Annotated in this window: 46 protein-coding genes and 1 pseudogene (1 of these 47 running past the window's edge); 24 read left to right on the forward strand and 23 right to left on the reverse strand. The window is 62.5% G+C overall.

Going from position 1 to position 57,671, the window contains the following annotated elements; genetic code table 11:
• The coding region (locus FQU74_RS17815; protein WP_146287840.1) for an integrase core domain-containing protein at nucleotides 1-391 on the forward strand (391 nt) is incomplete at its 5' end.
• Here FQU74_RS17815 and FQU74_RS17820 read toward each other — a convergent pair.
• The 6 genes from FQU74_RS17820 to FQU74_RS17845 all read right to left on the reverse strand — a co-directional run bounded on the left by FQU74_RS17820 (nucleotide 361) and on the right by FQU74_RS17845 (nucleotide 8,206).
• Nucleotides 361-1,547, reverse strand: a protein-coding gene (locus tag FQU74_RS17820) for an IS3 family transposase (protein WP_146287841.1) whose coding sequence is annotated in 2 segments (ribosomal slippage) — nucleotides 361-1,286 and nucleotides 1,286-1,547 — 1,188 coding nt in all. Because the reading frame shifts where the segments join, the coding sequence is not laid out codon by codon here. The two genes, FQU74_RS17815 and FQU74_RS17820, sit on opposite strands and share 31 nt — an antisense overlap.
• A 292-nt stretch (nucleotides 1,548-1,839) precedes the next feature.
• Complete coding sequence (locus FQU74_RS17825) at nucleotides 1,840-3,501, reverse strand: hypothetical protein (protein ID WP_146287842.1); 1,662 nt, start codon at nucleotides 3,499-3,501, stop codon at nucleotides 1,840-1,842.
• Nucleotides 3,498-4,265: a hypothetical protein gene (locus FQU74_RS17830; protein ID WP_146287843.1), complete on the reverse strand. Its 768-nt coding sequence runs from the start codon at nucleotides 4,263-4,265 to the stop codon at nucleotides 3,498-3,500. Before FQU74_RS17830 ends, FQU74_RS17825 begins: the two co-directional genes overlap by 4 nt.
• 60 nt (nucleotides 4,266-4,325) lie before the next feature.
• Nucleotides 4,326-5,870 (reverse strand): GTPase, encoded by a 1,545-nt coding sequence (locus FQU74_RS17835; protein WP_146287844.1) that lies wholly within the window; start codon nucleotides 5,868-5,870, stop codon nucleotides 4,326-4,328.
• Complete coding sequence (locus FQU74_RS17840) at nucleotides 5,863-7,773, reverse strand: TerB family tellurite resistance protein (RefSeq protein WP_146287845.1); 1,911 nt, start codon at nucleotides 7,771-7,773, stop codon at nucleotides 5,863-5,865. The genes FQU74_RS17835 and FQU74_RS17840 overlap by 8 nt, the downstream gene beginning before the upstream one ends.
• Nucleotide 7,774: 1 nt before the next feature.
• Nucleotides 7,775-8,206, reverse strand: a complete 432-nt coding sequence (locus tag FQU74_RS17845) for a hypothetical protein (protein WP_146287846.1) — start codon at nucleotides 8,204-8,206, stop codon at nucleotides 7,775-7,777.
• Between the two features lie 296 nt (nucleotides 8,207-8,502).
• On the opposite strand from FQU74_RS17845, the gene FQU74_RS17850 reads away from it, so the two are divergent.
• From FQU74_RS17850 to FQU74_RS17880, 7 genes are all read left to right on the forward strand, one after another.
• On the forward strand, nucleotides 8,503-9,150 hold the full coding sequence (locus FQU74_RS17850; RefSeq protein ID WP_146287847.1) for a HEPN domain-containing protein: 648 nt from the start codon (nucleotides 8,503-8,505) through the stop codon (nucleotides 9,148-9,150).
• A 17-nt stretch (nucleotides 9,151-9,167) separates the two neighbouring features.
• On the forward strand, nucleotides 9,168-10,148 hold the full coding sequence (locus FQU74_RS17855) for a helix-turn-helix transcriptional regulator (RefSeq protein WP_146287848.1): 981 nt from the start codon (nucleotides 9,168-9,170) through the stop codon (nucleotides 10,146-10,148).
• Nucleotides 10,149-10,396: 248 nt separating this feature from the next.
• Entirely contained in the window at nucleotides 10,397-11,572 is a 1,176-nt protein-coding gene (gene repA / locus FQU74_RS17860; protein WP_146287849.1) for a plasmid partitioning protein RepA, read from the forward strand.
• A 13-nt stretch (nucleotides 11,573-11,585) separates the two neighbouring features.
• Nucleotides 11,586-12,524 carry a plasmid partitioning protein RepB gene (gene repB / locus FQU74_RS17865; RefSeq protein ID WP_146287850.1) on the forward strand — a complete coding sequence of 313 codons (939 nt, stop codon included), beginning with the start codon at nucleotides 11,586-11,588 and terminating at the stop codon, nucleotides 12,522-12,524.
• A 173-nt stretch (nucleotides 12,525-12,697) separates the two neighbouring features.
• Complete coding sequence (repC, locus tag FQU74_RS17870) at nucleotides 12,698-13,867, forward strand: plasmid replication protein RepC (RefSeq protein WP_146287851.1); 1,170 nt, start codon at nucleotides 12,698-12,700, stop codon at nucleotides 13,865-13,867.
• A gap of 121 nt (nucleotides 13,868-13,988) precedes the next feature.
• Nucleotides 13,989-14,675 carry a hypothetical protein gene (locus tag FQU74_RS17875; protein ID WP_206665053.1) on the forward strand — a complete coding sequence of 229 codons (687 nt, stop codon included), beginning with the start codon at nucleotides 13,989-13,991 and terminating at the stop codon, nucleotides 14,673-14,675.
• A complete protein-coding gene (locus FQU74_RS17880) occupies nucleotides 14,672-15,688 on the forward strand; it encodes a hypothetical protein (RefSeq protein ID WP_146287853.1) in 1,017 nt (338 codons plus the stop codon). The genes FQU74_RS17875 and FQU74_RS17880 overlap by 4 nt, the downstream gene beginning before the upstream one ends.
• A 47-nt stretch (nucleotides 15,689-15,735) precedes the next feature.
• Here FQU74_RS17880 and FQU74_RS17885 read toward each other — a convergent pair whose 3' ends face one another.
• The 7 genes from FQU74_RS17885 to FQU74_RS17915 form a co-directional block, all read right to left on the reverse strand.
• Nucleotides 15,736-17,034 (reverse strand): type II toxin-antitoxin system HipA family toxin, encoded by a 1,299-nt coding sequence (locus tag FQU74_RS17885; RefSeq protein WP_146287854.1) that lies wholly within the window; start codon nucleotides 17,032-17,034, stop codon nucleotides 15,736-15,738.
• 3 nt (nucleotides 17,035-17,037) lie between these two features.
• Nucleotides 17,038-17,262, reverse strand: a complete 225-nt coding sequence (locus tag FQU74_RS17890; RefSeq protein WP_146287855.1) for a helix-turn-helix transcriptional regulator — start codon at nucleotides 17,260-17,262, stop codon at nucleotides 17,038-17,040.
• Between the two features lie 223 nt (nucleotides 17,263-17,485).
• Nucleotides 17,486-20,668: a UvrD-helicase domain-containing protein gene (locus FQU74_RS17895; protein ID WP_241659882.1), complete on the reverse strand. Its 3,183-nt coding sequence runs from the start codon at nucleotides 20,666-20,668 to the stop codon at nucleotides 17,486-17,488.
• Between the two features lie 2 nt (nucleotides 20,669-20,670).
• Nucleotides 20,671-23,217, reverse strand: a complete 2,547-nt coding sequence (locus tag FQU74_RS17900) for a PD-(D/E)XK nuclease family protein (protein WP_146287856.1) — start codon at nucleotides 23,215-23,217, stop codon at nucleotides 20,671-20,673.
• A gap of 24 nt (nucleotides 23,218-23,241) precedes the next feature.
• Nucleotides 23,242-24,198, reverse strand: coding sequence for an HNH endonuclease (locus tag FQU74_RS17905; protein ID WP_146287857.1), 957 nt, complete (start codon nucleotides 24,196-24,198; stop codon nucleotides 23,242-23,244).
• A gap of 38 nt (nucleotides 24,199-24,236) precedes the next feature.
• Entirely contained in the window at nucleotides 24,237-25,208 is a 972-nt protein-coding gene (locus FQU74_RS17910) for a helix-turn-helix transcriptional regulator (RefSeq protein WP_146287858.1), read from the reverse strand.
• 50 nt (nucleotides 25,209-25,258) lie between these two features.
• Nucleotides 25,259-27,280, reverse strand: a complete 2,022-nt coding sequence (locus FQU74_RS17915) for an AAA family ATPase (RefSeq protein ID WP_158635630.1) — start codon at nucleotides 27,278-27,280, stop codon at nucleotides 25,259-25,261.
• A gap of 226 nt (nucleotides 27,281-27,506) precedes the next feature.
• Here FQU74_RS17915 and FQU74_RS17920 point away from each other — a divergent pair, with 226 nt between their 5' ends.
• Together FQU74_RS17920 and FQU74_RS17925 are read left to right on the forward strand one after the other, a co-directional pair.
• Nucleotides 27,507-27,821, forward strand: coding sequence for a hypothetical protein (locus FQU74_RS17920; RefSeq protein WP_146287860.1), 315 nt, complete (start codon nucleotides 27,507-27,509; stop codon nucleotides 27,819-27,821).
• The gene (locus FQU74_RS17925; protein WP_146287861.1) at nucleotides 27,821-28,537 is read left to right on the forward strand and encodes an NAD-dependent deacylase; all 717 of its coding nucleotides are present in this window, start codon (nucleotides 27,821-27,823) and stop codon (nucleotides 28,535-28,537) included. Before FQU74_RS17920 ends, FQU74_RS17925 begins: the two co-directional genes overlap by 1 nt.
• A 10-nt stretch (nucleotides 28,538-28,547) precedes the next feature.
• Here FQU74_RS17925 and FQU74_RS17930 read toward each other — a convergent pair whose 3' ends face one another.
• Nucleotides 28,548-29,159, reverse strand: coding sequence for a hypothetical protein (locus FQU74_RS17930; RefSeq protein ID WP_146287862.1), 612 nt, complete (start codon nucleotides 29,157-29,159; stop codon nucleotides 28,548-28,550).
• A gap of 83 nt (nucleotides 29,160-29,242) precedes the next feature.
• Between FQU74_RS17930 and FQU74_RS17935 the strand changes: the two genes are divergently transcribed.
• Both FQU74_RS17935 and FQU74_RS17940 read left to right on the forward strand, forming a co-directional pair.
• The gene (locus tag FQU74_RS17935; RefSeq protein ID WP_146287863.1) at nucleotides 29,243-30,802 is read left to right on the forward strand and encodes an ADP-ribosylglycohydrolase family protein; all 1,560 of its coding nucleotides are present in this window, start codon (nucleotides 29,243-29,245) and stop codon (nucleotides 30,800-30,802) included.
• A 96-nt stretch (nucleotides 30,803-30,898) separates the two neighbouring features.
• The gene (locus FQU74_RS17940; RefSeq protein ID WP_146287864.1) at nucleotides 30,899-32,062 is read left to right on the forward strand and encodes a metallophosphoesterase; all 1,164 of its coding nucleotides are present in this window, start codon (nucleotides 30,899-30,901) and stop codon (nucleotides 32,060-32,062) included.
• Nucleotides 32,063-32,075: 13 nt separating this feature from the next.
• Here FQU74_RS17940 and FQU74_RS17945 read toward each other — a convergent pair whose 3' ends face one another.
• Complete coding sequence (locus FQU74_RS17945) at nucleotides 32,076-32,693, reverse strand: DUF429 domain-containing protein (protein ID WP_146287865.1); 618 nt, start codon at nucleotides 32,691-32,693, stop codon at nucleotides 32,076-32,078.
• A gap of 106 nt (nucleotides 32,694-32,799) precedes the next feature.
• Nucleotides 32,800-33,417, reverse strand: coding sequence for a hypothetical protein (locus FQU74_RS17950; RefSeq protein WP_146287866.1), 618 nt, complete (start codon nucleotides 33,415-33,417; stop codon nucleotides 32,800-32,802).
• Between the two features lie 120 nt (nucleotides 33,418-33,537).
• On the opposite strand from FQU74_RS17950, the gene FQU74_RS17955 reads away from it, so the two are divergent.
• Nucleotides 33,538-34,212: an NYN domain-containing protein gene (locus FQU74_RS17955; protein WP_146287867.1), complete on the forward strand. Its 675-nt coding sequence runs from the start codon at nucleotides 33,538-33,540 to the stop codon at nucleotides 34,210-34,212.
• A gap of 12 nt (nucleotides 34,213-34,224) precedes the next feature.
• On the opposite strand, the gene FQU74_RS17960 is transcribed toward FQU74_RS17955, so the two are convergent.
• Nucleotides 34,225-34,872, reverse strand: a complete 648-nt coding sequence (locus tag FQU74_RS17960; RefSeq protein WP_206665055.1) for a uracil-DNA glycosylase — start codon at nucleotides 34,870-34,872, stop codon at nucleotides 34,225-34,227.
• 424 nt (nucleotides 34,873-35,296) lie between these two features.
• Between FQU74_RS17960 and FQU74_RS17965 the strand changes: the two genes are divergently transcribed.
• The 3 genes from FQU74_RS17965 (at nucleotide 35,297) to FQU74_RS17975 (ending at nucleotide 39,654) form a co-directional block, all read left to right on the forward strand.
• Entirely contained in the window at nucleotides 35,297-35,515 is a 219-nt protein-coding gene (locus FQU74_RS17965; protein WP_206665056.1) for a hypothetical protein, read from the forward strand.
• Nucleotides 35,516-35,746: 231 nt separating this feature from the next.
• Nucleotides 35,747-38,347: an AAA family ATPase gene (locus FQU74_RS17970; protein ID WP_206665057.1), complete on the forward strand. Its 2,601-nt coding sequence runs from the start codon at nucleotides 35,747-35,749 to the stop codon at nucleotides 38,345-38,347.
• The gene (locus FQU74_RS17975) at nucleotides 38,344-39,654 is read left to right on the forward strand and encodes an McrC family protein (RefSeq protein ID WP_146287869.1); all 1,311 of its coding nucleotides are present in this window, start codon (nucleotides 38,344-38,346) and stop codon (nucleotides 39,652-39,654) included. The genes FQU74_RS17970 and FQU74_RS17975 overlap by 4 nt, the downstream gene beginning before the upstream one ends.
• A 290-nt stretch (nucleotides 39,655-39,944) precedes the next feature.
• On the opposite strand, the gene FQU74_RS17980 is transcribed toward FQU74_RS17975, so the two are convergent.
• From FQU74_RS17980 to FQU74_RS17995, 4 genes are all read right to left on the reverse strand, one after another.
• The gene (locus FQU74_RS17980) at nucleotides 39,945-41,816 is read right to left on the reverse strand and encodes a relaxase/mobilization nuclease domain-containing protein (RefSeq protein ID WP_146287870.1); all 1,872 of its coding nucleotides are present in this window, start codon (nucleotides 41,814-41,816) and stop codon (nucleotides 39,945-39,947) included.
• The gene (locus tag FQU74_RS17985) at nucleotides 41,813-42,082 is read right to left on the reverse strand and encodes a hypothetical protein (protein WP_146287871.1); all 270 of its coding nucleotides are present in this window, start codon (nucleotides 42,080-42,082) and stop codon (nucleotides 41,813-41,815) included. Before FQU74_RS17985 ends, FQU74_RS17980 begins: the two co-directional genes overlap by 4 nt.
• A gap of 22 nt (nucleotides 42,083-42,104) precedes the next feature.
• Nucleotides 42,105-42,581 (reverse strand): hypothetical protein, encoded by a 477-nt coding sequence (locus FQU74_RS17990; RefSeq protein WP_146287872.1) that lies wholly within the window; start codon nucleotides 42,579-42,581, stop codon nucleotides 42,105-42,107.
• A 436-nt stretch (nucleotides 42,582-43,017) separates the two neighbouring features.
• Complete coding sequence (locus tag FQU74_RS17995; protein WP_241659883.1) at nucleotides 43,018-48,810, reverse strand: DUF3320 domain-containing protein; 5,793 nt, start codon at nucleotides 48,808-48,810, stop codon at nucleotides 43,018-43,020.
• Nucleotides 48,811-49,022: 212 nt separating this feature from the next.
• Between FQU74_RS17995 and FQU74_RS19660 the strand changes: the two are divergent.
• Nucleotides 49,023-49,215, forward strand: a pseudogene (locus FQU74_RS19660) (transposase); the annotation flags it as partial.
• A gap of 288 nt (nucleotides 49,216-49,503) precedes the next feature.
• Here FQU74_RS19660 and FQU74_RS18000 read toward each other — a convergent pair.
• Nucleotides 49,504-50,690 (reverse strand): IS3 family transposase gene (locus FQU74_RS18000; RefSeq protein ID WP_146287841.1). Its coding sequence is split into 2 segments (ribosomal slippage): nucleotides 49,504-50,429 and nucleotides 50,429-50,690, totalling 1,188 coding nucleotides; the frame shifts between segments, so codons are not numbered across the junction.
• A gap of 582 nt (nucleotides 50,691-51,272) precedes the next feature.
• Nucleotides 51,273-51,872: a TetR/AcrR family transcriptional regulator gene (locus FQU74_RS18005; protein WP_206665058.1), complete on the reverse strand. Its 600-nt coding sequence runs from the start codon at nucleotides 51,870-51,872 to the stop codon at nucleotides 51,273-51,275.
• Nucleotides 51,873-52,096: 224 nt separating this feature from the next.
• Between FQU74_RS18005 and FQU74_RS18010 the strand changes: the two genes are divergently transcribed.
• The 7 genes from FQU74_RS18010 to FQU74_RS18045 form a co-directional block, all read left to right on the forward strand.
• The gene (locus FQU74_RS18010; protein ID WP_158635631.1) at nucleotides 52,097-53,278 is read left to right on the forward strand and encodes an FAD-dependent oxidoreductase; all 1,182 of its coding nucleotides are present in this window, start codon (nucleotides 52,097-52,099) and stop codon (nucleotides 53,276-53,278) included.
• 22 nt (nucleotides 53,279-53,300) lie between these two features.
• Entirely contained in the window at nucleotides 53,301-53,516 is a 216-nt protein-coding gene (locus FQU74_RS19335) for a DUF1127 domain-containing protein (RefSeq protein ID WP_158635632.1), read from the forward strand.
• Nucleotides 53,513-53,917 (forward strand): hypothetical protein, encoded by a 405-nt coding sequence (locus tag FQU74_RS18020; protein WP_146287876.1) that lies wholly within the window; start codon nucleotides 53,513-53,515, stop codon nucleotides 53,915-53,917. Before FQU74_RS19335 ends, FQU74_RS18020 begins: the two co-directional genes overlap by 4 nt.
• 597 nt (nucleotides 53,918-54,514) lie before the next feature.
• Nucleotides 54,515-55,402 carry a LysR family transcriptional regulator gene (locus tag FQU74_RS18030; protein WP_146287877.1) on the forward strand — a complete coding sequence of 296 codons (888 nt, stop codon included), beginning with the start codon at nucleotides 54,515-54,517 and terminating at the stop codon, nucleotides 55,400-55,402.
• A gap of 92 nt (nucleotides 55,403-55,494) precedes the next feature.
• A complete protein-coding gene (locus FQU74_RS18035; RefSeq protein WP_146287878.1) occupies nucleotides 55,495-56,298 on the forward strand; it encodes a carbon-nitrogen hydrolase family protein in 804 nt (267 codons plus the stop codon).
• Between the two features lie 11 nt (nucleotides 56,299-56,309).
• A complete protein-coding gene (locus tag FQU74_RS18040; protein WP_146287879.1) occupies nucleotides 56,310-56,963 on the forward strand; it encodes an RraA family protein in 654 nt (217 codons plus the stop codon).
• 72 nt (nucleotides 56,964-57,035) lie between these two features.
• A protein-coding gene (locus FQU74_RS18045) for an ABC transporter substrate-binding protein (RefSeq protein WP_146287880.1) crosses the window boundary here: on the forward strand, nucleotides 57,036-57,671 show its 5' portion. 408 nt of this gene lie beyond the right edge of the window; only the first 636 of its 1,044 coding nucleotides appear in the window; the start codon lies at nucleotides 57,036-57,038; its stop codon lies beyond the right edge, outside the window.

Genomic DNA, 57,671 nt, shown 5'->3' on the forward strand with positions numbered 1-57,671 from the left:
TGACTTCAACCGCGAAGGCCTGGGCATCGAGGGCGACTTCTCGTTGCCAGCCGAGCGGGTCGTCCGATCCCTGAACCAGATCATCGAATGGCGTGGCAAACCATTGGCGATCAGGGTCGACAACGGCCCCGAATACGTCAGTTCCACGCTGATGACCTGGGCCGAGAAGCAGGGCATCGCCCTGACCTACATCCAGCCCGGCAAGCCCCAGCAGAACGCCTATGTCGAGCGCTACAACCGGACAGTCCGGCATGAATGGCTGAACCTCTACATCTTTGAAACCATCGAGGAGGTGCAGCAGATCGCCACCGAATGGCTGTGGACCTACAACAACGAACGCCCTGCTCTGCCCCCCGGAGCTCATCCAGCTGAAACCAGAGCCGGCTGGTGACAATTGCCCGCTTGTGCGGAGGGGGCAATGGGCGAACGGCGGAACGCTTCCGTTTCGTGGAGCCGATCGCCCATTGCGGCGAGTAGGGCGGCATAGGCCGCGGGGGTCTGGTAACCCAAGGCCGAATGAGGCCTTTCAGCGTTGTAGTCGGCCACCCAGGCGGCGATGACGCTGCGGGCGTGGTCGAGGCTGAAGAACAGCGTCTCGTTCAAGAGCTCGTCGCGCATCTTCGAATTGAAGGCCTCGCAGATCCCGTTCTGCATCGGCTTTCCCGGCGCGATGAAGTGCCAGGGCACGCCCGTATCCTCGCTCCAGGCCAGTATCGCGTTGGAGGTGAACTCGGTCCCGTGGTCGGAGACGATCAGGCCGGGCTTGCCGCGCCGGGCGATCAGCGCCGTCAGTTCCCGCGCCACGCGGCGGCCCGAGATCGAGGTGTCGACCACGGCCGCCAGACATTCTTTCGTGACATCGTCGATCACGTTGAAGATCCGGAACCGCCGCCCCTGGGCGAACTGGTCATGCACGAAGTCGACCGACCAGCGCGCGTTCGGCGCGGCCACCGTCAGGAGCGGCGCCCGCGTGCCCGTCGCCTTCTTCCGTCCCCGTCGCTTGCGCACCGACAGGCCCTCCTCTCGGTAGAGCCGCTGGGTCTTCTTGCGGTTCACGACATGGCCCTCCCGACGCAGCAGAACATGCAGCCGCCGGTAGCCGAACCGGCGCCGCTCGGATGCCCGCGCCCGCAGGCGCTCGCGCAGATCGTGATCGTCGGGGCGTCGGCCGCGGTATCGGATCGAGGTCCGGTCCGTGCCGATCACGGAACACGCCCGCCGCTCGCTCATCTCGTGGCACTCCACGAGGATCGCGACGGCTTCGCGCCTAGCGGCGGGCGTCACCACTTTCGCGACAGGAGGTCCTTCAGCGCAGCCTGGTCGAGCAGCGACTCCGCCAAGAGCCGCTTCAGCCGAGCATTCTCCTCTTCCAGCGCCTTCAGCCGCTTCGCGTCCGACACCTCCATCCCGCCGAACTTGGCTTTCCAAGTGTAGAACGTCGCGCTGCTGATCCCGTGACGCCGGCACAGCTCCGCCGTCTTCGCACCCGCCTCCTGCTCCCGCAGGATGCAGATGATCTGCTCTTCCGTGAACTTCGATCGCTTCATCGTCCGGTCCTCTCCTTGGGCCGGACTCTAGCATCAGATGGAGGAGTTATCGGGGGTCAGAGCACTGTTCCCCGCACCCGCGGGGATGAACATAGCCAGATCGGTATCACATCCTGCGCAACGATTTTAGCATTACATTACATAACTATCCTTAGAGGATTTCGAATTCACGGAGGGATTTTAATAGGCGTATCCCCCCATCGCAATGTAGTTCGTCATGAAAAAAACTCCACCGCGTTGAAATGTGGTGATCTGCCGCAACACTGCACCAAGTTGAGGCAGTATGCTGTCTCTACTGGCATTCTGGCATGCTGCTCAGAGGGCTCATGGGCTCCGCGCGCAAGGTGAGTGTGAGCGTAGACCAATGCCCAAAGTGTGATTGTTTGCTCACATTTTCGATATCCTTGGCGGTTTGATCGTGGCCAATACGGAACATAGTGCTGACGGTGTGCTGCAGTCCCTTGGAATTGCCAACCCTCTCAAGGACATCCATCTTTCCTCCACCTCCAAAGAACCTATTTCTATGTATCCTGAGGTGCTGTTCAATCGCGATAGAGAAGGTTACAGGCAGATTGGTCCGGGCAGTAAAGTTTGGGTTAAGGTAGATATTGAAGCCATTGATCTCCGTGGCATTAGTCTTCGCAACGTCGATTTTTATTCCGCCAATATACACGTTTCCAGAGACTTTCCGATCTGCGCGGTTCTCCGTTGGCAGGTTCCCTTTTATTTCTGCCGAAGATACCTTCACTTCAGTAGCCTTCTTCAGGTTCTCCTCAAGTTCTTGGACCAATGGTCCAAGAGATGGATGTCCATGGTATCCAGCGATTTCGCTACGCAGCGCTTCAATGGCTAGGGGTTTTCTCTCCCTTAGGTTTTCGCGCATGGGTTCGAATTTCTCATACAGCCGAGCCGCAACCGCACAGGTCTCGGCGTTACCCTCACCGGAAAGTTCTCGCAAAGTGAAGTCGTGTTTCTGAACGAATTTCGCCGAGCTTTTTTGGACTGCAACAGCGCGCTCAGCTAGAGCCTGCTCGAGCGACTTTCTGTGGGCATTTTTCTGGTCGTCCACCATGCCTCTTAAGTCGCTTTCAAACTCTTCACGATTCCAGTATTCGTCCAGCTTTACAATGCCATAGTCTGCAACAATCCAAGCGCCGAGCCCGCCTGCTGCTGCACAAAGTCCTGCACCTGGACCTGCCCACGAACATAAAGCTGCGCCGGCGCCAGTGCCTCCTAGAACTGTCGCTAGCTTGCCACCTGTCTTTGCCCCGGCTTTCATCGCAAGTTTGGCTCCGATCTTCTTCGCCATAACCTTAACCATGGGCTTTAATGCCAACCCAGTGCTTAGCGCCGCAGTAGTGGCTAGCGGAGCAGTGATCCGCATCCGCGCCACTGCGTCTCCGAGGACCTGGCGTGTCAGCGGCCCTGTGTGAATCCCATTCTGTTCAGCATTCTCAGGTAGAGCTTGCTGAAATTCGGAGCTGAACAGTGTGTCCATCTTGGTGTGCATGCTGGCAAGCCGCACGTCCAGGCCCGCGAACAGAGTATCCTGGAGCTTTCCGCTCATATTTCCGAGCGCGGCTTCGGAAAGCTCGGCGTATTCGCCAAGAACTGTGTAATGGAAGTTCGCATAGGTCGGGATGGCATCATAGACGGGCTCGTAGGCGGCGTTAAGCAGTGGATCGATCTGGCTTGTGACTGCTTGCAGTGCAGCTTTGTTTGCGGTGTTCAATAATTCTTGAAGTTCAGTGGCGCTTGCCTCAGCAGGTGCTGGAGGCTGGCTGCCTTCTGCGGCGACAGTTGTGGTCGCACCGCTGTCGCTTAGGTTACGAGTAGTCGCCGCGATGCCGAGAACGAGGCTAAGAACTGCCATCATAATGATGCTACCCCAGAACCAACGTGCAAGGTTAGGTCCTTTTCTTCGCTCAGCAGATGTTTCTGTGCTGTCTGTCATTCTGCCACCTTCAAAATGTGAGTGTCGATAAACTGATTAAGTATGACAGCTGATCGACAAAGAACAAAACTGAACAATGCCACATCCAAGCTAAACAGAGCGCTAAAGATCGGATAATCGCGAAGCTGAACAACCGCCCATAGTTTTATTGCCTCGTATCCATATGGAATGGAGAGAAAGCCGGCGATCCATCCGCCTCGCTCGGGAAGATTGCTCAATCCAATTTGCACAGCCTCAACAAAATCCGCCTGGAGCATTTCATGGGGCATCGGTGTGGATGTCCAGGTTGTAAGTGCGATTACAAGAATCAAGGGCAATGCGACCGACCAAGAGACCAGCGATGTTGCTAGCCCGCGTGCGAAAGGTTCATGGAAGTGGCGTGCGAGATACCGCTGGCCTCTGGAAAAGAGGCCAGCCGACAGAAAAAAGGCTACAAGCATTATCGAAGCGTCGACGACAGAGGCATCTAGTGCTTGCCATGCGAGGAGTGTAACCGCGATACATGTGAACCCGGCTGTTACTAGGAATGCCCTCACGTTGCCCTGAAGAATCCGCTCCAAGGGGGATTCCCTGCGCAGTGCAACATGCAGCCAAGCTCTCCAAGGAGACAGAGTCAGAGGCCAGAATCCGATCCATATTCCGACAGCCAGCGGCGCTAAGGCCAGAATGGCCCAGTCGCTGTAAATGTAGCTTAGACGCCATAAGTACAGTGAAAGCCCGGCGAGCGCAGTGGCGGCGAAGGCGTTAGTAATTGAACGGCGCATGATTGCCTTTCCTTGAATGAACAAGGTCGAAAGTTCTGCGATGCATCTCTCTCGACCTGCCTATCCGCCCCCAACCAAACCCCTCCGCACCAATTGTGCCAGCCGACCCACGCCACCGGTCCCACGGCGCAGCTCGGCCATTGCGGTCGACGATCGGGCACGGCCTTCCAGGCGGCGGCGGTTACGCTGGACCATCAGTGCCTCGGCGGCATGGGTGGTCAACATGCTTTCCAGGAGGGGTAGGTTCCACTCCGGCGCCTCGACCGAGACGGGCAGCACCAGCCGGCTATCCATCTCGCGCCCGATCTCCGCCACCATATCCGCAAGCTGCGTGCGGGCGGCGTCGGGCAGGTCGTGCTCGGCGAATGGCCAGCCCGGAACCAGCAAATCGACAGCGGTAAGGGCGATGATGACTGGCGGTCGCCTGCGTGTGGGATCGGTGTCGAGGGCAGCTTCAAAACGTTGCAGCAGCGCCGCGTCAGGCGCACGCGCCGGGCGGTTTGCGCGCATCACCCACAGGATCATGTCGCACTGCATCATCTCGGACAACATGCGGTCTTCGGCAGCGCGGCTGCCGTCAAGACCCTGGCTGTCGATTACCTTGAACTCCATCCCTCCGATCGTCAGATCATGGCGCATGAGACCATCGGTCGTGGGCGCCATGTCGGTCTCAGTCAGGTCCTCGGCCGCCAGCGCGTTGACAAGGCTCGACTTGCCCGCACTCACCTGCCCGACCAAGAGCAGACGCAGCGGCACGTCTGGTTCGGCAATGCTGCGAGCGTCAGTCGCTTCACTGGCAAGCTGGATCTCCAGCAGTTCGGCATCGGTAAAGCGCAGTGCGCCCGAATGTAGGTCGATGGCGGCACGGGCGACCTCTTCCAGCACGACGCGCTGCGCGGTGGTGCTGCCCACGAGCTTCAACGTGTCAGTTGTTCCAGAAATGATCAGGTTCTGCACCTCTTGCGCGATGCTGACGATGGGCGAGGTCATCATACGCTTGGCGCGCCACATCCACGATGCCGCCGATGAGCCATACTGGAACCAGGCGCGGTTTTGCCACAACCAGAACAGGGTGCGCAGCGAGATCGTGTCAGAGAAGGGCACCGTGTCGCGCAGGTCTTGCCTCAGGCGTGTCAGGATCCTGTCTGCCAGCAGCAGTGCCTCGGGGACCGAGAAGTCCAGTGCCTTGCGCTTACCGCCTGACAACCTGTCGGCGGCGAGGTCGAGCACCTCGAAGGCCATGGGGGACAGCTGGGGCCAAGCGACGGGCTCGGACAGGCGTTCCGCGATGGTGGCAGAGATTGCCTTGTAGGCGCGCGCCTCGGTCTCGGTCCATTCCGGGTTGCCCGCGACCAGCGGCCCCGCATAGGGCGCCGGTTCTTCCTTCGCGCGGCGCTTGCGGCGGATATGCGCGATCACTCGGAGAATACGCGCGAGGCCAAGCACGGTCGCGGTGGCGACGACAAAATGTAGAAGATAGCCCTGCTCTCCCAGCCAGACGAAACCGAGCACCATCGCCGCCGCGAACGGCAGTAGGTAAAGCACCAGAGAAATCAGTGCCTGACCCCGCAAAAGGCTACCTAGGATGGGCTGAAGGCTACGCATTGCTCAGTCCTTTCAGCGCATCGGCATATCGGGTGCGTAGGGCCTCGACGTCCACGGGCTTGCCTGCGCGCAGCTGGAACATCCACCAGGCGGCGGCGCGACCAAGCGCCCAGGTCGAACCGAAACCCCAGCCTGCGCCCAGAACCGGGCCTGCCGTCTGGCCAATCACCGGGATGAGCGAGACAAGCTGCCGGCTGACAAGTCGGAGCGCCTGCCCGCCAACGACGCTGACGCCGAGCGCGGTTGCCAGTGCGGCCAGCTTGCTGCGGTCCCAGTCGATGCCGTAGCGGGTGGCCAGTTCGGCCAGCATCCGCGCCTGCAGGACGGGAACCGAGGCCGCACCGACCAGAGGAACCGGCACCGCCCCACCGGCCGAGGCCATGCCGGAATAGCGCAACACCAGACCACGGTTGCGCAGGAACTCCGCCTCCTCGGCATCGGTCGCGCTCTGGCGATCGAGAAACAGCGCGACCGAAGGAAGGATGCCTGTCAGCGTCTCGGCGAGTGCGGAAAGGTCGGCGCTGTCAGGATTGCCCAGGTCGAGCTCGACCGAGGGTAAGGGCTCTCCCCAGGCGGTATCCAGGCGCGACTGGTTGGCGTGGCGGACGCGGGCGCGCGCCTCGGGATCAGCGACAAGATCGGGCGCCGTATGCACCAGCAGGGCAGGCAACTTGCGGCCGCGCCGGGCAAGCAAAAGCGCCTCTGCGACGGCTCCCTGAACCGGATCGTCCAGTCGCGCCAGCACCAGTAGGACATGCGCGGCATCATGGCAGGCTGCCAGATCCTCGGCCGGGTCATAGGCGATTTCGCCTAGCCCACGGGTATCGAGGAAGCGCATCACCGGTTCTGCCGGCGGGTAGTCGAAGGCGAGCGAGGTGCGCGTGCAAGGCACGAAGCCATTGCCGATCTCGGCTGCGCTGGCGCCGGTCATTGCCCGCACGAGCGAACTTTTCCCCGCGCCGGTCTTGCCCAGCAACCAGACCACCGGCACTGGCGGCGCGGGTTTCGCCACGTCCTCTGGCGGGTCCACCTCGGCAGGTGCCTTCCCCGCCAGTTTGCCCCATATCCAGCCCGGCGTTTCGGCAACGCTGCTGGCAAGGCTTCCGACCCCATCCGACGCGGCACCGACCAGCTTGCCGACCGACCAGGGGGCCGCGTCGCGGAACACCTTGCCAATTCGGGCGATGGCGGCCGACTCGGCCTCGGAAACTTGTCCGTCAGCCTCGGCAATCTCGGTCAGGAAGGTGACGACTTCGGCAGTCATCGCATCATAGTTGCAGTCCGGGTTCTCGCGCTTGAAGTCGGCGAGCGCGCGGGCGATCCCCTCTATGCTGGCGTCGTCGAGACCGGCTTCGATCAACGGCAATGCGCGCGCGACATAGTCCGGGTCAAGTCCCCATTCCTGCACGAAATAGTCCCTGATCGCGGCTCTCTCAGTCTCGTCAATCTGCTCGGCCTCACGCGCGACCATCAGGGCGAGGGCGCCGATCAGGTCAAAAAGCGATGCGCCCAGCAGATCAAGCGGCGTGGTGATGAAGCGCGGCACCTTTTGGACGCGGCTGCCCTCATACCGGCGCAACAGGTGGATGACCCCCCACCCTGCAGCCCCCGCCGCCGTCGCGGCACCCACGACCCAGCCAACGGGCGTCACCGCGGTGACGAGGCCAAGCCCGGTGATCCAGCTTCCGAAGAACGCGCTGGCAACCGTGGTCGAACTGGCGGCAACCCCGCCAGCGGCTGCGACACCCGTGACCTGCCAGAGCTCGCCTAACGTGCGTGTGGCCTTCAATGAGGCGTAAGCGTCCTCGCCAATCGCTAGTTTCGCCTTGAAGCGCATCGGATCGGCCACAACCCTTGTCAGTCCTTCGAGGGTTGCAGCGCCCTGCCCGTCTATCTTCCGCATGTCAGGCAAGCAGGCTGGAGAGTTTCACTTCGAGATCCCCCAGCCGATCTGACCAGAGCGGGTCACGCAGGTCGCTCAGTGCGCCCACGGTCAGGCCGTAAGTCACAAGCAGGGGTTTCAGAAACACTCCAATGGCCGCGCCGATCACGGGAAACCCTGCGATCAGTGCCGCGACCACAACCGCTACCACGGTCCCGAAGATTGTGCCCGGAAAGGCCTGCACCACGGCAAGTGCGAGCGTCAGGATCTTGCGACCCAGATTGACCACGAACTCCCCAGCCTTCACTGTCACGGCCGCCAGATCCATCAGCAGTGCCTTGGTATCGGCCGACAGCGACATCCGGTCGAGGGCATCGGCAATCTTGCGCAAAGGCATCGCATCGTTGATGTCGCGTAACAGGGCATCACGATTGTTGACGGTCATCTCGGTCATCGGGGCGGTCCTTGAAATCAGATGCTCGGTTACTGGGACATCCACCGGAAATGCGGCAGATTTTCGGTGACATTACGGTTGCTTGGCGCGGGGATGACGGTCAAGCACAACTCGAAGATGGGGGCGCACCGCGTCAAAAAGTGTCATACCTGCTCTTGGCAGCCAATATGAACAGAAGTTCGCCCCCTGCCCCGCACATACACTGTGGTGCGCGCGGCCTTACGCAACTCATCGCAGCCTATTGATATCTCCGCCAAAACCGCGCAACCATAGGGAAAGTCAGACCCAATGGTGCCATGCCTCACCACGATCGCCTGAAAGCCCGCCAGCGCGCCCTGCGAGAGGGGTTTTCATCCGATTTCGGCCTGCGGATCCACCGCGCCATCAGCTGGATCGGCCGGGCCGAGCAGGCAAGCGGTGATCTGGATGCGGCTTTCGTCTTCTACTGGATCGCCTTCAACGCCGCCTATGCGCAGGACCGAGATCCAGTGGCGGAGCGGGATGCATTCCGGGGCTTCTTCTCGCAGCTGTCGCGCCTCGACAAGGAGCACCGCATCCATTCCGAGGTTTGGACGGCATTCTCAGGCCCGATCCGGCTGTTTCTGGAAAACCGCTATGTCTTTGCGCCCTTCTGGCAGCACCAGAACGGTGTCGATGGCTATGCCGACTGGGAGGCGCGTTTCACTGCCGCCAAGTCCCGCTTCCATGCTGCGCTTGGCCAGCGCGATGCGGTGCTGATCCTGTCGATGCTCTTCGATCGGCTCTATGTGCTGCGCAATCAAGTCGTGCATGGTGGCGCTACCTGGAACTCGTCTGCAAACCGCGACCAGCTTCGCGATGGCACGAGGATTCTTGGAACACTCTTGCCCACCATCGTCGATCTGATGATGGACCACCCTGCCGAGGACTGGGGTCGCCCGTGGTATCCCGTCGTCGCTGACTGAGCCGCCAGGAAACCCACATGTCCTATGCCAAGGCCCATGACATCCTGAAGCTCGCCGACTTCGCCCGCGCCCGGCACCGTGGCGTGACTCTGGAGGAGATCCGCGACGAGTTTGGCGTGAGCCACCGCACCGCGCAGCGGATGACCGACGCGCTGGAGTCGCTGTTTCCCTACGCGGTGAACATTCTTGAGGATGACGACCGCCGCCGCCGCTGGACCATCGACTCGGTCCCGCTGGCTGCGCTCCGGCTACGCGGCGATACCGAGCTTGCGGCGCTGGAGATGGCGATCGAGCGGTTGCGCGTCGATGGGGACCTGCGCGAGGCCTCGGCGCTCTCTGCCTTGCGCAACCGGCTGCTCGCGGCCCTGCGCCCACAAGACGCCCGGCGCGCCGAGGCGGATGCCGAAGCGCTGCTTGAGGCACATGGCATGGCGGCGCGTCCCGGCCCTGTGGTTGAGGTGGATCCCGACCTTGCCGAGTTGATCGCCAGTGCGCTGCGCGGCCCGTTCGTGATGGATATTACCTACAATGACGAACGCCGCCGGGTTGAACCCTATGGCATCCTGATTGGGGCGCGGCGCTATCTGGTAGCCCGTCAACCGGATCGACCTGATGGGAGGATGCGCTACTTCCGGCTCGACCTGATCCGCGATGCGCTGCTGGTCGAGGAAAGCTTTGCCCGCGACCCGAACTTCAGCCTGCGCGATCACGCCGCCCGCGCCTTCGGAACCTGGCAGAACGACGCGGAGTATGGCGAGGTGATCTGGCATTTCACGCCAGAAGCCGCCGCACGGGCCCGCGAGTGGCGTTTTCATCCAGCGCAGGTTCAGCGCGACCTGCCCGACGGCGGGCTCGAAGTGCGCTTTCATGCCGGTGGCTGGCTCGAGATGACCTGGCACCTCTACCAGTGGGGCGCCGAGGTGACGGTGATCGCCCCGCCCCAGTTGCGCGCGATGGTCGATGGACATGGCCGCACGGACTTTCCGGTCCTGCCGTGATATTCGCGTTTTGTTCTTGTTGCAATCCGGCGCCGCTTGCGGCCCAAACCCGGTATGACAGCTTTTGACGCTGGCCGCACGCTGAGCCGGCGCGTCAGGCCCCTGCCCCGGCACTTGCGGTATGCGGTCAGTTATCCACAAGCTGTGGATCAAAACACTTGCCCGAATCTGAAAACTGGCGCATTCATTTACGCCAAGCAGTGATAAAATCGCTCAAAGCCGTAACAAACGGCGGGGCAGAGGGCAGTATGAAACAGCAAACCCGGATCGACCGGCTGGTCGGCGAACACGCATCCAAGCTGTCAGAACGGCTCCTCGCCCATCGTGCGCAGCTTTTCCCGCCAGACGCCAGCAAGCAGTTGCGCCGCTTCACCAGCGGCGAAGTGGCCGAGCTTTTGGGCGTGAAAGATGCCTATCTGCGCAAGCTCAGCCTCGAAGGCCGTGGTCCGCAGCCCGAAACCGGCGCAGGCGGTCGCAGGCTCTATACGCCCGAAGACATCGTGGCGCTGCGTCATCTGCTGGAGTCGGGTGCCAAGACGCCCGGCACCTACCTGCCCGGCCGCCGCGAGGGGGATCACCTGCAGGTCATCACCGTCATCAACTTCAAGGGCGGCTCGGGCAAGACCACCACTGCCGCGCATCTGGCGCAGAAATGCGCGCTCGACGGCTACCGGGTGCTGGCGATCGACCTCGACCCTCAGGCCAGCCTCTCGGCCCTGCACGGCTTTCAGCCCGAGTTCGACCTGCTCGATGGTGGCACGCTTTATGACGCCATCCGCTACGAAGACCCGGTGCCGCTGCGCGATGTGATCCGCAAGACCTACTTCACCAATCTCGACCTCATCCCCGGTAATCTCGACCTGATGGAGTTCGAGCACGAAACGCCGCGGATGCTGGTCGCACGGTCCGGCAACCTCTTCTTTACCAGGATCTCCGAGAAGCTGGCCGAGGTTGAAGCGGAGTATGATCTGGTGATCGTCGACTGCCCTCCCCAGCTGGGGTTCCTGACCATGAGCGCGCTTTCGGCGGCGACGGCTGTGCTGGTCACGGTCCATCCGCAGATGCTCGACGTCATGTCGATGTGCCAGTTCCTCCTTATGACCTCGAACCTTCTGGGCGTGGTCGCCGATGCCGGCGGCAACATGGAATATGACTGGTTGCGCTATGTCATCACCCGATATGAGCCCGGCGACGGCCCGCAGAACCAGATGGTCAGCTTCATGCGCTCGCTGTTCGGCGAGCATGTGCTGAACCACCCGGTCCTGAAATCCACGGCGATTTCCGATGCCGGCATCACCAAGCAGACGCTCTACGAGGTGGAGAAAAGCGCCTTCACCCGGAGCACCTATGATCGCGCGATCGAAAGCCTGAACGCGGTCAATGGTGAGATCGAGGCGCTGATCCAGTCCGCATGGGGCCGCTGAAAGGGGGGCTACGATGGCACGCAAGAACCTGCTCGAAGGGCTGATGAACCCACCCGAGGTTGCCACGACCGAAACCGAGCGTCCGCGCTATGCCCGTGGCGCGATTGGCGCCATTTCTCGCTCGGTCGCGGATCTGCAGGCCCGCGCCCTGATCGAGATCGACCCGGATCTGATCGACGCGGGCGGTCTGCAGGACCGTCTGGAATCCGACGATGCCGAGGATGCGGCGCTACGCCAGTCCATCGCCGAATATGGCCAGCAGGTGCCCGTTCTGGTGCGTCCGCACCCGGAGCATGAGGGTCGATACCAAATCGTCTACGGTCGCCGCCGGGTGCTGGCCCTGCGGGACCTAAAGCGCCCGGTCAAGGCGCTGCTGCGTCAGCTTGATGACCGCGATCTGCTGATCGCTCAGGGGCAGGAGAACACCGCCCGGCGTGATCTATCATTCATCGAAAAGGCCAGTTTTGCCCGGCAGATGGAAGAGTCCGGATATGACCGCAAGGTGATCGGCGATACCCTGTCTATGGACAAGACCTTGATATCCCGAGTTCTTTCCGTCGCCGAGCGGATCTCGCCCGATCTGATCCAGGCGATTGGTGCGGCGCCTTCGGTGGGCCGTGACCGCTGGCTTGCCCTGGCCGAAGCTTTGGTGGCGGGTGGTCATGAGCCCGGCGAGGTGATCGCAATCGTGAACATCTCAGGGGCGGCCAGTTCGGACGCCCGCTTTGACGCGGCGCTCGACTACGCCAAGGGCATCAGCACCCGCAAAAGCGCATCCGACCGCCCTGCCCCGCTGCGGATCAACAGCGTCAACGGTGTGCCGCTTGCCGAGGCCAGCCGCAAAGGTGGTCGCATGGTGATCGCGCTCGAGAAGCGCCTCGACCGTAGCTTTGAGGACTGGCTTCTGACCCAGATCCCCGAACTTCACCGCAAGTGGAGCGAGGGCACATGACGATCCTGAAACCCCAGACAAGGAGGCACGACCCGGCCTAAGAAAAAGCCCCCCAGGACATGACATCCCGAGAGGCCCATTCTTGTTCTAGCACCTCAAGAATACTGCCGCCTCTGATTCGCTGTCAACCACCGTCTTTCGGTGGGCGTCTTTCTTTTGCCCCGTGATATGCAATGCAGCACATTTCCACGACGCCTTTCGGGCGGCGCGCGGTCTCGCATGGCCTTTTGGCTTCGCAGGCGCTGGCTGCGGCCCCTGCTGCGGTCGCCTCAGCCGACAAGTGGCAGCTCTTCAACGATCTGCGCACCGCGCGGCATCATTTTGGGGTCACCGATCGCGATCTTGCGGTGCTCAATGCGCTGCTGACCTTCCTGCCCGACCGTGACCTCGTCGATGGTGCTGACCTGATCGTCTTCCCCTCGAATGCCACACTCTCCGACCGGGCGCATGGAATGGCCGAAAGCACGCTGCGTCGGCATCTTGCGGCGTTGGTCCAGGCTGGTCTGATCGCACGGCATGACAGCCCCAACGGCAAGCGCTACGCCACCCGTGGCCCGGGCAGCGAGGTGTTGCGCGCCTTCGGTTTCTCTCTGCGCCCGCTTCTGGTGCGTGCGCCCGCCATCCACAGTGCCGCCGAGGATGCCCGCACAGCCGCGCTGCACCTCAAGCTGGCAAGGGAAGCTGTCGTGCTGCGCCTGCGCGACGCGGTGAAGCTGTTCCTCTACGCCGTGGAGACGGGCCAAGCGGCTGCCGACCACCCGCTGCATCGCGCGCTCTGTGCAGCGCAGGGCCAACTGCGCCGAAAGCTCGACACAGATGCGCTGACTTCACTGCAGGAGATCGTGGATCAGCTACGCGCGGCGGTGGACAATTTGCTCGAGCCAGTCGTTGTAGCAGAGGAAATGAGCGGCAATGACGTTCATTTTGGGCGGCACTGTCAATATTCAAAACCAGATCTTCAAGAATCTGAACCTTGCCTTGGAACAGGCAAAGGGGCCGATGTTGCGCCCCCTGCCCTTCCCCTTGGACTTGTGGTGAAGGCGTGCCCTGACATCCTGCCCTACGCTCAGGGCCATATCCGAAGCTGGCACGAGTTGATCACGGCTGCATCGCAGGTGCGCCCCATGATGGGCGTCAGTCCCGATGCCTGGGCCGAGGCGCAACGCATCATGGGTGCCGAGGTTGCGGCCATCACGCTGTCGGCCATCCTGCAGAGGGTTGGTGCCATCCAGAAACCAGGCGCATACCTGCGTAACCTCACCGAACGCGCCGCTAACGGACAGTTCAGCCCTGGCCCGATGATCATGGCCCTGCTCTCGCCTGCCAACGCCAGGGCGGTGTAGAGTTGACAGCTGTCAACTCGGCGCCCCGGGTTGGTGGAAGTTGACAGCTGTCAACTTTCTGGGCGGGATTGCCAGCGAACGACCTGCCGTTTACCGTCGGGTGTATTCAGATAAATGGTGGATGATGAGTGCCCAAGCTCTTGCCGCAGAACTCGATTTCCTGGCCTGGCGCGATGCGCAGATGGGCGCAGTCACCGAGCAGTTGGAAACGGCCCTGCCCGCTTTTCTCGAGGATCTGATGCGTCAGACAGAGGGTGCTGGCAAGCTTGCCATGCTGCGTGCGGGTCTGACGAGCCGTGCCACCGTAGGGAAACGCCTCGAAGACTGGGGTGCCGAGCAAATGCGGGTTGCGCTTCTCAGGGCGGACGGAGCACTCGCGGGTGTGATGCAAGCACATGCCAGTGAATTGTCCAGCAACGCTGAACTGCGGAAGCAGGCTGGCGATATGCTGACCAGCGCGACCGGGATTGGCCTGATCGCCGGATCCCTTGCGGCCGTTCCGGCCATCATCGCAGCGGCCACAGTAACCACAGGTGGCGTGTTCGGTCTTTTCGCGACGTCCACCATCAGTATCCCCATCCTCGCTGTCGGTGCCGCAGGCGTAGGACTCGCCTCACTGGCAGGGGTAAAGATCTTCGATGGAACAGCTGACCGGGTCACCCGAGATGCTTTGTCCAATCGCCTTGAACGAGAACTGGAACGTCAGATCCTTGGGGTCGGCGCTCCACCTGATGCCCGGTCGCTTCTCAGCGATATTCAGGCTGCCGTGCTGACGGCGGGCCAGACCCGTATCGGAACCGTCAAATGATACCCCTGCTCTACTCCATTCCCGCCGGTCTCGCAGCACAGGTGGCTTCCGGCCAGGTGCAGCTGTTTGGTGCAATCCTCAAGGACAGCGTCAGTGGCCAGATCGTTGGACATGTTCAGCAGACAGGACTGCTGACCCAGATGCTTTCGGGTGCTGCAGGGATACCTGTTTTCCAGCCCTTGCATGTGGCCGCCAATCTTGCGGGCGACACAATGATCATGTCAAAACTCTCCGAGATGGGTGAGACCTTGAACCTGCTGCAGGCTCTGCAGATCGGTAGTCTGGCAGTCTCTGGTGTCGGCCTCGGTGTCTCGGTCGCGGGCTTCGCGATGATGATGAAGCGACTTAGCGCGATCGAGGAACACCTGGCACGCCTCGATCAGCGCATTGATGCTGTGACGGCGGATCGGCGGTCAGATGACTTGCGCCGGTTGTTCGGCGATATCACCACGGCACTGGATGACGTGGAAACCTTGTCGCTTCGTCGTCGGCGGACTGCTACCGCCGAGGCCTCACAGCGGCAGCTCGCGATTTGTGCCGGACAGCTGGAGGTGCATTTTCGCGGACAGGTCGATCGGTTCAGTAAAGGCCGCGTGACCGAGGCCGATCTGGATGCCCTGTGGTCAGTTGCTGCTGCGATTCGATTGTGCCATGAGGCAGGGAGCCGCGCGCTGTTCCAGATCAATGAGCTGACGGCAGCGTCCTCTCTCGCGTCCAGGCAAGCACAGAGATTTCTCGACCTCTCGCGGCCGCTTTCTCCCGATGGCCTCACCCGGCGAATCGCTGCAGAGTGCAAGACTGCCGACGAATTCGCATCGGCTCGTCGTGCCGCTGACCCGGCTGCTTCGACCTTGGTGCGGGGGCTGAGAGAGTCCGTCGCCGCCATCATCTCGCAATCTGCGCTCGCTGCGGATCTGTCGGCTCGGAACATCTCTGGGACCGACTATCTGGCGAGTGTGGAGCAGATGACGGATGTGCCGCTGGTCTATCTGCCGGTCGCGGGGCGGGCTTAAGGCTCAATCGGTTCCGAAACCGTCCCATACTCTAGCATTCTAGTAAGTCAGGGGCGGTTGATCACCAGGGCATCGCGTTCAGGAATAGTGATCTCAAGGTTGAGCGCCGCCGCCAGCCAGCGGGTCTGTTCTGCGATCGCATCGCCGATGCGTTTGCGGGTAGGACCGCCCATCTCGGTGATATGTGATGCGACCTCGGCTACGATTGTGCGCATCCGTCGTGATAGGGCAGGGGTCAGGCGCGGGAACCCGAGATCTCTGACAAAGCTGGCAATGTCTTCGCCAGTGATATCGTCGGTCATCTGGGCGCGACCGACGTCGAAGGAGAGCTGGTGCAGGACGTTGGCGTCAGTCAGCACCGGCGCCACGTCATAGACCGGCGCCAACTGCGGGCGTGGACCCAGATAGAGGAGCGCGTGGTTCTTCGCATGATTGTCGGTGTTTCCAAGCAGCAGATTGACCAGCGTCACTTCGAGAAATGCCTGGCGCGCGCTCCCGGGGTTCTCAGTCTGGGTCAGCAGGCCGCCAACCGCCGCGGCGCTGAAACACCGGGACGGGGTTCCATTGCGCTGATACTTCAGATGTGGACCGAGGCCCAGGGCCTGGGCGAAGTCTTCCTGATGAAGGCGCTGCACGCTGGCGCCATCGACGACCCTGTCGAACCGGGAGACCAGCAGGCCGTGGAGATCGCCCTCACCAAGGATCTCGGTCTCGGCTACAGGATGGGCCTGCGCACCCGCCATCAGACGCATGAGCAGGTGCTCCTGTATCATGCTGACCGACTCGTTGGCACGGGGCACCTTGAGGATGTGGGTCGTCGGCACGTTCAGCCCGGGCTTTGGCAGAGCGAAATTTCCGTCCGGTAGGCGCGCCAGTGCGATCTTGCCCTGCACGCCGGCAAGTGGCGACGGATCGCGCGTCTCGGCCGGAACACGCCGGTAGTCTCGCAGCGAGGTCATGATGCGCTGAAGTTCGGCTGGGTCGAGTATGTCGTAGTCGTTCAGCAAATTGCCCGGCCTTTTGGCAGGCCCTGCGCCCAAGGGCACACATGAGATCGCACCGGGGCAGTCGGCACCCAGATGCTCCAGAAGCCCCACCACGTCGGAGTAGTCGAGCCCATGGCGCTGCATCACCTGTTCGCGCTGCGCATTCTCGAACAGGAGATTGGCGAAGAAGCTGCGCGTGGTCGCATCGTCGAAGGGCATCTCGCGGACCGGCAGCGAGAGCGAGAGCGGATGGGGGAGGGCGTCTCGCACATAGCGGAACGAGACACTTCCATCATCCTGCCGGGTCAGGCGTCCGACCGGCTCGGGCAACGCCTCAAGAAATATATCGAGCTCCAGCATGGATCAGACTCCTGCCGTCAGCTGCAGTCCAAGGTCCCGGCATATCTGCATCACGAGGCCGATGCGCGCAGTTTCCTTGCCGTTTTCGATTGCACTGACGGTGGGGGTCGACACGCCGCTCTGCATCGCCACATCGGCCTGTGTCAGCCCAAGCGCAAGCCGACGGTCGCGTATGGCGCGGCCAAGGTCTGCGGGAGTTTGTAGCAGGAAGGGAGTGTATGGAGCCATGACTTCAATGATCGTTGATATGCGAAGAGAATATGGGTCAGGATGTGTCTTGCGTCAATGATCGTTGAAAAATCGGGCCGGCGGGACGCTTGGCATCCAGAAACTAAACGATCATTGATGTGATATGTCGTCTCTGCCGGATACTCTGGTTCGGCACATGGGAAGACCACGGCGCTTTTCTAGGTACGAACCCTTCGTCACGCTTACGAGTATTCAACGGGGATCATAGCGATGAACCGCATGCCTCGGCGATCTCCACCACCTCCAGCGTTCCGTGGTCGATCCAGAAGATCGCGGCACCGCGGAGGCGTGACTGGGGAAGCAGCTCGGGAACCAGCCGGGCGTAGGCGGCGAGCTGTGGCCAGTAGGGGCCAAGTCCTGTGCCGGTGCCGCCCGACTTGTGGTCGATCAGCATGCATCCATCCGGGCCGATGGCCAGCAGGTCGATTGTGCCGGGGATCTCGGCGCCCTCCGGGGTCTGGCCGAGAATCGGGATCTCGCAGATGAGGCGGGTGTAACCTTGCGAGGTTAGCCAGCCTTTCAGCGCCTCGGCACGGGCTCTGACCGCCGCCAGGGTATCCGGATCAAGCCCGGTTGCCTCGGGAAGGGCAGGGGCAAGCTCAGGGCGGGTCAGGTGGGTGCGCAGCGCCAGGTGCAGCGCAGTGCCACGGGTGGCATCGTTTGCGACTGTGCCCCAGGCCGGGCCAAGCGTGATGCCCCGGCTGACCGGCGCTGCCCCGCGCGCTGAGAGTTGCGAGGGCTGCAGCCGCCAGGGGCTCTGCGGCACCGGGGGCAGGGGGACGCCCGCCCCTGGGCGCGCCGGCCGGTCTGTAGTGCCGGTGCCGAATTCAGTGAACCCGGCCTGTTCGGGCACTCCAGTCACATTCGCCGGGCAGGCGACACCACCGATCCGAAGTTCACCGGCACCCAGAACCGGCGAACAATTATCCTCGAACACATGGAAAAGGCAGCTGGCTTCGGGTGCCTCTTCCTCGCGTTCCTTCAAAAAGGCGGGCCATTCCAGCACCAGCCGGTCGCGGGCGCGGGTCAGCGCGACATAGAGGAGGTTCCGGGCATTGGCCTCGAAGTCCGCTCGGCGATCCTCGACGAAACGCGCCTTGACTTCGGGCGCGGCGAAAGACGGGGTGTGGATCAGCCGGGCCGAGGCCAGAACGGCCGCCATGTCGTCAATCCGGTCGAGCGCCTCGAAGCGGGTCGAGGTGGTGCCGGGGCGTTCGGCGATGGCGTGGTCGAATTCGGTCACCACCACGACGGGCCATTCCCGGCCCTTCGAGGCATGCCAGGTCACGATCTCCACCGCTTCTGCGCTGTCGGCCGAAGGGTCGGGCCTGCGGTCGAAGTCGCGCTCTCCGGCGCGTGCGTCGAGCCAGCCGAGGAACACCTTGGCGGTGTCGCCATGGAACCCAGAGGCGGCTCGGAGGTCACGGTGCGCGCCCTCGAAGGCCTCGGCCTCGGCCTCGAGGCGCAGAAGGTCTGCGCGGGATTGGTCGGGCTCGGGCAGCCCGTCGGCCCAGGGACGAAGCCCAGCAGTCTCGATCACCAGATCAATCGCGGAGGTGATCGGCAGATGGGCGAGCCGATCCGCCAGCGCAGCCAGCCGCATCAGCGCCGGGTCGTCCGCCAGCATCCCGTCGATCTGCCGTGCCATGGCCTGTTCCAGCGGCAGCGGATCAGGGCCCAGTGTGCGCAGCAGTAGGCCTGCGTGGATGTCGGCAGGGTTGGCGGCATAGGCCAGTGCTGCGCGGGCAGCCAGCACCACCGGGCTTTGCGCCCAGCCATCCTCGGAAATACGGACCGGCACGCCGCGCGCGCGCAACTCCTCGGCATAGCGACCGGCGGTGACATGGCGACAGACCAGTAGCGCCACGTCCGAGGGACGGATCGCGCGCGCCTGACCCGAGTGTCGATCGGTGATTATCTCGGCCCCGCTGAGCATTTTGGCAATGCGTTCGGCGATGTGTTCGGGCGGTCTGGAGCCGCTGCGCACAGTCCGGCCCTTTGTAACCTGCAGAACCTCCAGAGCGGGGCCATCGACCGGGGCGCGGGTCGGGGCCAGCGGCGTGTAACCCGCACCGAACAGCCCCGTGCCCATCGCGTTGATGAAGGCCATCACGGCGGGCGTCGATCGCCAGTTCTTCTCGAGCGGCTGGATCGCCTGCGGATTGGCTGCCGCGAGCGCGGTCGAGAGCCGCGCATCCGCCCCCTGGAAGCCCATTATCGACTGTTTGACATCGCCCACCAGCAGCGTGCGCGGGGCAAAGCGCCCCAACTGCCAGAGCAGCGCAAACTGCACCGGGTTCGTGTCCTGAAACTCGTCGATGATGACGCAGTCCACCTCGTCGAGCACGGCCTGACGCACGGCGGGGTCGTTACGCAGAAGCCGCTCGGCACCGGTGATCATGTCGGCAAAGTCGATCAGGCCAAGCGCCTTCTTGCGTGCCTCATAGGCGGTCATCACCTCCTGCGCGCAAGCGATGAGGCAGGACAGATGCTGCTTGGCGTCCTGAAGCGGGCCAGGGTGCTGTGGCAGGACCTCGGCCGCGGCCATGATGGCCTCGGCCAGATCGTCATAGCCCGGCGGTGTTTTACTGTTCCGGTTTGAGACGAACAGATCGCGCAGAGACTGCCACACGCCCCAGTCACGACCCAGAAGGCTGCGGTCGCGCTGAACGCGACGGAAGAGCGCGAGGTTCTTCTCCAGCTTCTCGATGTTGGATTTGGCCGTGACGGTTTCCATGCCGCCATCGGGGAAGGCCGCCAGCATCTCGGCCACCGCATCGGTCAGTGCCTTGGTCGCAGCCTCGGGGTCGGCCAGCACCGGGCCATGCACCGCATCGAGCCGCGCAAGCGCCGGCGGGATCAGCCCTGGGTCGCGGCCGGTATCGCCGAGCGCGCGCAGCAGGTCGATCATTGCCAGAACCCGGCCGCGCAAGGAATCCTCGACCGTCTCGCCCTTTTGCCAGTCGGCGGCATAGCCATAGCGTTCGGGATCGGCCTTGATCGGGTCCAGCGCGCGGGCATGGGCCAGCGCCTGCCGGATCAGCAGATCCCGCTCGGCATCGCCCAGATGGCGCGGTTGTGGTGAGGCGCCTGCGGCCAGCGCGTGTTCGGTCAGCAGGCGCAGTCCCAGCCCGTGGATGGTTGAGACATAGGCCCGCTCCACCGCCAGCGCGCCCTCGACCAGCCCCTCGGCGAGAAGTCCCGCGCGGATGCGTTCGCGCAACTCGCTCGCGGCAGCCTCGGTGAAGGTGACGGCGAGGATGCGTTCGGGGCGCACCAGACCGCGCTTCACCCAATCGGCAAGCTGGGTCTTGATGCGGTGGGTCTTGCCGGCGCCGGCGCCAGCGGGGACGATGACAAGGCCGCCGTCCATGTTCAATTCCATGTTCATTCCTCGGGGGCCTCGCGCAGGAAGGCGGTGACGAGGGCCGAGCCCTCGGTCAGCGCATAGGGGGTAAGGCCGGCTTCCTTGCGGAAGAAATCGGCGTCCTCTGTCGTGTTCAGCACGATGTGGCCCGTGCCAACCTCGGCCAGCCGTCGGGCCAGCTGCGCCACCGCGGCATCGCTGATCGCATCGCCCATATCGCGGGCCGGGCCGCCTGCAGTCAGGGCAATGCCGCTAGAGAGCAGCCCGCCATCGTTCATCAGGTGATAGGCAACCCCAAGCTTGCGGCCGATCAGCGGGCCCATGTCGTCGCCCTCGGTCCGGATCGGGCGGGCGATCATGTCGCGGTAGAGACCGGCTTGCAGGTCCCAGCCCGCCTCCATCCGGCGACGTCGACCGCTGGTCCCGCTTTTCTTGTGATCGACCACCAGCAATGCGCCATCCGGCAGTTCGAGGATCGCATCGGCCTTGCCACGCAGGCGGATGCCATGAGCCTCGCCTTGCAGCCACAACTCGTTGCCCAGCGTCCGCGCGCCGAGGTCGCGCAGGTGGTCGCGCCAGCGCAGGGCCGCGCGGGTGATATCGCGTTCAAGCCCCTTGCGCTCCATCTCCCAGGACGGGCTGCGCAGGAAGCCCGCGTGGCGGGTCAGGGCGTTGTCATAGGCAACGGCGACAGCTTCGGTCAGTGCCGTGTCGTCAGCGAGGGGCTGGTCAGGCAGGAAGACGTGCTCAAAGACATCATGCGCGATGTTGCCGCGCGCGATGACGTCCAGATCCTCGGCCGACCAGGAAAGATCCTTCGCGCCCATTTCATCAAGCAGCCAGGCGAGCGGGCTGACGAGCAGCGTCTCCAGACGGCTGGGCGACTGCGGCAGCGTCAGCCCCGCCTCGTCCCGGCGCAGGCCCAGCAGGTCGCGGCCGCCCAGATCCAGCGCCTCGGGCGGGGCAGGGGGGTCGGGAAGGGCCAGCGGGCGCTGATGCGGCGCCGGCCAGTCGGCAGGGTTCTGGCGGGCAAGGTCGATGACGAGATCCGCGGCATCACGTCCTTCGATCGCCCGCGCGACCAGCGAGAGCCCTGCCGAGGGCGCAAGCCGCGCCCCCGCCATGTCACGCCAGGGGATCAGGAAAGTGACACTGCCGGACACGGCGCGCAGCTGTTCGTCAAAGAGCGCGAGGCTGCGCGCCAGCCCCTCGGCCCGGCCACTCAGGGAAAGGCCGGTCGTCTCGCGGATGCGGGCGATCTCGCTGTCGAGGAACAGCGGATTGGCATGCGGGCGGGTGGGATAGAGACCTTCGGTGAAGTCGGTCACGATCAGGTGCCGGCAGCGCCGCCATGGGCTCTCACCGGCCTGCCAGAGGCTGACCCCCTCAAGCGTGCGGGCGGGGTCGGACTGCGTGGGCGGGGCAATCGCAATGCTGCGTAGCATCGTCTCCCAGTCGGGGCTGCCCTCGCCGATCAGCAGCGGCGCGAGCCGCGCGCGCAGCGAGGCCCCACCGGTCAGCCGGTCGCAGATCCGGTCCATGAGGAAGCGCAGTTGGGCAAGACTGGCGGCCGGGGCGCGGATGTCATCCCACAGCGCCTTGTGCTCGGGCGTGGCCTCCAGCGCACGGGCGCGGAAGCTGCCCTGCATCAGCGCTTCGGCCAGATCGCGGCCGGTCTGCGCCCCCCATGGCATGAGGGGGGAGAGGCAGAGCGAGGCCAGCACCATGGCAGGCGTCGGCGGGCGCTTGGCCAGCAGCAGATGCAGCAGTGTCTCGCCCGCGACGTCACGCTCGGGCAGGGTCGCAGGCAGGCCCGAGAGCGGCACGCCCTGCTCGGCGAAGGCACGGGCAAGCTGGAGCGGATCGGCCGCCGTCATCACCGCGATCTCACGCGCAGGGCATCCCGCCTCGATCAGTGCGCGGGCACGGGCGGCGGCGAAATCGGCGCAGAGCGCGGCATCGCGTAGGCCGTAGAAGGTGAGCGTCTCATCCACAGGGCCTGATGCCAGCTCCGGGCGCGCAAGTCCGGCCTGCAAGGCTGCCAGGCGGGTGTCCTCGGGTGCGCCATCCGGCGCGGGCAGGGGCGCAACCGTCCCGAACTCGGCCTGCAGGCGATCGTAGAGCGCGCGCATCGCCGGCGGTGCCAGCGGATCGAGCGAGCCCTCGACCACGGGAAGCCGATCGAGGAACTGACCCGTGGGCAGGGTCAGCACATGGCGCACCGTCGCCAGCCCCTCGGGCAGGGCATCGCCCATCGCCTGCCAGAGGGCGACCAGCGCCGCCAGATGCCGCTGCGCCCGGCTATCGGGCAAGTTGAGCGCGGCAGGCGGGCGCAGGTCGGGCGTGGCAAGCACCAACCCTTCCAGCGCGTGTGACACCGCCGCAATGGTCTCGACCGGCGCATTGGCGAGGCTCTCGGCCCAGACCGGATCAGACTCCGCCACAATCACCCGCCCCGGCACCCATTCGGCGGGCCGGGGCGCCAGCGACAACTCGGCCAGCCGCGCATCAGTCAGCCGGTAGTGGAGGCCCGAGTGCGGGTCAGCGACGAGGAAGGGGGTGTGCATGGGGTAGGGCCCTGATATGTTCGATCATCGCGGCAGCACCAGCTTTGACAATCCGTCGATATCATCCAACCGACCGGATGCATGAATCGCACGGTGACAGTTCGCACAAAGAAGCGCGTAATGCTCCAAGCCAAGAAAGCGCGTCTCTCCCTCTGCAAGTTCAGAATAAGGAACCTTATGGTGGACTTCGAGACACTTTTCTGAAACGTTTGGTTCACGAGTAGAGTGAGGGTCGAAACCGCAGGATTGGCAAGTTGACCCTAGGCGAGCGCGCACATGGTGGTATTGACCTTGCCTCTCAAGGCGCTCACTAAGTATCTTAGCTCGAGTCTCTTTAATACTCATGCTGTCTGCGATATTAGTGAACGAAAGTGATTCAACTTGCAAATGCAGTTGCTCTAGCCGTTGCCTGTATTTTTGCTGCGAGGTTGCGTAAGGCGCACGTTCGTCCAAAAAGAGGTGCCGGTTGATAGCGTGCTTTTGGTTAAGCCCGAAATCTCTCAAATCGCCAATGGCCGGTCGATACTCTTCCGGGATCAAGACAGCTCTCTTCGAGCGAACTCGATATTTCAGATCAGAGAATGATTGCCCTTCTGAGTTATGGAGCTTGAGGTAGCTTGGCGGAAATGGTTGGGGAGAGCTGAATACGGTGGCATTCTCATACCATCCAATGAGGCACATCGCATTATCAAGTGGCCTGCGCGCGACCCAAAATACCATTGGGCACTCGACACTCTCGGCGGAGCCAATGTCTGGGTCAATCCTGGATAAATCTATATCCGCGTCTTCGCCGAGTCTTTTGAGGGGAAAATAACCATAAAAATATGATGCCGGTGAGGTTCCGCTCCTTAGAAAATTGAAACAATCATACGAGACGATTTCCTCGTCGTTGCCTTCATTGTAGGCGGGGTCATGAGATGGTTCATCGTAAGTCTGATATGTGGGTCGCCAGCTGATCCTGATTTGAATTGGATACGCCATACTAGTTCCTTTCTTGGACTAAAATTGGTGATACGTGGTCAAGCCGCATCGGGACCCGTTCCGTTGACTTCCAACTTTCCGAACCGCACCTCCACCTTCCCCTCCCACCGGGCCAGATACCATTGCATCTCTTGCCGGCCGCCCGCCCTGAAGCGGACGACCAGCGAACCATCCTCCAGACGCTCAGTTTCCTGGCGGGGGTGGAAGATGTAGGACGCGGCTTCGTCCGCGACCTCGGGGATGAAGCGCCATTCGACGTCCTGGGGTTCTTCGCGCCAGATGCCAAAGCTATCGGCCAGCCAATCCTGCAGGTCGAAACCTTCGGGGCGTGTGTAGACGTCGGGCTCAAGTTCAATCTGCTCGAACCCGGCCAGGGCAAAGAGGCGCAGGTCATCCTGGTATTCGCTCCAGGCCAGAAGGTATTGCCGCCCGTCGCCGAGGAGCAGCGCGATCGGGCCGAGGCGGGTGTTGCGCGACAGCTTGCCGCTGGTGCGGGCGCGGTGATCGGCCGAGATCATGACCCCGGCCAGGATGGCTTCGCGCAGGGTCGACAGAGTCTCCGGGGCGATGCGTTCACGCGGGCCTGGGCGAAAGGCCACGCCATCCGCCAACAACTGCGCCTCCAGATCAGCCGAGAGCTTGCGACGCTGGTCGCCGCGCTGCATCGCCTGCACCTTGGCCGTCAGCCGTGCGAGCGTCTCGGCCGTGTCGATGTCACCTTCGCGGCGGGCGATGGCTGCGGCGCGGTGCGCGGCAGCAAGCTCGTCAAGCGAGGGTTCTACCATCCGGCCCAAAGTGCCGGGCGGAAAGCGCCAGCGCTTGCGGCCGTTGTCGTCGGGCGGCAATTCCTCGATCTGTGGGAAAACGAACAGAAGGGTGTCGCGCATGCGCTCGGCGGAACGACGACAGACGCCGCACATGTCGGCAATCTCCAGAAGGCTGAGACCTTCGGCTGACCCCTGCATCGCCACCGCGATCCTCAGGAGGTCTGCCAGACGACCATAACGCATTGCTTCACCAATAATTATGGCTGACACCTTCGCCACGGCGGAACGGCCTGTCAACGCCCGAAACCGATCGGGCGTGACGTTCCCTGCTTGGCGTCGCACTCGCGCCGCAGTTGTTCGAGGATCTCGTCTGGGTCGTCCTGGCCCAGCACCTGCATCCGTCGTGCGACATTGGCGAAGTCGCCTGGCGTGAGGTGGTTCAGCCGACCGAGATCCTGCGGGGCAGGCATGCCGAAGTGGGAGGCCCAGGCGTGGGGCAGCTGCTGGCGCGTCAGCCAGTCGAAGCGGACGCGGAACGTGAAGCGCCGCTGCGTGGCCGGATCGAGACGTTCGACGAAGTTCGTGGTGCAGACGAAGGGCAGGGGGTGGCTTTCCATCCAGGTCAGCATTTCATTGACCTGTGTCACCTCCCAACTTTGGCGCGCGCCACGGCGGTCAGAGAGCAGGCTGTCGGCTTCGTCGAAGATCAGCATCGCGCCTTCGGCGCGCGCCGATGCGAAGGCGCGGGCGATGTTCTGCTCCGATCCGCCCAGCCACATCGAGAGCAGGTCCGAGGCGCGCTTCTCAATGACTGGCAGGCGCATCACCCCGGCCAGATGGCGGGCCCAGGCACTTTTGCCGGTGCCGGGGGGACCTTCGAGGCAGAAGGACAGGCGCCGGGGCGCATCGGGTTTCGATACCAGTGCCTCGATCCGCCCCAGGTCGCAGTCTGCCTGCGCCAGTTCAGGCTCCCACGGGCGATCTGGCCGCGCTTGCCGGGCCGGGGCGACGCCGCCATTCGTGACCCGTGCCGCCGCCTCCAGCACCTGGCTGAAGACTTCGACACCGCCTTCGCAGAGCCGCGCCACCCGCATCGCATCGGCCACAAGGGCCGGCGGGAGCGGGTTGGCCTCTGCCATCTCGCGCAGGGTGCCGGTGTCGATCCCCAGTGCGATGCGCTGATCCAGCCGCTGCCAGATCCGCGAACGGATCTCCCCGGTAGGCGGGCGCATTTCGAGCGAGAATGTCATGCGCCGCAGGAACGCCGGGTCGCAGTCGTCGATCGAGTTGGTCGTCCAGAGCACCGGCACCGGGTTGGTCTCGAGTATGCGGTTGAAATGGACTTTCGAGCCTGAGCGCGATCTGGGTCGGAACAGGAAGATGCCGCTGCCAGCACCGTCTCCGAGCAGGTCTTCCATCTCGTCGAACAGCAGAACCGTGTCCCTGCGCTTGGCGAACATACGACTGGCCAAGCGGAGTTCGGACATGCGATCGCCGCGCGAGGGCTCGCTTCCGTGTTCATCGGTTTCTCCGACGGCACGGAGATCGGCCCCCAGTTCACGGGCGAGGACCTTGCAGAACTCGGTCTTGCCAGTTCCAGGCACACCGTAGAGCAGGATATTGATCCCCGACGTTCCCGACTTCATGGCGTGGCGGAGCAGTGAGCGCGCGAGCTCCGCTTGGGGTCCTAGCATCTTGAAGTCCTGCCATTCCGCTTCCGGCGAGGGTGCCCTAGGAAACAGCAACGCGATCAGCTCTTCCATGCTTTCGACGTCAGATTGTATGGCATGGCAGAGGCGTTCGCCAACCTCGAAAGGCATGCGATCCAGCTCTGGGCGCCGAGCCTCTTGGAGAACACCTAGGGTTTGCAGAGGAGCAGTGGCGCGCAGCGCGGCTCGCACCTCCGCTTCACTAGAGCCAGAGAACTGCGCGACGAGGCCCACCGGAGTGACTTCGCCGGTGTTCACGATTGCATCGACCAAGTTCTCAAAATTATCGGACAATTTGCGAAGTGCGAACAAGGTGAAGATCTGGGTTTCGAGGTCGGAGAGACCAAAGTGTGATGAGAGCCGAGTGATGTTGATGTAAGCAGTATCCCCGCTGCAGTCCTCGTATCGGTCAGCCTGTTTGCGCGCCAGGCGGCGCACCTGCTCCCACCAACCCTGCGCGGGCGGGTTTTTCGGACGTGGCGGGCATTCGATGTCAGCGCAGCTTTCGATCCACCGGGGCAGCACGTGTGAGATACCGCTTGCGGGACCAAACCGCTCGGCGATCGTTGCCACAAGTTCGAGGGCGAGTTTCTTTTCAAGTGCCATGTCTTCATCTCCGTGTTGAGGAAGACAATGACATGCCGATACGACAGATCCGGACGTATCCATTTTGGAGGCTTATTGCGCCTTTCTTCCGGGCAAGCTCTTGTTCCAGAATGATTCTGCACCTGCCGGGCAGGGGTGTGACCATTTCTGTCGTGGTCATGCTGCATAAGGATCTGCATGGCTGGAGCAGATTCGCGCCCCGCCGGATTTACGAAAGGACGACGAAATGACCCCTATCCCAGAATACCACTTCCTGCTGACCAAGCCGCCATCGGGCAAGGGGCTGAAAGTGTCTGTTCTGATCGACGGTGATGTCGGGAAGATGCCTGCGGGTGAAATGGAGCCTGCGACGCTCGATCGGCTTGTGCGCGCCCATGCGGCGGGGCGCCTGCCCTTCATGTCGTTTGCCGAGCATCCCCTGCGGCTGCTGGACATCGTGGTGACCGGGAGCCCGCGCCGCGCCCAAATTCAGGCGCGGGCCCTTCAGCCGAAGGATGCCTTCCCCGGGACCTGGGAACCCGCCGGGATCGAGGCGGTTTGATGATCGCCGCCCCCGCCGCCCCCGCGCTGGTCGTTCTGACCGGGGCGGGTATCTCCGCCGAAAGCGGTCTTGGCACCTTTCGCAGCAGCGATGGTCTCTGGGCGAAATACGACCTGCGGAAGGTTGCCACGCCCGAGGCCTTTGCCCGCGACCCGCAGATGGTGCATGACTTCTACAACCTGCGCCGCCGCGCCTGTCTGGATGCCGAGCCGAACGCCGCGCATCTCGCGCTGGCGCGGCTTCAGCGAGACTGGAAGGGATCGTTTCACCTGATCACCCAGAATGTCGATGACCTGCACGAACGCGCAGGCAACACCGATATCCTGCACATGCATGGCTCGCTGCTGACGGCGCGCTGTGCGCTCTGCGGTCATCGCTGGCCTGCGCCCGAGGTCATGGCGCCAACCGATCCGTGCCCGCACTGTGCGGGCCCCGCCACGCGTCCCGACGTGGTCTGGTTTGGCGAAGAGCCCTATCATATGGAGCAGATCGGTGAACTCGCGCGCGCGGCCACACTCTTCGTGGTGATCGGCAGTTCGGGGCAGGTCTATCCGGCTGCGGGGCTGGGCGGCATTGCCCGGCGCAACGGAGCGCGACTGCTGGAGATCAACCTGATGCGCACTGGCAAGCCGTTCCGGGCCGGGTTCTATGGCCCCGCGACCGAGATGGTGCCTCGCTGGGTCGATGAGCTTCTGGCGGGGCAGGGGGCTGGCTGAAAGCTGACCCTCAGCCCTGCAGGAACTTGCGCAGGTTGTCCCCGGTCCAGAGCTTGCCGCCATGGGTTTGCAGCCCCAGTGCGTTCAGCGCAATGGCGCGAGCGGGGAACGACACGCCGTCGATCTCGGCCAGTGCATCGAGGACCGCGGAGCGGTGGTCTGGCTTGGCTGCGATCTTCTCCCGTGTCCGCTCGCGCCATTTCTCGAAGTGATCGTAGGGGTTGAGGCCCGTCAGATGCACATCCTCATAGGCGGCGCGGACCACCTCGCAGCAGGGGTGGTCATAGTGCTGGTTCAGATACTGGTGACCGCGCCAGCCATTGTGGCCCGAGAAATCGACGATGACCACCTTTGCCCCGCACGTCGCTGCCTTGTCGAGGAGCGCACGGAACGCGTCGCCGATCTCGGGGCTGCCCCGGTCCGGTGCAAGCTCGATGATCGCGACCTCGCCCTTTGGCGCCATCGTGCCGCCCTGCTGCGCCACATGCGCCCGTGCCTTCTGGCGGGAATATCGGATGGTCCGGCTGGCGGCGGCTGCCTCGTCCAGATCCCCGGGAAGGCTGGTGAAGCCCACCCAGGGCACCGGGAACGTCCAGTAGAAGGCGAAGTATGTCTGACCCATGCGGAAAATCCCGAGCATCCCGGCGGCGATGTTTTCCCGCTGCTATCACAAGCACAAGAGTTAAGTCCAAGTGGAGATACCAGATGCGCACGTCCGACAGTCACCCCCTGATGATCGACAGCTTTGATCTTGCCCGTGGCAAGGTCGGCATGACCCTTTGTCCCGGCCGCAGGGGCCCGTCCTCGCTGGGCGAGGAATGGCGCCGCGATCTTGCCGCCGATGTGCTGCGCCTGAAGCTGTGGAAGACCGACATCATTGTCTCGCTGACCGAGACGGCCGAGATGGAACGACTGGGCGTCGACGGGATGGGAGAGGCGCTGCGGGAGGCGGGCATCCTATGGCTGCACCTGCCGATCCCTGACACCCAGGCCCCGGGGCGCGGCTGGCATGACGACTGGCGCCGCATCGCCCCGGTGCTGCACCAGCGGCTTGAGGCTGGCGGTCGCGTCGTCATCCATTGCAAGGCCGGGCTTGAGCGCACGGCAGTTGTCGCGGCGTTGCTGCAATGTGAACGGGGCGAAAGCCTCGCCTCAGCACTGAAGGTCATCGCCAAGGCCCGTTCGGGTGCCCGACCGCTGCCGCATCAACGCGGCTGGCTGGAGGCACTTCTTGTCGAGGGCGACCGCCGCCGCCAGATGATCCGCGCGAGCCTCTTCGGTGGCGCGATCGGCGACGCCCTTGGCGCCGAGATCGAGTTCTGGGGCCTCGACCGCATCCGTGTCCGGTTCCCCAAGGGCGTGGACCGCATCCTTGCCCATGACGGTGTTCCGGCGGCGATCACTGACGACACGCAGATGACGCTCTTCACCGCGGAGGGGCTGATCCGGGCCGTGGTGCGGGCACACTCCAAGGGTATCTGCCACCCGCCATCGGTCGTCCACCATGCGCTGATACGCTGGCTGCTGACGCAGAGCGAAACCGGGTTGATCGAAGGGATCGAGCGCAAGGGGCTGGTGTGCGATCCGCGCCTGCACCGCCGTCGCGCCCCAGGCAACACCTGTCTTTCCGCCCTGCGCAAGAGCCGTCACTTTGGCGACATGGCCAGAAACGACAGCAAGGGCTGCGGCACGATCATGCGGGTGGCCCCGGTCGGTCTGCTGGGCACGGCCGAACAGATCGACACGCTGGCCGAACAATGCTCGCACCTGACCCATGGTCACCAGACCGGTCGCGACGCCGCCCGCGCCTTCGCCCATGTGCTGGCGCTGGTGCTCGACGGCAACCGGCTGGACGAGGCGCTGCGACGGGTGCAGCAGATGTCCTTCGACGCACCGACCCTACGCGCCATCGCCAGTGCCATCACTGCCCCGGCAGACGGTCTGCCCGCGACGGTCGAACGGCTGGGCGGCGGTTGGGTTGCGGAGGAGGCGCTGTCGATTGCCCTCTATGCCGCGCGGGTGGCGACGGATTTCGAGCATGGCCTGCGGATCGCGGTGACGCATTCCGGGGATAGCGACAGCACGGGCGCCATCGCAGGCAACCTGCTGGGCCTGATCTTCCCCGACCAAGTCATGTCCCACGCCTGGCGGCGGCAGGTCGAATGCGCCGATCTGATCGACCGCATCGCGGCTGACTTGCACACCGCAAAGGAGCCTGACCGTGATTTCGCCGAGGCGATGTGGCCCTGGTATCCCGGCGTCTGAACCCGCCCCCGCACAACCATAGGTGCAACGCCGCCGCGGCGCTTGCACGCCTTGGCCTCGCATGGTCAATGGCAGACAGAAAAGGAAATCAATACGATGCTGACCATCATCCCCGACATTCACGCCAATCTGACGCTGCTCGACTCCTGTCTCGCGGCGGCGAAGGGGTCGCGCCCGGCCTTCCTTGGCGATTTCATCGACGCCGGCAAAGCGCCCAAGTTCACGCCTGACGACCGCGTCGTGTTGGAGCGTGTGCGCGGGCTTATCGACAGTGGCGAGGCGCTGGCCGTGATGGGGAACCATGAACTGAACGCGATCCTCTTTCACCGCACCGGGAACGACGGGAAGCCCCTGCGCGCGCATATCCAGAAGAACATCGATCAGCACCAGAGCTTCGTCGATGCCTTCGGCATCGGAACGCCCGAGGCAATCGAGTGGACGACGTGGTTTCTCTCCACGCTGCCCTTGTGGCACGAGGCGGATGGCTTCCGCCTGATCCACGCCTGCTGGTCGGAGCCGGAGATCGAGGTGATCCGCGCCCGCCGCCCCGATGGCAGGCTGCAACCCGAGGATCTGCCCGAGATCGCGCGTGAGGATACCGAGTTCGGCCGTGCGGTGAAGCTGATCACCTCGGGCCGCGAGGTGCCCTTGCCCGAAGGCTATTCTTTCCTCGACAAGGGGAACCACAGTCGCCATGAGGTCCGCCTATCGTGGTGGCGAGAGGGCGGCAGCTGGCGCAGCGCGGCGCTTTCGGTGCCCGATCGCAACAGCCTGCCTGACGCGCCCTTGCCTGCCGAGGTGGCGACCCCGGCCTATCCGGACGATGCGCCGCCGGTCTTTGTCGGGCACTACAAGATGGACCTGAACCCACGGCTCGAGAATGACCGGGTGCTCTGCCTCGACTATCCCGAGGCGCCTTGCGTCTATCATTGGCAGGGCGAGACGCGGCTCACGGCCGCACATATCCAGCCCCTGCAGCGCCGCACCAGCAAATTGGCGGACAACCCGCTGATCTCGACGGGATACGGGGTCTTCATCTTCAAGATCGTCTTCCGCACAGCCAGGGTCGACGCTGAGGCCGTGCGCGATGCCATGGGCCTGGAGCCGCAGTATCGCGAGGATGATCCCGGTGGCGCCTACTTCAGCTGGTCGCCAACCGGGACAAAGCGCGGGGACGACGAGACGATCGTGTGGGGCCTGCACCACGCCCTGCCAGAGGGTATCCACCACCGTATCCTATGGGAGCAGTCGCGGTATTGAGCGGGTGGGGGTTTCAGACTGGCTCTGGCCAGGGATAGCGCGCGCTTGACGTGACGCGGTCAAGCGCGTCTCCCGGCAGATCGAACAGATTGACGGTCCAGCGCCCAAGAAACCCCTGCGCCGCGCACCAGGCCGCAACGACTGCGTCCGCCATATCGTCGGCACGCTTTGCTGCAGCCGGCGCTGCCCCCGCAAGATCCTTGATAGTCCGATAGGCCGCCAAGACACTTTGGGATGCTGAACCTTCGTTCGGCAGCACACGTGTCAGCAGCTTTGGATGGCTTTCGAACACAGGAAGGCCATGTCGTTCCGCACGACGGGCGACCATTGCACCATTTAGCGTCATGGAACTGTAAAGGGCGTTCTGGGCGATGACCGTTGGGGCGTGATTGCGATACTTCCGGCGCAACGCATCGTCGCATGCCCGCCCACCGCACGGCGACCAGGCGAGGAGTGTGTCGATGCCGAGGGCACAGGCCCCTTCGCGTTGGCGGAGCCAATTCCACGCGGCCCCGGCGTCTTGCGCAATCTCGCAGACAGGGCGGCCGATCAATTCGCCACTTTGCGAAACCTGAATCGCCGCGACCCCGTGAGTTCCCTTCCCGCCCGGATCGTATCCCAAAAACAGCATACTGCCCCCTTATGCCAAACGACCATAGATCCCAACACAGCTATCACTGTTTATGGATCACGCCGCAAACTTGACGCCCCTGTCGGTCAGTCATTTGCCGCTTATGCTACCCAAGATAGAGCCAGCGCACATCCTCGGCTTCTGCCGTCTTCTGACAAATGGCCACATCCTCGGCGCGCATCCGCTCCGAAGGCAGTGGGGCGACATCAATGACCATCATCACGGGAGTCATGTCGGCGCCGAGGCGTCGAACCTCATGTCGATGGGCCGACAGTTTCTGAATGTCGCGCAGCACCTCCGCGCGTGAAAGGCGACCGCCTGCCCGTTCCGATGCCTTCACCTCAATCGCCATCAGCATATGTCGCAGGGTGTTGTCCCGATTGCGCCGACGCCAATCACCCTCGATCTCCGGACGGAACAGCACGATGTCGGGGATCGGTTCAAAGCCGCCCTGATACGCTTCCGGCTTTCGCAATGAGAGCTGCCTGAAGAGCTCGGATGTGGGCTCTGCAATCCACTGCTTCACGTTCATTCCCACCTGCGCCAGTGGAACACCTGCCATGCGAAGCGCATGATACGCCATGGCCTGGTAGTGAAGCTCTCCACCGAGGACCGCCCGACATTCATCCGCCATGATCTGCCAGGCTCTGCCAAGCAGGCTTTCTGCTTCTTTAAGCGTTTTCAATCGTCGTCCTTCCTGAAGCCCTGCCGCCGACAAGATCATATCCGAAGTCGGAAAAATATGACTTATTATCAAGCGGTTCCGCTGTGCAAGAGGCGGCCAGATTTTTGGCGCATTTCTTCTCTAACCTTTCGGGCAAACGAATTCACGCTGCAGGATTACATGGTCTCGGTTGCGGTTCTGGTCGATGGCGACAACTTCTCGGGCAAGCATGCGGCCCTGATCCTGACGGTCGCACAGGGTATGGGTGACCCGACGGTGGTGCGAGTCTATGCAGATGCGCAGCGTCAGTCGGAGTGGCACAAGGCGGTCGGTTTCAGGCTGATCCATGCGGGAACCGGGAAGAATGCATCCGACCTCTTGCTTGTCATCGACGCAATGGAGCTTGTCTTGAGCAAGGGGATTGCGCGCTTCGTGATCGTCAGCTCTGACGGCGATTTCACGCATCTGGCGCAACGCGTGCGGGAGCACGGCGCACAGGTGACAGGGGTGGGCGAAGCCAAGGCGCCGCTGGCGTTTCGTGCGGCCTGCAACTCGTTCGTGGAGATTGGTGCAGAGCCATCGGTCGCGCTAGTTTCCAAGTCGCCAAGCGGCGCGTCTGACCTTGATCGCAAGATCCGCGCGCTGATCGCCGAGCACAGTCGAGAGGGGGCTGGCATGGCGATCATGGTGCTTGGCCAGATGATGCACGCCCGGCACGGGACCAGGATTACCGCGCATGGGGTGCAGACATGGCGGGCCTATCTTGCGGCCCGACCCGATCTCTATGACCTTGACCCGCGCGGGCCCGACGCAAAGGTGCGCTTCCGACCCGCTGGGTTTGCCTCCGCCGCCTGAGAGGATCGCGGCCTAGAGGATCGAACGGGCGGCTTCAGCCCAGATCTCGGGGATCACGTTCCAGCGTCCGGGATAGGCGGCGCGGTTTCTGGGGGATGGATGGGCCGACGCCCAGACAGAAAGTCCACGCTCGGTCAGAAACGCCCGTGCGCGCTCGGCCTTCTTACCCACCAGTACGACACCACGCAAGTCGGGCAGAAGGGCTGTCAGCGCCTCAAGGCGCGACAGGCCATCCCGCCATTCCTGCGGCGTGATCCTGATCGTTCCATTCCACCATGGGATCGCGTTCCACAGAAGCGTCTGATCGCGAGGGATCCGGGCCGCGTTCATGAAACCGAAGATCGCCGCAGCGGTCTGGTCATCATTGTCCCGAGAGATGAATCCGGAACCTTGTTTTTTGATTTCGCCCGGTGCGGTCATCGGGCCTGGCTTCTCCATCAGGAAGAGCAGCCTTGCCCCCACCCCGCCGTCGAGAGGGTCCATATCGGGCACGTAGCCGCGCTCTTCGTCCCGCAAGGCGCCGATCATCTGAGTGAGCGGGCGCATGTGCGGATAGTCAAGCAGACCACGCCGATACGCGATCACCTGCGGGTCGCGTAAACTGCGCGGTTCGGTCGGCGTCAGACGTTCTGGAGGGCTCACAACGGAGTCTGTGGACATGTCCGGCCTGTTTTCTGGGGTTGGTCAGAGTCTCGCAGCTATGGGGCATTCCGGCAAGGGCTGCCCAACTCCGGTCACACGGCTTATGCTGCGAACATCTGACCGGTATGCCCGGCAGGGTCAGTGGACCGCATGGGCAGTGTGGAGCGCCGACGACCGCACGGATAGTTTGGGCGAAGGGGCCTCCGCCAGTCGCATGATGCTGACCAGGTCCTGAGCCTTTGTGAGCGACACTTGTCGTCTGGAGATATGCCAGATTTTGTCACCCCCGCGGGGCAAATGTTTTCTGCGACCTGTCGAGCCGATTCCCGATTGACCTTCCTTGCGAGTGCGACGGCACGGCAGGCGCAACAGTGACCAGAAAGGAACCTGCATGCGCGGATGTGTCATAAGGATTAAACGGATATCTTCCCGAGCTGGGGTGGTGGAGGAGCCGGTCGTCACCGCGAAGGGTTATCAACTCGCCGACCCCGCGCATGGCAAGCACAAGCACCATGCGAACAATGTGAAGACGCTGGTTGAGGCGGCCGCGCTGATCGGGCGCGGTTTCTCTATGCGAATGCGAGCAAAGGGCAAACCCCCGTCGCTGATCGTGCCGAAGAGGCTCCGCATCGTCAGGCAGGATGAAGCGCCGGTCGGCTGAAAGAACCATGCATTTCTTTATTTTCAGGGACTTGCCCCGTCAGGCAGTAATTGACACCCCTTTGGATAGCTGAAAGATTGCGACCGCTTGAGGCGAGCCATCTTTGGATCGCTTGCGTTTGAGATTGTAGGGCGATCATGCGCAGATCTGGCGGCACGCCGGGCGAATGTCGTTGGTCACCATCTTATTCACGATTGCTGCGCGCATCGTTTGACTTGAGGAAGACGCACAATGACGAACTGGGAACCCTTTGAGGACCGTATCCGTGAGCTAGAGGCCAAGCGGTCGGTATCAGAGAACCGTCGATCTGTATTCGAAGTGATCAAGGCCTCACAACTCCGACCAAATCCCGAATTTTCCCCCTCACTCTATCTCGGCCCTCTGATCGACCTTCATGGCAAGTCATTGTGCCTGGAGTATACTAATGATTACCCCAACCTCTGGTTTCATTCAGACCATGCCGCGCAGTTGCGTGCAGCGGGCTTCACTCTCGAACGCAAGCCTCCTTCCGGCATTGACAGCGAAGGGCGCCACGCGGGTCTCAAAGGAAAAGGGTTTCGTGACGTTGATGCGTGGAAGCTTGGCAATCTTGATGCCGATCTGACTTTGGCGGCACTGAGTGCCCTCGGCTTGACGGGAGCCCGAGGAAGCGGCCCCACAACACCGCGGTTCCCTCGCAGCGAAGTTGAGACGGCGATGGATGCCTATGACATCTATCGCCCTAGTAAGGGTGGAGCGGACAAGGACTTTTTTGATCGCTTTGACGAGCCACGCCAGTTTTGGGTGCGCTCGACACGCCGGCGGAAGGACCCTGTCTATCCAACCAAGCCGATTGTCGGATACATCCTCAAGACCGACAATATCAACGGTGGATGGAGCCAGAAGACCAGCGCTGCGACGCGGCTTTACAACGCGGGCTATGTCATCGTGGATAGCGACAACAAGCCATCACCGCCGCCGCAGCAATTCGGACATCTAATCGACCAGGCGGATCGGATCAGGCTGTGTGCGCTCAACTACTACATCGAGCCGGCGCGCGAAGAGGGCAAAGGCGAGGTTTCAATCAGGGCCGGCGATCTTGCCACGGAAATGGGTCTGACCGCCGCCCATCCGAACATCTGTCAAGCGCTCGGCGGCGAGACTTTTCAAAAGCTGGCTCGGGTATCCCCACCCACCCACACCGAACCCAACCCGAGCAGTTCAACCGTTTTCACTTTCAAGCTTGCAGATCAGGCCAAGGCAATTTCCATGACCGACCAAACCGCAAAGAAGGCGACCGAAGCGACCAACCTGATCCTCTACGGGCCGCCCGGTACTGGTAAGACCTATCATACGGCCTGGGAGGCGGTCCGGCTTTGCCTAGGCGACGCACGCGCAGAAGAGCTGCGCGGCAATGATAAGCGCGAAGACCTGATGGCGGAGTACGAGCGTCTCGTTGAGGCCGAGAGGGTGGAGTTCGTGACCTTCCACCAGTCGATGTCCTACGAAGAGTTCGTCGAGGGATTGCGACCGACGACCGGCCGGTCTGCAGATCCTGAAGCGCCACAGGAAGAAGAGCCGACCTCAGGGTTTCGGCTTGAGCCGCAGAGCGGGATCTTCAAGCGGATCTGCGAACGAGCGGTAAATGACCGTGGCGACAGCGAGACTGGAGGTCTGGACCGGACACAAAGAATCTATCGTCTCGGCCTCACCGGTGCAGATTGGCACGCAGACTTTCGGCGTGCCATTGAAGATAGCGAAATCGTCTGGGGCTTCGGCGGCGACATCGACTGGTCATCCCCGGACTATGAGGACTGGGAGGCGATTAAACAGAAGAGGAAGGCCGAAGATCCTTCGGTCAGGGGTAATCATGCGACGGTTTACGGGACATGGCTGGTTCGCTTTTCGGCGCCGAATGATGCCTATGTCATGCTCACTGTTGGCAGAAACAAGGTTGTCGCCTTCGGACGTTTCGCTGGTGATTACCGCTTCACTCCCGCATCGGGGGGATCGGATGCAAAGCATTCGCGGCCTGTGGAGTGGATATGGAGCGATCCGGAAGGCATCGACCGTTCGACGTTCTACGATACGCCCTTCACCTCATTCCACCCAATCTACCCTCTGGAAAAGGATCAGATCAACTGGTTGGCCCTGGAAACTGCCGTTCTCGGTGCTCCGGTAAAACCGGCGGATCCGCGGCCCTATGTCCTCATCATCGATGAGATCAACAGGGCCAACATCTCAAAGGTCTTCGGGGAACTGATAACGCTCTTGGAGCCCGACAAGCGCCTCGGGAAACCGAACGTGATCCAGCTGACATTGCCCTATTCGAAGAAAAAGTTCGGCGTGCCCGCCAACCTTCACATCATCGGGACAATGAACACGGCCGACAGGTCGATCGCGCTCTTGGACACTGCGCTGCGTCGCCGCTTCACCTTCCGCGAACTGATGCCTGATCCCGAGGCGCTGAAAGCCAACGTCGATGGGATAGATCTGCAAAAGCTGTTGCGCACGCTGAACACGCGCATCGAGTATCTGTTCGACCGCGACCATCAGATCGGCCACGCCTACTTCACGGAGTGCAAGAATCGCGACGGCGTAGAGTCTGTGATGCGGCACAAGGTGATCCCGCTGCTGGCCGAGTACTTCTATGACGACTGGTCGAAGGTTGCGGCCGTTCTCGGGGACGCCAGGCAGGGCAAGGAATGCTTCCTCCTGCGCGAACCAATGGCTGCGCCGGATGGTCTTGAGGGCGAGGAATACTCCAATCCCCGGCAGCGTTGGCGCGTAAGGCCGCCTCGCGATGGCAATGGTAACGGCGGGTTCGATTTCACGGAGTTCGAGGTTAGATGACCGCCTACAGCGTGCTTGAATATCGGTCGCTCCCGCACGGTGATGAAGCTGGCGCCATTCCCGAACAACTTGCACGTCGGCTTGCGGCTGTTGCTCAGCGATCCGTCTTCGCAGGCCGTGGAGAGGGCGGTGTGCTGGAGGATCGGGCAAAGGAACTGCGCGCTCGGGGCGTGGTCGGGGTCATCGCAGCCGAAGGGTGCAGCCTTGAAATCCTTCCGAAGATCGATGTCCCGGCTGCGGAAGATACTGCCGAACAGCGGGGCGCAATCCGTAAGCGGCTGGTGCATATGCTTGCCGTTACACTCGATCTGAAGATCGAGACTGGCCGTGTGACCGAACTTGCCTGGCAAAATGAAACGCTGCTCGAGATCCTGATCCGGATCTTCTGCGACAAGCTGAACGAGGCGGTGCGCCGTGGGTTGCCGAGGCGCTACATCCTTCATGAAGACGATCTGTCAGCGCTGCGGGGCACGCTTGACGTGCCGCGCCAGTTCACCCGTCATGCTGCGAACCCCAGTCGTATCGCATGCCGCTTTGACGAGTTGTCGGACGACATCGCGCTCAATCGCATCATGAAGGCGGCGATTGCGCATCTTGCCCGCGCAACGCGGAGTGCCGCCAATATGCAGCGACTTCGTGAACTGGCATTCGTCTTTGCCGATATCACCGCCGTGCCGGAGTCGGCCTTGCCGTGGGGCGAGGTGGTGATCGACCGGACAAACCGTGCCTGGCACGATCTCTATGGCTTGGCGCAACTGCTGATCCGGAATCGCTACCAGGCGACCAACGCGGGAACAGGCCGGGGGACCGCGCTGCTTTTCGAGATGAACACCCTGTTCGAGGAATATGTCGGTCGGCTTGTGTCCCGCGCCCTCGCAGGGACGCGTCATCAGGTCAAGCTGCAAGGGGGGCGGAAGTACTGTCTGACAGGCGAGGGTGGCCAGCTCTTCCAGACCAAACCCGACATCCTGATCTCGCTGGACGGAAGGATCGTTCATGTGATCGACACCAAATGGAAGCGGATTTCCAGCCAGATCGAGGACCGCAAGCAAGGTGTGTCGCAGGTCGACGTGTACCAGATGATGGCCTACGCTCACCTCTATGAAGCGCCGCGCCTTACCCTGCTCTATCCTCATCACGCGGGGCTGTCACAGCACGACGGAGTTCAATCGCGTTTCAAGATCACGGGCCGGGAGAACATCATTGAAACGGCGAGCATCGATGTGGCGAAGGGAAGTGACGCCGATATTGTCTCGAGTCTCATGAGAATGATGATTGAAAGCGGCCAAATCGAACGGCCAGCCTGAGAAGGCCGCCTGCGTTTTCGGTCATCGGATCTGATATGAGCATAGGCTCCGCTTCGTCGGCCATCCGCCTGCGGGTCTGGACCGGCTCACCGATCATGGTCTTGTCCCGGCTCAATCGCCGGCGGCTCTGCGGGGCCTGTGATTGCGGCTGCTGGCTCCCGGTCATGTTGTCCGAGCGAGACGAGGGTAAGCTGGTGCCGCATGGCTATCCCCATGTAGTCGAGGGCAACGGTAAGTGTGCGGAGGAGAAGCTCGCCCCGAGGGGACTTTCCGCCGGTCGGCAGTAGGCCTTAGGCCATCCGGCCGCCATAGATCTTGCCGAGCGTGGGCGGTTTTGTGTCGATGAGGGCGACTTCATAGCCGCATATGCGGGCGCCCTCGTCGCGATGCGCCAGAAAGGTCATGGCCTCTGGCAGGTTCACCAGATCGCCCATCACGGCTTGGCCGCGGTTCCCTGAAGCGATCATCGGCCCGAGTATATGATCGACCGCCGTGAAAGTCAGGGCCGGGTGATCAGGACGCAGTCGCCTGCGCCGCAGGGTGGAAAGGATGGGGCCGGTGATCCTGTGCGCATCACGGGCGGGCAGGGGCTGTGCTGCGGGCCTGAGGTCGGTTCTCTTCACCGACGCGGCGCGCAAGGCGTGCCGCAGGCCTTTCAGCAGGACCCAACGATATGCGATCGGCAATTCATCAAGCTGCGCTGCAATCTTTGCCTCTGTCGCATCGGCTGTGCGCAGCAGCCTGTCCCGTTTCTCCTTTCGCGCCTGCCGGGCCGCCGTGTTCCGCTGCAGCTGTTCCGCGTGTTCGGTCAAGGCCTTGCGCTCAGGCGCCGTCAGCCCCAGCAGTCTTTCCGGGAGAGCAGTGCGATCTGCTTTTGCATGCATAGGGCGTCCGTTGAGGCTGCGAACTTTCATCCCCATTGCGTCGGCGATCATGGCCATGGTCGGTGCGATGTCCGTTTCGCCCTTCACTGCGATTTCGTCCCATCCCTGTACCTGAGCGATGATACAGGCCGCCAGACAGCTCTGCACATCCAGACCCTTACCGTTGATGGTGATCGCCCCATCCGCGTAGCGGACCCAGCCATTCCCCTCGAGGGTCACCTGAACCGTGTCGTCTGCAAATCGGATGCCGGTGATGATATCCCGGAGTTGGCGCGGCTCAAGAAGGTTCGCATGCATCCGGCTGCGCGCGCCACGCGCGATCCATGGTATCGACATAAAAAGCGAAGCCTCGTCGGCGCGCTTGCCACTCAGCCCCAGTGCCGGCGCCTCGTTCGGGTGCAGGATCTCCAATGCGTTGCAGGCCACGACAAACGGGCCAAGCCTGTCCCGCAGGCGCCCCATCGCAAGGTCAGGGCAGAGGTGGCTTGCCGCAATCGCGTCCGGGGTGCCACGGACCGCGATGACCGCACCGCGCGGAACTGCGCGATACTCCAACCCGTATGCCGCGAGACCGTCGTGCAAGGTTGGCCAGTCGGACGCGCCCGCCACGACGTCGACGATGCGCGTGATCATCCGTTCCGGCAGACGCAGATGTAGCGGCATCTGCGCGCTGCCACGTGCCGTGTCAAAGTCTGACTGCCGCGGCAATGCTCCGGCGATGCGGCGCAACTTTTTCGCCACCCAATATGCTGGTTCTTTTTGCTGCAATTTGACCTGCCGCTTCGGGCCAGTGGTATCGATGACGGCTTCAAATCTCCCGTTGTCCTGCGCCCAGCCCTGCATGACCTCGATTTCCCGGCAGGCAAGCTCGAGGCTCTTGTAGTCATTCCACAGGTTCAGAAGCCTGCCGGTGATCGGATGGACCCGGCTGAACAGAATGTGGACATGGGCGTTCCCGGTGTCGCGGTGAATACCGATCAGCGCCTCGTGCGCGTCGGCGCGCAGCCGCTTCAAGGCGTGTCTTGCGGCGGCAACGGCCTGATCGGGCGTCGGGTGTTCATCGACCTGCCAGGAGAGAACCAGATGCACAAAAGCGGTATTGGGATTTCTGCGGTGCTGCCGGCAGGTTGCAGCCATCTGTGCCGGCGCATCCGCTGGCGCGCCAGCAATCCAGTCCGCCACAAGGCCGACCGCCTTGCGCCCGATGTACCCTGCGCGGGCCCGGAGCCCGTGCCCACGTCCGTGGCGCCAGGCCCTGCGAATGACCTTTGCGATCATCCTTGCGCCCCGTCGATCATCCGCATGATCTCACCAAGGATCGATTGCCGATGCGCCGAACTGAGCGGACCGGTGAGAGTGATGCACCGCATGCGGATCTGCGCAAGGATATGCAGCGCGACGTCGAGGCGTGTCGCCGCGTCGTCGGGGTAGTCCAAATGGCGCAACAAGATGTCGCGGGCCTGGGTATTCGGTGAATGCGCCCCACGTCTTTGGGCCAGCTGCGCCAGGGCGGTCTGTTGTGCGGGCAGAATGCGGAAGGCCACCGCTTTCGTGGTCCTCCGCTGCTCAGAGCGCGGCTTCCGGTCCCCCGCTGCCATCAGGTCGCGCCGTGATGTCGGGAGACGGGCGCTCGTGGACAGGTGCAGGTGGTGCGTGCGGGGCGCTTCCCGTGGGCGTCGCAGTATCCCGGTGCGGCAATGCCCTGCCAGCAGTCATCGCCTTGGCGGCGCGCGCGGCTTTCTCCTTCTCCTTGTCCGCCTTCTTCTTCTCGGCGGCAGCCTTGGCCGCAGCCAAATACGACCTGACAGTGGCCTCGCGCAGGTTGAGATCGAAGCTCCCCAGAATCGCGACAATCTCCTTCACGGTCACGCCGCGCCTGATGGCCTGATCGAGGAACTTCGCAACGGTCGTGACCGCCTCGCGGCCGGTAATGGCGCGCTTGGGGTCAGGCTGTGCTTCGCAGATCATTCTGATCAGCTCATCAAGCGAGTCGTGCCGGAACTTCTTGCCCGGCTCGGCAGGCTTCTCGGTATCTTCCGTCATGTATCACCATAGGATTGTTTCTGGTGACCTTTACATATGACTGGAAAATCTCGTTTGAGAACAATTGTTTTGGGTTATCCACATGCTCGTGACATGGCCCGCGCCGCGCCAGACGCCGATCTTCACCTGTCAAGAGGTTCTCCACATGTTCCGCAGCTCTCTCCACATGTTTTTGCGGCTGGCCTGGCAGCGATGTGCTGAACGGACATACGACTGATGCCTGCCGGGACCGGACAGATGGACATGCGCGCGGCATGGGGAGCATCTCAAGATAGTGTGTCTGCCTGTAGCCGTTTTGGAGCCTCTCATCTCCTGCAGGGTATTTGAACGGTTAACCGTTCAGCTTTGGTCGATCGGGGTCAGCGGCTGCGATCTGATGGTAACCTTTCGACGCCGCCACCCAGGGTGTTGCCGCTCGCTCTGGATGGGCAGGGCATCATGGACTTGCGTCCAGACCAGCCTGCCAGGCCCGGCAATGCCCGAGATACTCGCGGGCATCCTTGCTCAGCCTTGCGATTCCGCAGAGGCGCGCGAGCTCCAGCTCTGGATCCTCTGATGATGCAAGCCTCTGTGCATGCACGTCGATCAGGGCAGCAATCTCCGTGCGCGATATGTCGCGCAGGGCACGCTCCCCCATGCCGCGGAACGGGATGCGATCCACGATACTGCCCTTGGCCCAGACAAACCGCACACCGTCTTCATCCGCCAGATCGAAGGCCGAATGCAATTCTGCGATCCGGGCCTGAATGCGGCCACCGGTGCGCTGCCAGCCATGACGTTGCGCAACCATGCGGGCAAGGTTCGCCTCGGTGAGTGGGGCATTCTCAGCGACGATCTGGTGCAGCAACGCAAGCAATGTTGGCGTATAGTCTGCATCGAAGAACCGCTCAGGACTGACCGTGCCTTGTGCGGCTCTGGTGGTCGCGTCCAATAGGGCGGACGCGTCGATCGGAGCGGACGCGAAGTGCGGGGTATCATCATGAGGAATGCTTTCCATTGCCGACATGACCTGCGCCTCGTCTACCACATCTGCGATCTTCTGAACGGCCTCGGCCCGCAGGGCGCGATCAGATTCCAGTGCAGCGCGAAGCTGACCGTCGATCCGCTCCAGTGTGGCCTGGGGTGCGCGGAACCAGTCGGTCGACCAGATGCGCAGGATGGTCCATCCCAGCCCTTCCAGCACCGCTTGCCGGATGCGATCGCGGTCGCGCGCGGTAGCAGAAGAGTGATAGCGCGCACCGTCACACTCCACCCCGGCCAACCAGACGCCAGCATGATCTGGATGACGCACGCCAAGATCGATGCGGAAGCCCGAGACGCCGATCTGGCTGTGAACCTCCCATCCTTTCAGGGCCAGCGCATCGCGCACGGCTTCCTCGAACGGCGATTCAACGGGGCCAAGCGAACCGCTGTCCTGTGCGGCCAGCGCGACCGCCCCACGGTTGGCGAAATCGAGGAAGGCCTTGAGATCGGCCACCCCGCGGCCGCGGGCGCGACCGATGTCGATCTGGTCGGCTGTGACCGACGAAAACACATGCAGTTCCGACCGCGCACGGGTGACTGCCACGTTCAGCCGCTTTTCGCCGCCATCACCATTCAACGCGCCGAAGTTCATCGTCAGCTTGCCTGCCTGATCGGGTCCGAAGGTGATCGAGAACAGCATCACGTCCCGCTCGTCGCCCTGGATATTCTCGAGGTTCTTTACGATCAGCGGCTCCTCACGTTCATCCGAGAAGAACCATTCGAAATCAGGGGTCGCCTTGCGCTCGGCATCAAGAAGATCGAGGATCAGCCCCTGCTGCTGCGCGTTGAAGGTGATGACGCCTAGGGTGGGGCGGCAATCCTCCGGGAGTTTCAGCCATTCGTTCAACCGCTTGCGGATGAACGTGACGATCGCGCGTGCCTCGTCGGGGTTGGTGCGCCCTTGGCCGCGCATGTAGGTGCCCGCGACCTTGTGCAGACGCACCGCCTGTCCCGAGGCATCTGGCGAAGGGAAGGTGACCAGACCGCCATCATAGTAGAAATGGTTGGAAAAGGCGATCAACGCCTCGTCCCGGCTGCGGTAGTGCCAGTTGAGCCGATGCGTCGGGATGCCGGCGGCCGACACTTCGTCGAGGATCGAAGGCATGTCCTTCTCGAATTCCTCTACGCCGGGCATGTCGTCAGATGCATCCTCGCTGCGCCCGAAGAAGTTTGTGGGCGGCAGCTGCTTGGGGTCGCCCACAATAATCGCCTGCCGCCCGCGCGCGATTGCGCCGATCGCGTCCCAGGTCGAGATCTGCGAGGCCTCGTCGAAGATGACCAGATCGAACTGCGCCTGTCCGGCGGGCAGATACTGGGCCACCGAAAGCGGCGACATCAGAACGCAGGGGGCAAGTTTTCCGAAGGTTGTGGGCATGTCGCCGATAAGGCTGCGGATCGCCTTCGTCGGGCGTTGCAGTCCAAGCTGATGGCGCAAACCACCGAGTTCAGAGTTCCGTGGAACGTCGTCTCGGCGGGGGAGATCGTTTCCTAGCCGGCGCATCACCTCCGAGGATGCAAGGCGCGCCATCGCATCATCCAGTTCGCGGAACCTGCGGATCAAGGCGTCGTGCTGCCAGTGGGAAAAACCGCGCAGACAAGGCTCGGCATCCATCGCAAGGCGTAGCCACCATGCCATGTAGGCCTGCTCAAATGCTACGGCGGTATCGGCGAGGTCCGCCTTCGCTTCTAGCGCACTGACCAGCGGTTCGAGACCCGCTGCGATCGCCCGCGCGCGGCTGTCGCGCCATTTCAACCAGTCGCTGAATCTGTGTTGCAAGGACTCTAGCCCTCGCAGCAGGTCTGCGGCTTCTGGCCCAGGATCGCCCCCAAGTTCTTCGAAGCGCGCGCGCGCCGCCGTGACCATGGCATCGGCGGTTTGCAGCGCGGCCAGGAGCGGTGCGAGGTCGCCACCTGCGGCCGCTGCAAGCACAGGGCGATGTGCCTCGAGCCGGGCAGCCGGAATTCCTGCACCCTGGAGATGACGCTCAAGCGCAAGGAAGGCTTCGGCGGCGTCCAGCTCGGCCCGAAGCTGTTGAAGGTCGCTGCCTTCCTCGGCGAAGCCCGGTACGACACGCAGCGGAGATGCGGCGATATCTGCAAGGGCCCTGCGCAGTTGCTTGAGTGCCGACAGATCGCGCGCCGGGTCCGCTTTGCCTGTGCTGGCATAGGTCTGCAACAGCTTGGTCACCTTGCCTTTCGCCATGCCGGCAAAAGGCCAGGATTTCGCTTGAGCCTCGCGCCACTGCAGCTCCAGCGCATCCAGCGGCATGTCGGGCAGACCGCTGTCTGGATACTGTGCAGCAAGCGTGGCGCGGGCTGCCTTGGCCTGTGCGATTGTGGCCTCAAGCGCGTCCACGCCCAGTCTGAGGGCGGCAAGCGATGTCAATGCCTCTTCTGATACTCTGGGCTTGCCCAGACGTTGATCCGCAAGCCATACCAGCGCTGCCGCGACACCGGGTGCGTCGGCTTCGTCGGGACGCAGGCCAAGTCTTTCGCCCAAGCGGTGCCGTGCCATCCGTGCCTCGGTCATAGACTGGCGCAAGGACTTGGCGGCTTCCAGATAGTTGTCCTGCCAGCCGAAGGACCACTCCCCCCGATCCAGCAGCGACAGCGGTCCTTGCGGGTCAAGGTCGGCAACGATGCCATGGCGCGTGCCAAGTTCTGCCGCCAATCCGCGCAAGTGCCGCCAGCTTGCCTGATCATGGCAGTCCTTGTTGTCGAAGTGCAGCGCAAACCCTGGAACACCACCCGCCACTTTACCGATGGCCTGATAAACGCTGAAACCCTGCGTGCCCGGACGATGCAGGGCATCGACATAGGCGTTGAGCTCATCTCGGGTCAGGCGCAAATCCTCCGCAATGCGTACCCACTCTTGCGCCGAGGCTTCAGTGGCGCGCTCCCAGGAGCGGCCAAGCTGCGCCAGCACCTTCTTGCGATCCGCCTTGTTGGAGTGCAACTCCAGAACCGCGTCGCCAAGGCCATGTCGCTCCAGTCGCCGATGCACCACATCAAGTGCCGCCGACTTTTCGGCTACGAACAGCACGGTCCGACCCCGGCCCAATTGATCGGCGATGATGTTTGTGATCGTCTGGCTCTTGCCGGTGCCGGGCGGGCCAATCAGCACGAAGTCATGCCCCGCGCCTGCCGCCAGAACCGCCGCCAGTTGTGAACTATCCGCCGGCAGCGGCGCCAGGATGTCTGCCGGGGCATGCTTGCGGTCAACGTCTGCCGGACGGGGAAGCGGATTGCGGCTGCCCGGGAAGACTTCGGTCGGATTATCGACAAGATGCGCAACCAGCCGACTTTCGCGCAGGCTATCGGTGCGATCCACCAGGTCTTTCCACATCAGGTACTTTGCGAAGGAGAAGGTCGAAAGCGCGAACTCTTCGACGACCTCGAACCCCGCTACATCGCGCACGCGCTGGCGCAGGATCTCCATGATGCGATAAATGTCGATGCCACTTTCATCGCGGGGCAAATCGCCTTCAAGTTCGGGAATTCGCAGCTCGAAATCCCGTTTCAGCAGCTCCAGAAGAGTGGAGTTGATGCGAACCTCATCTTCAAGTTGGCTCAACCGGAACTCCGACTGGGCCGAGCGCCGCTCGAGCTTCGCTGGCAACAGAATGAGGGGTGCGCGATAGGTTCGCGTGTCGCCCTCGGTACGTTTCCAGCGCAAGAAGCCCACTGCCAGAAAAAGCGTGTTCGTTCCGCCCTCGGCGAGGTCGCTGCGTGCCTTCCTGTAAAGCTCTGTGAGACGGGTCGTCATGTCGCGCGACGTCAAAGGTACCGCAATCTGCCCGCGATCAAAGGCGTCACGGGCCAGATCTATTTCGATCTGGCGTGCCTCTTCGGGCGGCAGGTCGCGCCCAGTTGTCGCGTTTTCGTCCTTCAGCGCAAGAAGCCGAAACTGCTCGCCATCCGCCAGCCTGTCCTCGGCGCGAGAGATGTCAGGGCAGAGCATTGACACCGCGCCCTTGGTGTCGCGGAAGTTCAGCAACCGATTGCTGAGCGACAGATCGAGAAGTTTGCGTTGCCAGCGCTCGATACGCCCAAGCGCGGTAGTTGGCGTCTCATCGGTTATTTCGCCGGGCAGCAGCCCGAGATCGAGCGGTCGGGGCAGCGCGGCCGGCGCTGCGGTGATCGCATCTGCTGGGGCGCTCTCGATCTGGCGATGGCTGGCCAGCGGGCGGATGCGCGCCGCACGGGCGCGGTTGATGTCCACCGCCTCAACGAATTCGGCCTCTCGCGCCTCGGACAGGCGATCCCTGCCTGCATCCACGGCCTGTTGAAAGCCTATGGCGGGACGCTTGGTGACAAGTGTGGTTTCGAGCGGCACAAATTCGCGCGCGACCGAAGCCTTGCGCACCGTAACCACGTCAGTCTCGACCAGCCTGCCGAAGTCCTTCTTGATCAGCCAGACGCCTACCCAGGCATGGCCCTGTGAGAACAGCACCGCAGCATTCAGCCCGGCTGCCTCAAAAGCCGCTGCCAGCAGCAGGGTGCTGTCAAGGCAGGTGGCGAGGCCCTCGGCGCATATGCGTTCAGGGTCGCGCACTTTCTGCCCGATACGCTCGAACGAAGCGGGTGGAACGGCATAGGACAGGCCAAGCCCGGTCGCGGCGGACCAGATAGCACCGGCGAGCATCCAGACCCGGCCCGCATCTCCAGTTTGATAGCCGTCAATCGCACCAGATTGTCCTGCTGCTTCCAGAAGCCGCGATGCTTCTTTCAGGATGCGAGCGACGTAGGGTTGATTGGGCGACACATAGGCCGCGAGGATGTTGTCCATTTCAGCCAGCCCGCCCCACTCGTCACGGGCAAGCATCTCGATCGGGTGCATGACAGTCACATCTTCCAGCCCGTCCGCCGACAAGTGAAACGCAAGCTGGCCGAATTCGGCCTCGTCAAGCCCGCTGAGCATGACGGGGTCAAGCGGGGTTTCAAGATCACTGATCCGTACGCTGCTGCCCGCGGCGATCCGGTCGATGACCCAGGTCTTTTCGCGCCGGATTGCCGGGCGAGCAGTCAAATGGAGGCGAACACCTTCGACGACATCAGGGCCGAGATTTTCGATGCTCAGTTCCTTGATGACCGCGACACCGTTTTGCGCCGTCGCGAAGTTGACCTTGGCCGCCGCAGATATGTGCAAAACAAGTCCGCTGGCTTGGACGGCATCGACCATAGGAATCAGGTCAAGATCTTGCATGACGAATCTCTTGAAAAACAACGTGTCCCGGAATGCCTGTCAGAAGAGCCGGTCCTCATGATGTCATGCAGATGGCGGCAATGTGACGAGATGATCATGTGTGTTTTGGGTCGATCCCGGTATCGGTTTCCTCGGCCCGTTTAGACCAGCCACTGAGGCGCCCCTAGATTTATAGACACGTTGCCCCCTTGCTTTGAGGCTGGGAGGCCGAGATGGGGACAAGTTACTACTGCGACGAGTTCAAGCGTGATTTGGAGCAGCAGATCACGGTTCGGGGGTACCTTGTCAGCGAGGCTGCCCTGCGTTTGGGGGTGAGTTCGCGTTCCCTATACAAGTGGCTGAAGCTGTTTGGAGAACCGATGGCTAAAGCGCGAGCTGGCGCGAGTGACCGAGGAGCGCGATATATAAAAACTGTCACGGGCCGCGGCCCGCCTGTGCGCGGTATAAACGGCCGTGCTGCGCTTGATGGCCTGAAGGGCCGTTGTCGATTGCTTCTTGTCCGTTGAGCTATGTTCGGAAGAACCGAAAAGATGGAAAGCAGGAGAACGCAAACATCCGGTTCCTCCTAGGGACAGAAAAAAGAAGAGAACGGCCAATCGCCCCCGGGAAGGAACAGAAAAGAAAGAAAGGCATCGCCTCCTGAACAGAAGTTGAAAACAGGAAAACAGTCGTGACTGCTCTGCCCCCCGGAGCTCATCCAGCTGAAACCAGAGCCGGCTGGTGACAATTGCCCGCTTGTGCGGAGGGGGCAATGGGCGAACGGCGGAACGCTTCCGTTTCGTGGAGCCGATCGCCCATTGCGGCGAGTAGGGCGGCATAGGCCGCGGGGGTCTGGTAACCCAAGGCCGAATGAGGCCTTTCAGCGTTGTAGTCGGCCACCCAGGCGGCGATGACGCTGCGGGCGTGGTCGAGGCTGAAGAACAGCGTCTCGTTCAAGAGCTCGTCGCGCATCTTCGAATTGAAGGCCTCGCAGATCCCGTTCTGCATCGGCTTTCCCGGCGCGATGAAGTGCCAGGGCACGCCCGTATCCTCGCTCCAGGCCAGTATCGCGTTGGAGGTGAACTCGGTCCCGTGGTCGGAGACGATCAGGCCGGGCTTGCCGCGCCGGGCGATCAGCGCCGTCAGTTCCCGCGCCACGCGGCGGCCCGAGATCGAGGTGTCGACCACGGCCGCCAGACATTCTTTCGTGACATCGTCGATCACGTTGAAGATCCGGAACCGCCGCCCCTGGGCGAACTGGTCATGCACGAAGTCGACCGACCAGCGCGCGTTCGGCGCGGCCACCGTCAGGAGCGGCGCCCGCGTGCCCGTCGCCTTCTTCCGTCCCCGTCGCTTGCGCACCGACAGGCCCTCCTCTCGGTAGAGCCGCTGGGTCTTCTTGCGGTTCACGACATGGCCCTCCCGACGCAGCAGAACATGCAGCCGCCGGTAGCCGAACCGGCGCCGCTCGGATGCCCGCGCCCGCAGGCGCTCGCGCAGATCGTGATCGTCGGGGCGTCGGCCGCGGTATCGGATCGAGGTCCGGTCCGTGCCGATCACGGAACACGCCCGCCGCTCGCTCATCTCGTGGCACTCCACGAGGATCGCGACGGCTTCGCGCCTAGCGGCGGGCGTCACCACTTTCGCGACAGGAGGTCCTTCAGCGCAGCCTGGTCGAGCAGCGACTCCGCCAAGAGCCGCTTCAGCCGAGCATTCTCCTCTTCCAGCGCCTTCAGCCGCTTCGCGTCCGACACCTCCATCCCGCCGAACTTGGCTTTCCAAGTGTAGAACGTCGCGCTGCTGATCCCGTGACGCCGGCACAGCTCCGCCGTCTTCGCACCCGCCTCCTGCTCCCGCAGGATGCAGATGATCTGCTCTTCCGTGAACTTCGATCGCTTCATCGTCCGGTCCTCTCCTTGGGCCGGACTCTAGCATCAGATGGAGGAGTTATCGGGGGTCAGAGCAGCCCCAACATGGGCATCGGCGGCGTTACACCCGCCATGAAACTGAAAATGGCCGCGTGAGTTCTACGGTCGTGCCCCGCTAAAATGGAGAGGATTACCGGTGGGGAATGTGAAGGCGCTGCTGGAGAGGGTGGTGGGGTACGGTGACGTTGGGTGGTTGGACTGTCGTTGGTGGCAACTCTGCAACGCCTTGTCGCTATCGTTGGATTGCAAGGCAACGGCGACTCTCGCGCCTGCCCGGTCGGGCTGCCGCGCATCGTGTGCGCAGAACGTCGCATCGAAGTCTGGCGATCTGAATGGAAAACTGACTTGCCGCAATACGGGACTAGATCGCACGGGACGACGCGGCTCAGCCCCTGGAAATGACTTGGCAGTGCGCGCGCGCCGTTCTTGTCCGCACAGAAATCAATCGCCGTGCTCTAGGATCAGAAGGTGGGGCTGTCGGGGAACATGGTGGCATCTGCGAGCGAATCCTGAGGTGCATCTGACGTCTCCAAAGCCATCGAAGCTGGCCCCTCATCAGCTCACAGCAGTTTCCCCCTTATCCCCTGCGATATCCCCGAAGGCGAGCGTCTGCAGGGTTTGCCCGATCAAGCTGACAATCTGTTGCCGTGTCAGTGCAACGAGTGGAGGCAGCTTCAGGATATAGCGCCCGAGCGCTACGCCAAGCAGAAGGCTGGAGATCAGCGCCGCCCGTGTGGGGATTTGGTCGGCGGGCAGATAGGTGCGCAGGAAGGGAGCGACCTGCTTGCCAAAGATTTCGCGCATGCGCTCGGCCGCGAGTTCATTCGATGAGGCCGAGCGCAGAAGAACGGGCAGACCTCCGGCGCGTTCACCCTCCCAGACATCCAGAAAGTGACCGGCAAGGGTTTGACCCAACTCCGAAGTGGCGATCGGCGGCAACGCCTCGAGACCCAGAGAGAAATCGGCCGACTGCACGAAGAGAGCCTCTTTCCCGCCGAAGTAGCGCACGACCAGTGCTGGATCGGCCCCCGCCTCGGCGGCGATATCGCGCACGGTGGTGCGGTCAAAGCCGTTCTGCGCAAAGAGCGTACCTGCGGCGGTCAGGATCGCAAGCCTTGTGCGATCAGATTTCTTGAGCTTTTGGGGTTCCTGCACGGGTATATCTCCTTTGGTCGTCTGGACCATCGCCTGCCGGGTTGGAAAAATCAACAGTCATTGACAAAAATCCTGCACGTCATGTATATCAACAATCGTTGACTTTATGATTCGAAACGCGTCCGAGCTTCCTTCACCGACTTCACGTTCATGGCGCGGCCAGCGAGGCGGCGAACGGCGGGGGCATGCTCAGACACATCCGGACCTGTCCAAAGGAGGCTGACATGCTGGACGAAAAGACAGACGTACTCGTGGTTGGTGCCGGCCCGGTTGGGATGGCCGTTGCCATCACGCTTGCAGACCGTGGCCTGCGCCCGATGATCGTCGAGCGCGCGGCAGCCCATCAGACGACCTCGCGTGCGGCGGTCATCCACGCCCATACGCTCGACATTCTTGACCGGATGGGCGTTGGGGCGTCGATGCGGGCCGAGGGGCGCCTGATCCAGAAGTTCGTGATCCACGACCGCGACCGCGACCTTGCGAAGTTCAGTTTTGCGAACCTGCCCGGCAAGAACACATCGCTTCTCATGCTGGGGCAGGACAGGACCGAAGCCATCATGCTTGCGCGCCTTGCCGAACTCGGAGTGCGTATCGCTTGGGGCGCTACCTTCACCGAAATGACGGATATGGGGGATCGCGTCGTGGTCGACTTGCAGACAGCGGATGGGTTGGCCCGCGTCACGGCAAGCTACGTCGTTGGTGCGGACGGGATGCACAGCGCGGTCCGCAATGCATGCAATATCCCCTTCGAAGGAGAGCAGTATGCCGAGTCCTTTGTCCTTGCTGATGTTCACATCGCTGGGGCCGAGGCAAGGGATGAGGTCTCGTTCTTTTTCTCGCCTGCCGGGTTAATGGTCGCTGCACCTTTACCGGGCGGACGGTTCCGGATCGTGGCGACGGTCGATGCCGCACCCGAGCGCCCGGATGAGGCGCTGATCCAGTCGCTGATCGATACGCGGGGACCGACGAGGCCCAAACTCGGCCGTGTGAGCAATGTGACCTGGGCCTCACGCTTCCATGTGCATCACCGGTTGGCGCGCAGCTACCGGAAGGGGAGGGTGTTCATCGCCGGCGACGCAGCCCACGTCCACAGCCCGGCCGGTGGCCAGGGTATGAACACCGGTATCGTTGACGCCTATACGCTGGGTCGTCTGCTCGCCGATGTTCTTCTGGGCCGCGCGGAGGAGCAAAGCCTCGCGACGTACGAAGCATTGCGTCGACCGGCGGCGGTTCAGGTGCTCAGGCTTGCCGGGCGCATGACAGACGCGGCTACGGTGCGTTCACCCCTGCGTCGTCGACTGCGAAATGCGGCACTTTCGACGCTCACACGGATCGGCGTCGTCCGGCGCCGTATCGAGATGGAGCTGTCGGGACTGGCCCGCGAGGCCCTTACCATCAGTGACTGAGCCCATGGAGAAGGAACTGAAAATGGCAAGCCAACTTCTTACCGCCCCGACCTTGACCGCGTCGAAAGGGGCGTGGCCCCTGATGGACAGCTTTGCGGGCTTCTTGGCGCGTCGCCAGTCCGCGCGCGATCTTGGCCGGCTCGAGCCGCGCCTTTTGCGTGACGTCGGCCTACCCGAGGATCTCGCGCATCTGGCGCCCGCAGACTTGTGGGCTTGGCTGAAGGAGGAAGGGCTATGACGGTCCGCTCCGAACGCTCGGCACAGTGGGCGCAAGGCATGATAGCGGCACCCTTCCTGATCCTTGGCAGTTGGTGCCTGCTCTTTCCCGGTCAGGTCGAGGCCTTGGGCTTCTTGCCAGAGCACTATATCGGCACCCAGGCCTCGCGGATCCTGATGGGCTGCTTCGGCGCACAGGCCATTCTCTCTGGCATCTTCGCCACATTCAGCCGGTTCACACGGGCGACCTTCCTCGCCTATGGCCTCGCGCTCTTGCCGTTCTTCTGGTTCAACGCCCAGTTCACGTTGATAGAGCCAGTCTTCAGCAGGCTTATGCTGATCGACTTTCTCGCAAACGTCGTGATGCTCGGCTTCTGCATGGTCGGATGGTGGGCACTTTCGCCGTGCAAGACCAATCGCTGAGCCAAATGCAGCGCAAATGACCGCCCGAGGCCGCTTGATCGGGCGATCAACCGACAATCACCGGATTGGACAAGATGAACCAAAGCCTTCCGATCATTGGCCTGCTTTTCGTCTCGGCATGTTGGACCTGTCGCGTATTTGTGCCGCCAGTCATCAGTCGCTCCGCGACATCGCTGCCGAGCTGACAGCAAGCGGAATTCGAACCCGACGTGGCGGGAGGTGACAGGTCTCGAATGTGAAGGCGCTGCTGGAGAGGGTGGCGGGGTGAAGAACAACGAACGGGTCTCGCAATTGCGGCATCCAGGATTTCTAGGGCTTCCGCAGTCTGCTCGCTACGGTACGTACACGACTAGGCCGTCCGGCAGGCGTCAGAAATGGGCTGCCCCGGGCTCCAGGGTAGATACAGTTTCTAACGAACTGCGCCGCAAGTGCCCTCGCTGTAACGGGAATTTTTCTCACCTCCAGCTTAGTGTGGGACCAAGATGAGCCGCAAATCCCGCCTTTAGCAATCAAGCAAAACGGTTCCACAGTCGCTGATCGAGCAACTGGCAGTGAACTCCCTTGCCACTTCCGGGCATCTTCGGTCAGTTTGGCCATATGAACCTTCGATTCATCGAGACATTCCTCTGGGTCGCGCGTCTTGGTAGCTTTCGTGCCGCGGCAGAGCGGTTGAATACCACCCAAGCTGCGGTGTCGAACCGGATCGCCTCGCTTGAAGCTGATCTCGGGCAAGAGTTGTTCGAGAGGATGCCGGGCGGTGTACGCCTGTCCGCGGTAGGGCAGCGTGCCATTGTACCCGCCGAGGACCTTATGCGCAGTGCGATGGAGTTCCGCGTCGCGGTTGGCCGGTCCGAGCAACTGCGGGCAACTGTTCGCATCGGAACAATTGACAGTATTGTCCACAGTTGGCTGCCACAGTTCATCGAGCGGGTGCGTGAACAGTATCCGGGTCTGACGCTTGACCTTGATGTGGATACGTCGCGCGGGATCGCCCGCGAAATCATGGAGCGCCGCATCGACCTTGCGCTCCTTATGGGCCCGGTGCTTGAGCCCGGTCTGCGCAGCGTAGATCTGGGCCAGATGGATTGCGCTTGGGTCGCAGCACCTAAATTTGGGCTGGGGGGGCGAAAGATTGGGCTTGAAGATCTTGTTGACCTGCCAATTCTCACCTTCTCCAGAAACAGCGATCCCCACATCTGGCTGGTGCGACAGTTCGAAGAGTTGCGCCTGCGACAGCCGGCCATATCAAACTCGAATTCGCTATCGGCCGTCTTGCGGCTCGCCATCGAAGGGGTGGGCATCGCGCTCGTGGCAAAACCGGTAGTTGCCCAAGCTCTGGCAAATGGCACTTTGCAACTGCTGGATGTGACACCGCCATTCCCGCCGCTTACCATGCACGCGGTCTTCGCTGATCACGGTGACAACGTCATTCCTTCCGCCTTGTCGGAAGTTGCGGCCCTCGCCGCGTTTGAGGCACAAGGGTGATAATTTTTTCTTGTGCATCACAACAAATATTTGTCGTTTGCTCAAAACGGCGCGGGGAGTGAGCCTGAGGTTAGGAAACTCAGGAGGCTCGAATGAGAGTTAGCATGGTCCAGATGAATTCCGCCGATGACAAGTCGCGGAATCTGGATGTGGCAGAGGAACTGACACGCAATGTCGTGGCTGTAGAGCAGCCTGACCTCGTGATCCTGCCAGAGTATTTTGCCTTTCTTGGCGAGGGGCGTGATGCAATCCACGCCAATGGAGAGGTGTTCCCCGATGGTCCTACCTATCAACGCTTCTCGGCTCTGGCGAAGGAACTGGGGGTGACACTGCACCTCGGAACCATGGTCGAAAAGGCGGGTAATGGACATTACAACGCCACCCTCGTCTTCGGTCCGGACGGCTCGGAAATTGCGAAATACCGCAAGATACATCTATTTGATATCGATGTGCCTGGTGGCATGTCCTACCGCGAGTCGGATACGATCAGCCGCGGCGAACAGGTCGTGACCTACAAGGTTGGGGACGCCACGGTTGGTTGCGCGATCTGCTATGATATCCGCTTTCCGGAGCTTTTCCGCGCGCTTCGTGACAAGGGCGCCGACGTGATCGTTCTGCCGGCAGCCTTCACGCTGATGACCGGCAAGGATCATTGGGAAGTGCTCGCCCGGGCGCGCGCCATCGAAACGCAGACATACTTGGTCGCAGTCGGACAGACAGGCGCACATGCTGGCGGCAAGAAATGGTGCTGGGGGCACTCAATGGTGATCGATCCCTGGGGGCATATGGTCGCCCAGTGCTCCGATGGAGAGGGAACCGCGACTGCCGTTATCGACCTGGCGCGGGTCGAGGCCGTGCGCGTCGATGTACCACTCGCCAGCCACCACGTTCTGTGAGGGGACACGCGATGTTCACTGTCAATCCGATGCCGAAACAGATCGAACCGGCGCTTATCTCCCGGATGGAGCGTGTCGAGACCGCAACCATTGGGCACTTCCTGCACTCTGGCTTTCTTGACCGGGAACTGCGCGCGGTCCTTCCGGAAAAACGCGTTGGCGGAACGGCCGTCACAGTTCGTCTGCCCCATGCAGACTCGACCATTCTGCACTACCTGACCAAGTTGGTTCGTCCTGGCGACTTCATTCTCGTGGACCGATGTGGTGACACCAAGCATGCCTGCTGGGGCGGGGTTGTGACCCATGCGATGAAACTCGGGGGCATCGTCGGTGCCGCCATCGACGGTCCAGCGACCGATTTCTCAGAGATCCGGCGCGTGGAATTGCCGATGTGGTGCCGCGGACCGGCACCAATCACCACCAAGATCCTTGGCCTCGAAGGGGCGATCAACGTGCCAGTGAGCATCGGTGGTCAGATGGTCAATCCGGGAGATGCCGTCATTGCGGATGAGAGCGGGGTTGTCGTCCTTTCCCAGAACCAGGCCGAATGGGCGGTCGACAAGGCGCTTGCAATGCAAGAGGCCGAGCTTGTCTTGCTTGAGCGTCTGCGCAAGGGCGAGAAATTGCCCGACATTTCAGGTGCGACAAAGCTGGTCGAGGCATGAACAAATACTTCCCGCGCTGCGAGTCGCAGCGCGGAACATGAAACGAGACAATCAACAGGGAGGGCGAATTCCATGAAAACTGGAACTCTTGCGCGCAGCGTTGCGGCTCTGGCGCTGACGGCTGGTATGGGGCAGGCCGAGACGGTCGTGTTGTCCGCTTACTCGGGTATCTTCGAAGAGAACTATATGAAGGCAGTCGTCGAACCATTCATGGAGGCGCATCCCGAAATTGAGGTCGAGTTCTATGGCATGCCGAATTCGGCGCAGATGCTTGGCACCCTGCGCGCGCAAAAGGATGCGCCGCAGATTGACGTGATGATCATGGATGTCTCTGTCGCGAAGGCGGCGACAGACGAGGGGTTGTTTGCCCCTCTTGATGCAAGCGTGACGGGCCACATCGATGATCTCTACCCGCAGGCCAAGGTGGACGGGGTGAATGCAGTTGGCGTGACCTTTGACAACCTTGTTCTTCTCTACAACACCGACAAAGTGACGGACAAACCCGCTTCTTGGGAAGCGCTGTGGGATCCCCAGTACAAGGGGCAAGTTTCAATCCCTGCTGTCCCGGACATCCAGGGTACGACCCTGACCATCCTTGCAAACCGACTGGCGGGCGGTGAGAGCTATCTTGACGGAATGGAGCCGGGACTCGCGAAGCTGATGGAGCTTGCCCCCAACGTCCAGACCTGGGAGCCGCGTCCCGATGTC

The sequence above is a fragment of the Gemmobacter aquaticus genome (genome assembly GCF_007859075.1).
Taxonomy (GTDB): Bacteria; Pseudomonadota; Alphaproteobacteria; order Rhodobacterales; family Rhodobacteraceae; genus Gemmobacter; species Gemmobacter aquaticus.

Coding starts and splice junctions, on each gene's coding strand:
- FQU74_RS17845 (WP_146287846.1), bottom strand. CDS start 8,206: ATGACCGAGATGACCGTCAACAATCGTGATGCCCTGTTACGCGACATC.
- FQU74_RS18010 (WP_158635631.1), top strand. CDS start 52,097: ATGCTGGACGAAAAGACAGACGTACTCGTGGTTGGTGCCGGCCCGGTT.
- FQU74_RS18030 (WP_146287877.1), top strand. CDS start 54,515: ATGAACCTTCGATTCATCGAGACATTCCTCTGGGTCGCGCGTCTTGGT.
- FQU74_RS17945 (WP_146287865.1), bottom strand. CDS start 32,693: ATGCTGTTTTTGGGATACGATCCGGGCGGGAAGGGAACTCACGGGGTC.
- FQU74_RS17895 (WP_241659882.1), bottom strand. CDS start 20,668: ATGGAATTGAACATGGACGGCGGCCTTGTCATCGTCCCCGCTGGCGCC.
- FQU74_RS17930 (WP_146287862.1), bottom strand. CDS start 29,159: ATGGGTCAGACATACTTCGCCTTCTACTGGACGTTCCCGGTGCCCTGG.
- FQU74_RS17850 (WP_146287847.1), top strand. CDS start 8,503: ATGCCTCACCACGATCGCCTGAAAGCCCGCCAGCGCGCCCTGCGAGAG.
- FQU74_RS17830 (WP_146287843.1), bottom strand. CDS start 4,265: ATGCGCCGTTCAATTACTAACGCCTTCGCCGCCACTGCGCTCGCCGGG.
- FQU74_RS17920 (WP_146287860.1), top strand. CDS start 27,507: ATGACCCCTATCCCAGAATACCACTTCCTGCTGACCAAGCCGCCATCG.
- FQU74_RS17880 (WP_146287853.1), top strand. CDS start 14,672: ATGATACCCCTGCTCTACTCCATTCCCGCCGGTCTCGCAGCACAGGTG.
- FQU74_RS17990 (WP_146287872.1), bottom strand. CDS start 42,581: ATGACGGAAGATACCGAGAAGCCTGCCGAGCCGGGCAAGAAGTTCCGG.
- FQU74_RS18040 (WP_146287879.1), top strand. CDS start 56,310: ATGTTCACTGTCAATCCGATGCCGAAACAGATCGAACCGGCGCTTATC.
- FQU74_RS17935 (WP_146287863.1), top strand. CDS start 29,243: ATGCGCACGTCCGACAGTCACCCCCTGATGATCGACAGCTTTGATCTT.
- FQU74_RS17960 (WP_206665055.1), bottom strand. CDS start 34,872: ATGTCCACAGACTCCGTTGTGAGCCCTCCAGAACGTCTGACGCCGACC.
- FQU74_RS17925 (WP_146287861.1), top strand. CDS start 27,821: ATGATCGCCGCCCCCGCCGCCCCCGCGCTGGTCGTTCTGACCGGGGCG.
- FQU74_RS17875 (WP_206665053.1), top strand. CDS start 13,989: ATGATGAGTGCCCAAGCTCTTGCCGCAGAACTCGATTTCCTGGCCTGG.
- FQU74_RS17855 (WP_146287848.1), top strand. CDS start 9,168: ATGTCCTATGCCAAGGCCCATGACATCCTGAAGCTCGCCGACTTCGCC.
- FQU74_RS17890 (WP_146287855.1), bottom strand. CDS start 17,262: ATGGCTCCATACACTCCCTTCCTGCTACAAACTCCCGCAGACCTTGGC.
- FQU74_RS17940 (WP_146287864.1), top strand. CDS start 30,899: ATGCTGACCATCATCCCCGACATTCACGCCAATCTGACGCTGCTCGAC.
- FQU74_RS18035 (WP_146287878.1), top strand. CDS start 55,495: ATGAGAGTTAGCATGGTCCAGATGAATTCCGCCGATGACAAGTCGCGG.
- FQU74_RS17905 (WP_146287857.1), bottom strand. CDS start 24,198: ATGGCGTATCCAATTCAAATCAGGATCAGCTGGCGACCCACATATCAG.
- FQU74_RS17885 (WP_146287854.1), bottom strand. CDS start 17,034: ATGCTGGAGCTCGATATATTTCTTGAGGCGTTGCCCGAGCCGGTCGGA.
- FQU74_RS17915 (WP_158635630.1), bottom strand. CDS start 27,280: ATGGCACTTGAAAAGAAACTCGCCCTCGAACTTGTGGCAACGATCGCC.
- FQU74_RS17955 (WP_146287867.1), top strand. CDS start 33,538: ATGGTCTCGGTTGCGGTTCTGGTCGATGGCGACAACTTCTCGGGCAAG.
- FQU74_RS18020 (WP_146287876.1), top strand. CDS start 53,513: ATGACGGTCCGCTCCGAACGCTCGGCACAGTGGGCGCAAGGCATGATA.
- repB (WP_146287850.1), top strand. CDS start 11,586: ATGGCACGCAAGAACCTGCTCGAAGGGCTGATGAACCCACCCGAGGTT.
- FQU74_RS17995 (WP_241659883.1), bottom strand. CDS start 48,810: ATGCAAGATCTTGACCTGATTCCTATGGTCGATGCCGTCCAAGCCAGC.
- FQU74_RS17835 (WP_146287844.1), bottom strand. CDS start 5,870: ATGCGTAGCCTTCAGCCCATCCTAGGTAGCCTTTTGCGGGGTCAGGCA.
- repC (WP_146287851.1), top strand. CDS start 12,698: ATGCAGCACATTTCCACGACGCCTTTCGGGCGGCGCGCGGTCTCGCAT.
- FQU74_RS17975 (WP_146287869.1), top strand. CDS start 38,344: ATGACCGCCTACAGCGTGCTTGAATATCGGTCGCTCCCGCACGGTGAT.
- FQU74_RS17980 (WP_146287870.1), bottom strand. CDS start 41,816: ATGATCGCAAAGGTCATTCGCAGGGCCTGGCGCCACGGACGTGGGCAC.
- FQU74_RS19335 (WP_158635632.1), top strand. CDS start 53,301: ATGGCAAGCCAACTTCTTACCGCCCCGACCTTGACCGCGTCGAAAGGG.
- FQU74_RS17970 (WP_206665057.1), top strand. CDS start 35,747: ATGACGAACTGGGAACCCTTTGAGGACCGTATCCGTGAGCTAGAGGCC.
- FQU74_RS17950 (WP_146287866.1), bottom strand. CDS start 33,417: ATGATCTTGTCGGCGGCAGGGCTTCAGGAAGGACGACGATTGAAAACG.
- FQU74_RS17825 (WP_146287842.1), bottom strand. CDS start 3,501: ATGACAGACAGCACAGAAACATCTGCTGAGCGAAGAAAAGGACCTAAC.
- FQU74_RS17840 (WP_146287845.1), bottom strand. CDS start 7,773: ATGCGGAAGATAGACGGGCAGGGCGCTGCAACCCTCGAAGGACTGACA.
- FQU74_RS17910 (WP_146287858.1), bottom strand. CDS start 25,208: ATGCGTTATGGTCGTCTGGCAGACCTCCTGAGGATCGCGGTGGCGATG.
- repA (WP_146287849.1), top strand. CDS start 10,397: ATGAAACAGCAAACCCGGATCGACCGGCTGGTCGGCGAACACGCATCC.
- FQU74_RS17900 (WP_146287856.1), bottom strand. CDS start 23,217: ATGCACACCCCCTTCCTCGTCGCTGACCCGCACTCGGGCCTCCACTAC.